52 protein-coding genes and 1 tRNA gene (1 of these 53 running past the window's edge) are annotated in these 57,237 nt (G+C 49.3%); 30 read left to right on the top strand and 23 right to left on the bottom strand.

The genetic code is table 11. The annotated features are described in order from the left end of the window. Window positions 1-154, bottom strand: partial view of a tRNA glutamyl-Q(34) synthetase GluQRS gene (gene gluQRS, locus HMPREF2865_RS04570; RefSeq protein WP_070645896.1) — the beginning only. Its footprint begins 734 nt before the window's first position; only the first 154 of its 888 coding nucleotides appear in the window; it begins with the start codon at window positions 152-154; its stop codon lies off the left edge, out of view. Between the two features lie 152 nt (window positions 155-306). Then, entirely contained in the window at window positions 307-1,362 is a 1,056-nt protein-coding gene (tal, locus tag HMPREF2865_RS04565) for a transaldolase (protein ID WP_070645894.1), read from the bottom strand. A gap of 134 nt (window positions 1,363-1,496) precedes the next feature. On the opposite strand from tal, the gene HMPREF2865_RS04560 reads away from it, so the two are divergent. The 7 genes from HMPREF2865_RS04560 to raiA all read left to right on the top strand — a co-directional run bounded on the left by HMPREF2865_RS04560 (window position 1,497) and on the right by raiA (window position 6,872). After that, window positions 1,497-2,471, top strand: coding sequence for a KpsF/GutQ family sugar-phosphate isomerase (locus HMPREF2865_RS04560; protein WP_063076105.1), 975 nt, complete (start codon window positions 1,497-1,499; stop codon window positions 2,469-2,471). A 66-nt stretch (window positions 2,472-2,537) separates the two neighbouring features. Beyond that, window positions 2,538-3,074: a KdsC family phosphatase gene (locus tag HMPREF2865_RS04555; RefSeq protein ID WP_070645892.1), complete on the top strand. Its 537-nt coding sequence runs from the start codon at window positions 2,538-2,540 to the stop codon at window positions 3,072-3,074. After that, window positions 3,071-3,652 (top strand): LPS export ABC transporter periplasmic protein LptC, encoded by a 582-nt coding sequence (lptC, locus tag HMPREF2865_RS04550; protein WP_004518853.1) that lies wholly within the window; start codon window positions 3,071-3,073, stop codon window positions 3,650-3,652. The genes HMPREF2865_RS04555 and lptC overlap by 4 nt, the downstream gene beginning before the upstream one ends. Then, on the top strand, window positions 3,633-4,163 hold the full coding sequence (lptA, locus tag HMPREF2865_RS04545) for a lipopolysaccharide transport periplasmic protein LptA (protein ID WP_003748337.1): 531 nt from the start codon (window positions 3,633-3,635) through the stop codon (window positions 4,161-4,163). Before lptC ends, lptA begins: the two co-directional genes overlap by 20 nt. 70 nt (window positions 4,164-4,233) lie before the next feature. Next, a complete protein-coding gene (gene lptB, locus HMPREF2865_RS04540) occupies window positions 4,234-4,968 on the top strand; it encodes an LPS export ABC transporter ATP-binding protein (protein ID WP_003679854.1) in 735 nt (244 codons plus the stop codon). 184 nt (window positions 4,969-5,152) lie between these two features. Continuing rightward, a complete protein-coding gene (rpoN, locus tag HMPREF2865_RS04535) occupies window positions 5,153-6,508 on the top strand; it encodes an RNA polymerase factor sigma-54 (RefSeq protein ID WP_070645890.1) in 1,356 nt (451 codons plus the stop codon). A 49-nt stretch (window positions 6,509-6,557) separates the two neighbouring features. Then, the gene (raiA, locus tag HMPREF2865_RS04530; protein ID WP_003686778.1) at window positions 6,558-6,872 is read left to right on the top strand and encodes a ribosome hibernation-promoting factor, HPF/YfiA family; all 315 of its coding nucleotides are present in this window, start codon (window positions 6,558-6,560) and stop codon (window positions 6,870-6,872) included. Between the two features lie 73 nt (window positions 6,873-6,945). On the opposite strand, the gene HMPREF2865_RS04525 is transcribed toward raiA, so the two are convergent. After that, window positions 6,946-8,223: an AmpG family muropeptide MFS transporter gene (locus HMPREF2865_RS04525; RefSeq protein WP_234395504.1), complete on the bottom strand. Its 1,278-nt coding sequence runs from the start codon at window positions 8,221-8,223 to the stop codon at window positions 6,946-6,948. 261 nt (window positions 8,224-8,484) lie between these two features. Beyond that, on the bottom strand, window positions 8,485-8,658 hold the full coding sequence (locus HMPREF2865_RS12340; protein ID WP_225905495.1) for a hypothetical protein: 174 nt from the start codon (window positions 8,656-8,658) through the stop codon (window positions 8,485-8,487). Between the two features lie 910 nt (window positions 8,659-9,568). On the opposite strand from HMPREF2865_RS12340, the gene ftnA (HMPREF2865_RS04510) reads away from it, so the two are divergent. Together ftnA (HMPREF2865_RS04510) and ftnA (HMPREF2865_RS04505) are read left to right on the top strand one after the other, a co-directional pair. Further along, window positions 9,569-10,054, top strand: a complete 486-nt coding sequence (ftnA, locus tag HMPREF2865_RS04510; protein WP_003686837.1) for a non-heme ferritin — start codon at window positions 9,569-9,571, stop codon at window positions 10,052-10,054. A gap of 16 nt (window positions 10,055-10,070) precedes the next feature. Next, entirely contained in the window at window positions 10,071-10,568 is a 498-nt protein-coding gene (ftnA, locus tag HMPREF2865_RS04505; RefSeq protein WP_003686798.1) for a non-heme ferritin, read from the top strand. Between the two features lie 171 nt (window positions 10,569-10,739). Here ftnA (HMPREF2865_RS04505) and pgi read toward each other — a convergent pair whose 3' ends face one another. Next, entirely contained in the window at window positions 10,740-12,380 is a 1,641-nt protein-coding gene (pgi, locus tag HMPREF2865_RS04500) for a glucose-6-phosphate isomerase (protein WP_070645888.1), read from the bottom strand. 251 nt (window positions 12,381-12,631) lie between these two features. On the opposite strand from pgi, the gene HMPREF2865_RS04495 reads away from it, so the two are divergent. The 7 genes from HMPREF2865_RS04495 (at window position 12,632) to HMPREF2865_RS04465 (ending at window position 22,570) form a co-directional block, all read left to right on the top strand. After that, entirely contained in the window at window positions 12,632-13,675 is a 1,044-nt protein-coding gene (locus tag HMPREF2865_RS04495; RefSeq protein ID WP_070645886.1) for a LacI family DNA-binding transcriptional regulator, read from the top strand. Between the two features lie 196 nt (window positions 13,676-13,871). Beyond that, entirely contained in the window at window positions 13,872-15,194 is a 1,323-nt protein-coding gene (locus HMPREF2865_RS04490) for an MFS transporter (RefSeq protein ID WP_070645882.1), read from the top strand. A 208-nt stretch (window positions 15,195-15,402) separates the two neighbouring features. Continuing rightward, complete coding sequence (gene parC / locus HMPREF2865_RS04485; RefSeq protein ID WP_004518843.1) at window positions 15,403-17,706, top strand: DNA topoisomerase IV subunit A; 2,304 nt, start codon at window positions 15,403-15,405, stop codon at window positions 17,704-17,706. Between the two features lie 69 nt (window positions 17,707-17,775). Beyond that, entirely contained in the window at window positions 17,776-19,362 is a 1,587-nt protein-coding gene (locus HMPREF2865_RS04480; RefSeq protein ID WP_070645880.1) for a two-component system sensor histidine kinase NtrB, read from the top strand. Beyond that, window positions 19,355-20,983, top strand: coding sequence for a sigma-54-dependent transcriptional regulator (locus HMPREF2865_RS04475; protein ID WP_070645878.1), 1,629 nt, complete (start codon window positions 19,355-19,357; stop codon window positions 20,981-20,983). Before HMPREF2865_RS04480 ends, HMPREF2865_RS04475 begins: the two co-directional genes overlap by 8 nt. 48 nt (window positions 20,984-21,031) lie before the next feature. Beyond that, complete coding sequence (locus HMPREF2865_RS04470) at window positions 21,032-21,784, top strand: class I SAM-dependent methyltransferase (RefSeq protein ID WP_070645877.1); 753 nt, start codon at window positions 21,032-21,034, stop codon at window positions 21,782-21,784. 102 nt (window positions 21,785-21,886) lie between these two features. After that, on the top strand, window positions 21,887-22,570 hold the full coding sequence (locus HMPREF2865_RS04465; RefSeq protein ID WP_049337039.1) for a 2,3-diphosphoglycerate-dependent phosphoglycerate mutase: 684 nt from the start codon (window positions 21,887-21,889) through the stop codon (window positions 22,568-22,570). Between the two features lie 136 nt (window positions 22,571-22,706). Here HMPREF2865_RS04465 and HMPREF2865_RS04460 read toward each other — a convergent pair whose 3' ends face one another. Beyond that, the gene (locus HMPREF2865_RS04460; RefSeq protein WP_070608512.1) at window positions 22,707-23,498 is read right to left on the bottom strand and encodes a DsbC family protein; all 792 of its coding nucleotides are present in this window, start codon (window positions 23,496-23,498) and stop codon (window positions 22,707-22,709) included. Between the two features lie 135 nt (window positions 23,499-23,633). On the opposite strand from HMPREF2865_RS04460, the gene HMPREF2865_RS04455 reads away from it, so the two are divergent. Next, on the top strand, window positions 23,634-25,823 hold the full coding sequence (locus tag HMPREF2865_RS04455) for a primosomal protein N' (protein ID WP_070645875.1): 2,190 nt from the start codon (window positions 23,634-23,636) through the stop codon (window positions 25,821-25,823). Between the two features lie 80 nt (window positions 25,824-25,903). Here the strand turns inward: HMPREF2865_RS04455 and HMPREF2865_RS04450 are convergent, their stop codons facing one another. The 3 genes from HMPREF2865_RS04450 to HMPREF2865_RS04440 all read right to left on the bottom strand — a co-directional run bounded on the left by HMPREF2865_RS04450 (window position 25,904) and on the right by HMPREF2865_RS04440 (window position 28,072). Next, a complete protein-coding gene (locus HMPREF2865_RS04450; RefSeq protein ID WP_070645873.1) occupies window positions 25,904-26,578 on the bottom strand; it encodes a hypothetical protein in 675 nt (224 codons plus the stop codon). 336 nt (window positions 26,579-26,914) lie between these two features. Continuing rightward, window positions 26,915-27,253 (bottom strand): iron-sulfur cluster insertion protein ErpA, encoded by a 339-nt coding sequence (gene erpA, locus HMPREF2865_RS04445; RefSeq protein WP_003680162.1) that lies wholly within the window; start codon window positions 27,251-27,253, stop codon window positions 26,915-26,917. 132 nt (window positions 27,254-27,385) lie between these two features. Continuing rightward, window positions 27,386-28,072, bottom strand: a complete 687-nt coding sequence (locus tag HMPREF2865_RS04440; RefSeq protein WP_070645871.1) for a S24 family peptidase — start codon at window positions 28,070-28,072, stop codon at window positions 27,386-27,388. Window positions 28,073-28,333: 261 nt separating this feature from the next. Between HMPREF2865_RS04440 and HMPREF2865_RS04435 the strand changes: the two genes are divergently transcribed. After that, window positions 28,334-28,609 (top strand): hypothetical protein, encoded by a 276-nt coding sequence (locus HMPREF2865_RS04435; protein ID WP_003748371.1) that lies wholly within the window; start codon window positions 28,334-28,336, stop codon window positions 28,607-28,609. A gap of 77 nt (window positions 28,610-28,686) precedes the next feature. Here HMPREF2865_RS04435 and argC read toward each other — a convergent pair whose 3' ends face one another. The 4 genes from argC to HMPREF2865_RS04420 form a co-directional block, all read right to left on the bottom strand. Then, window positions 28,687-29,733 carry an N-acetyl-gamma-glutamyl-phosphate reductase gene (gene argC, locus HMPREF2865_RS04430; RefSeq protein WP_070645868.1) on the bottom strand — a complete coding sequence of 349 codons (1,047 nt, stop codon included), beginning with the start codon at window positions 29,731-29,733 and terminating at the stop codon, window positions 28,687-28,689. A gap of 47 nt (window positions 29,734-29,780) precedes the next feature. Continuing rightward, window positions 29,781-29,966 (bottom strand): hypothetical protein, encoded by a 186-nt coding sequence (locus HMPREF2865_RS11940; protein WP_141752518.1) that lies wholly within the window; start codon window positions 29,964-29,966, stop codon window positions 29,781-29,783. Window positions 29,967-30,116: 150 nt separating this feature from the next. Continuing rightward, a complete protein-coding gene (locus HMPREF2865_RS04425) occupies window positions 30,117-31,820 on the bottom strand; it encodes an ABC transporter ATP-binding protein/permease (protein WP_070645905.1) in 1,704 nt (567 codons plus the stop codon). A gap of 133 nt (window positions 31,821-31,953) precedes the next feature. Beyond that, window positions 31,954-34,161, bottom strand: coding sequence for a TonB-dependent siderophore receptor (locus tag HMPREF2865_RS04420; RefSeq protein ID WP_070645866.1), 2,208 nt, complete (start codon window positions 34,159-34,161; stop codon window positions 31,954-31,956). A 558-nt stretch (window positions 34,162-34,719) separates the two neighbouring features. Between HMPREF2865_RS04420 and serB the strand changes: the two genes are divergently transcribed. Next, window positions 34,720-35,550, top strand: coding sequence for a phosphoserine phosphatase SerB (gene serB / locus HMPREF2865_RS04415; protein ID WP_141752517.1), 831 nt, complete (start codon window positions 34,720-34,722; stop codon window positions 35,548-35,550). 71 nt (window positions 35,551-35,621) lie between these two features. On the opposite strand, the gene lpxH is transcribed toward serB, so the two are convergent. From lpxH to rpsT, 7 genes are all read right to left on the bottom strand, one after another. Then, on the bottom strand, window positions 35,622-36,329 hold the full coding sequence (gene lpxH / locus HMPREF2865_RS04410) for a UDP-2,3-diacylglucosamine diphosphatase (protein ID WP_070645864.1): 708 nt from the start codon (window positions 36,327-36,329) through the stop codon (window positions 35,622-35,624). 155 nt (window positions 36,330-36,484) lie between these two features. Next, on the bottom strand, window positions 36,485-37,870 hold the full coding sequence (locus tag HMPREF2865_RS04405) for a PIG-L deacetylase family protein (RefSeq protein WP_070645862.1): 1,386 nt from the start codon (window positions 37,868-37,870) through the stop codon (window positions 36,485-36,487). A gap of 239 nt (window positions 37,871-38,109) precedes the next feature. Then, complete coding sequence (aspS, locus tag HMPREF2865_RS04400; RefSeq protein WP_070645860.1) at window positions 38,110-39,918, bottom strand: aspartate--tRNA ligase; 1,809 nt, start codon at window positions 39,916-39,918, stop codon at window positions 38,110-38,112. Window positions 39,919-39,973: 55 nt separating this feature from the next. Further along, window positions 39,974-40,366 (bottom strand): hypothetical protein, encoded by a 393-nt coding sequence (locus HMPREF2865_RS04395; protein WP_049332338.1) that lies wholly within the window; start codon window positions 40,364-40,366, stop codon window positions 39,974-39,976. 407 nt (window positions 40,367-40,773) lie between these two features. Then, window positions 40,774-41,454, bottom strand: coding sequence for a DUF502 domain-containing protein (locus HMPREF2865_RS04390; protein WP_070608526.1), 681 nt, complete (start codon window positions 41,452-41,454; stop codon window positions 40,774-40,776). 151 nt (window positions 41,455-41,605) lie between these two features. Further along, window positions 41,606-42,745 (bottom strand): phospholipase A, encoded by a 1,140-nt coding sequence (locus HMPREF2865_RS04385; RefSeq protein WP_070645858.1) that lies wholly within the window; start codon window positions 42,743-42,745, stop codon window positions 41,606-41,608. 168 nt (window positions 42,746-42,913) lie between these two features. Continuing rightward, window positions 42,914-43,177: a 30S ribosomal protein S20 gene (gene rpsT, locus HMPREF2865_RS04380; RefSeq protein WP_002212556.1), complete on the bottom strand. Its 264-nt coding sequence runs from the start codon at window positions 43,175-43,177 to the stop codon at window positions 42,914-42,916. A gap of 308 nt (window positions 43,178-43,485) precedes the next feature. Between rpsT and HMPREF2865_RS04375 the strand changes: the two genes are divergently transcribed. Next, window positions 43,486-44,628, top strand: coding sequence for an extracellular solute-binding protein (locus tag HMPREF2865_RS04375; RefSeq protein WP_036492029.1), 1,143 nt, complete (start codon window positions 43,486-43,488; stop codon window positions 44,626-44,628). Between the two features lie 75 nt (window positions 44,629-44,703). Here HMPREF2865_RS04375 and HMPREF2865_RS04370 read toward each other — a convergent pair whose 3' ends face one another. After that, window positions 44,704-45,135 (bottom strand): EamA family transporter, encoded by a 432-nt coding sequence (locus tag HMPREF2865_RS04370; RefSeq protein WP_070645857.1) that lies wholly within the window; start codon window positions 45,133-45,135, stop codon window positions 44,704-44,706. Window positions 45,136-45,313: 178 nt separating this feature from the next. On the opposite strand from HMPREF2865_RS04370, the gene HMPREF2865_RS04365 reads away from it, so the two are divergent. Then, window positions 45,314-46,990: a formate--tetrahydrofolate ligase gene (locus HMPREF2865_RS04365; protein ID WP_070645856.1), complete on the top strand. Its 1,677-nt coding sequence runs from the start codon at window positions 45,314-45,316 to the stop codon at window positions 46,988-46,990. Between the two features lie 65 nt (window positions 46,991-47,055). On the opposite strand, the gene HMPREF2865_RS04360 is transcribed toward HMPREF2865_RS04365, so the two are convergent. Both HMPREF2865_RS04360 and fba read right to left on the bottom strand, forming a co-directional pair. Then, complete coding sequence (locus HMPREF2865_RS04360) at window positions 47,056-47,985, bottom strand: glycosyltransferase family 2 protein (protein ID WP_070585082.1); 930 nt, start codon at window positions 47,983-47,985, stop codon at window positions 47,056-47,058. Between the two features lie 127 nt (window positions 47,986-48,112). Then, on the bottom strand, window positions 48,113-49,177 hold the full coding sequence (fba, locus tag HMPREF2865_RS04355; protein ID WP_070645854.1) for a class II fructose-bisphosphate aldolase: 1,065 nt from the start codon (window positions 49,175-49,177) through the stop codon (window positions 48,113-48,115). A gap of 150 nt (window positions 49,178-49,327) precedes the next feature. Between fba and HMPREF2865_RS04350 the strand changes: the two genes are divergently transcribed. From HMPREF2865_RS04350 to HMPREF2865_RS04305, 9 genes are all read left to right on the top strand, one after another. Continuing rightward, window positions 49,328-49,756, top strand: a complete 429-nt coding sequence (locus tag HMPREF2865_RS04350; protein WP_070645852.1) for an acyl-CoA thioesterase — start codon at window positions 49,328-49,330, stop codon at window positions 49,754-49,756. 1 nt (window position 49,757) lies between these two features. Then, a complete protein-coding gene (locus HMPREF2865_RS04345) occupies window positions 49,758-50,654 on the top strand; it encodes a tyrosine recombinase XerC (protein ID WP_070645850.1) in 897 nt (298 codons plus the stop codon). A gap of 352 nt (window positions 50,655-51,006) precedes the next feature. Beyond that, a complete protein-coding gene (locus HMPREF2865_RS04340; RefSeq protein WP_070645848.1) occupies window positions 51,007-51,936 on the top strand; it encodes an energy transducer TonB in 930 nt (309 codons plus the stop codon). A gap of 102 nt (window positions 51,937-52,038) precedes the next feature. Next, a complete protein-coding gene (locus tag HMPREF2865_RS04335) occupies window positions 52,039-52,698 on the top strand; it encodes a MotA/TolQ/ExbB proton channel family protein (protein ID WP_070645846.1) in 660 nt (219 codons plus the stop codon). A gap of 3 nt (window positions 52,699-52,701) precedes the next feature. Next, window positions 52,702-53,139, top strand: a complete 438-nt coding sequence (locus HMPREF2865_RS04330) for an ExbD/TolR family protein (protein ID WP_003748410.1) — start codon at window positions 52,702-52,704, stop codon at window positions 53,137-53,139. A gap of 132 nt (window positions 53,140-53,271) precedes the next feature. Continuing rightward, window positions 53,272-54,933 (top strand): electron transfer flavoprotein-ubiquinone oxidoreductase, encoded by a 1,662-nt coding sequence (locus HMPREF2865_RS04325; protein ID WP_070645844.1) that lies wholly within the window; start codon window positions 53,272-53,274, stop codon window positions 54,931-54,933. Window positions 54,934-55,017: 84 nt separating this feature from the next. Further along, window positions 55,018-55,869 (top strand): dihydropteroate synthase, encoded by an 852-nt coding sequence (folP, locus tag HMPREF2865_RS04320; RefSeq protein ID WP_070645842.1) that lies wholly within the window; start codon window positions 55,018-55,020, stop codon window positions 55,867-55,869. Window positions 55,870-55,962: 93 nt separating this feature from the next. Beyond that, window positions 55,963-56,038, top strand: a tRNA-Ile gene (locus tag HMPREF2865_RS04315). Window positions 56,039-56,607: 569 nt separating this feature from the next. Next, window positions 56,608-56,949, top strand: coding sequence for a hypothetical protein (locus HMPREF2865_RS04305; protein WP_070645840.1), 342 nt, complete (start codon window positions 56,608-56,610; stop codon window positions 56,947-56,949). Window positions 56,950-57,237 lie beyond the last annotated feature (288 nt).

Here is a 57,237-nt window from a genome sequence, read left to right as displayed (position 1 = left end):
CGCCGGGCATTTCGCGCGGGGGGTCAAGGTCTTCAATGCGGACCAGCCATTTGCCCTGATGAGCGCGCGCATCGGCATAGGAGGCGACGGCGGTCAGTAGGGAGCCGATATGAAGCAGGCCGGTAGGGCTGGGGGCGAAACGTCCTATATACATGGCAGGGTGGTTTTGTAGGGCAGGGGAAGTATGCCTGCACGGTATTCAAATCGTGATAGAAAAGGGCGTGCCGTACACGCCCGAATTTGGGTTTCAGACGGCCTGAGACGTTTCAAAATGATTTAAGTTTCTCGGCCGTCCGTTCAATCCGCTTAAGCCAAGGGAGCAAGCAGTTTGGCAAAAGCGTCTTCAAATTGTTTCAAACCGTCTTCCTGCAAACGCGTTGCCAAAGTTTCGACATCAATGCCGAGTTTCGCGGTTTCGGCAAGCTGCGCTTGGGCTTCGTCCACACCTTCGGTCAAAGTGGCTTTGGCGGTGCCGTGGTCGATAAAGGCCTTGAGTGTGGCATCGGGAACGGTGTTGACGGTATGGGCGCCAATCAGGCTGTCAACGTACAAAGTGTCAGGATAGGCAGGGTTTTTCACGCCGGTAGATGCCCACAGAAGTTGTACGCGGTTGGCACCTTTTTCGGCAAGTGCGGCAAATTCGCTGCTGCCGAAGTATTGCGCCCAATCTTGATAGGCGGCTTTGGCCAGCGCAATGGCGACTTTGCCTTTGAGGTGGTCGGGCAGGGTGGCGTCCAATGCGGCATCGACACGGGAAATAAAGAAGCTGGCGACAACTTGGATATGGGAAACGTCGTGTCCCGCTTCCAAACGTTTGGCAATGCCGCGCGCGTAGGCCGCATAGGCTTTAAGGGTTTGGGCGCGGGAGAAAAGCAGGGTCAGGTTGACGCTGATGCCGTCTGAAACGAGGGTTTCAAGTGCTTTGATGCCTTCGTCGGTTGCCGGTACTTTAATCATGACATTTTTACGACCGATGGCGGCGTGCAGGCGGCGCGCTTCTTCAACCGTACCTTGCGCGTCTTTGGACAATTCAGGCGAAACTTCGAGGCTGACGAAGCCGGTTTTGCCGCCGGTGGATTCGTGTTCGGCAAGACATACGTCGCAGGCGGCTTGTACGTCGGCAACCGCCATGGTTTCGTAGCGTTGTTTCGGGGTCAGGTCCTGCTGTTTGAGTGCGGCTACTTCATCGGCGTACAGGGCATCTCCGGCAAAGGCTTTTTGGAAAATGGCGGGATTGGAAGTTACGCCACACACACCTTGCTTCAGCATTTCTGCCAATTCGCCGCTTTGTACCAGCGAACGGGAGAGATTGTCCAACCAGATTTGTTGTCCTAATGCTTTAACGTCCGATAAAATAGTCATCTCTGATTCCTTTTACATAATAGGTTTGTTTGTGAAGTGGCGGTAATGCTACGCCGATTCGATGAATTTGAACAGTTTACAGCCGATTAATTTGGGCAAAACAAACCTAAATTCAAGCACGAAAGGTGGCTTTGATGGCGGAAAACACACTTTATCTCGACTGGGCGCGCGATGTATTGGATACGGAAGCCGAAGGTTTGCGTGAAATTGCGGCGGCTTTGGATCATGATTTTGTCCGTGCGGCAGAAGCGTTGTTGCACTGCAAGGGCAGGGTCGTCATTACCGGCATGGGCAAGTCCGGACACATCGGCCGCAAAATGGCGGCGACCATGGCTTCGACCGGAACGCCTGCGTTTTTTGTCCATCCTGCCGAAGCGGCGCACGGCGATTTGGGCATGATTGTGGACCACGATGTCGTGGTTGCCATTTCCAATTCCGGCGAAAGTGATGAAATTGCAGCGATTATTCCGGCGTTGAAACGCAAAAACATCACGCTTATTTGTATCACTGCCCATCCGACTTCCACCATGGCGCGTCATGCCGATATCCATATTACCGCGGCGGTTTCCAAAGAAGCCTGTCCTCTCGGCCTTGCGCCGACTTCCAGTACGACCGCCGTGATGGCGTTGGGGGATGCGCTGGCAGTGGTATTGCTGCAGGCGCGTGCGTTTACGCCGGACGATTTTGCGTTGAGCCATCCGGCTGGCAGCTTGGGCAAACGCCTGCTGTTGCGCGTGGCGGATATTATGCACAAAGACGAAGCCCTGCCTGCCGTTTTGTTGGGTACGCCGTTGAAAGAAGCCATCGTCCGCATGAGTGAAAAAGGCTTGGGCATGTTGGCGGTAACCGATGCCGAAGGTCGTCTGAAAGGCGTATTTACCGATGGCGACTTGCGCCGTCTGTTTCAAGAACGCGACAGCTTTGCCGGTTTGAAAGTGGACGACATCATGCACGCCTCTCCGAAAACCATCTCTGCCGACCGCCTTGCCACTGAAGCTTTGAAAGCCATGCAAAGCGGCCATGTGAATGGTTTGCTGGTGGTCGAAGAAAACGGCGTACTGATTGGTGCGCTGAATATGCACGATTTATTGATGGCACGAATTGTCTGAATCGACGGCAAAAACGTTTTCAGACGGCCTTATGCTAGAATAGGCCGTCTGAAATAAGGAAACCTTATGCAAAACCTCTCTTCCGACCTGCAACAACGCGCTTTAGGTATCAAACTGCTGATATTAGATGTAGACGGCGTTTTGACCGACGGCCGCATTTTTATCCGCGACAACGGCGAAGAAATCAAATCGTTCCACACTTTGGACGGACACGGTTTGAAAATGCTTCAGGCTAGCGGCGTGCAAACGGCGATTATTACCGGCCGCGACGCGCCTTCCGTCGGTATCCGCGTGAAGCAGCTCGGTATCAACTATTACTTCAAAGGCATTCATGACAAACGTTCCGCCTACGCTCAATTACGCGAACAGGCCGGTGTGGAGGAGCATGAGTGCGCCTTTGTCGGCGACGATGTTGTCGATTTGCCCGTGATGGTGCGTTGCGGATTGGCGGTTGCCGTCCCCGAAGCGCATTGGTTTACTTTGCAATACGCCCATTATGTAACCCGACGTTCCGGCGGCGCAGGCGCGGTGCGTGAAGTGTGCGATTTGATTATGCAGGCGCAAGGTACGCTTGAACCTGCTTTGAAAGAGTATGTACGATGAAAATCAGATGGCGTTACGGAATCGCCTTTCCGCTGGTGTTGGCCGTTTCACTCGGCGCACTGGCGGCGTGGCTCGGCCGCATCAGCGAAGTGCAGGTCGAAGAAGTCGTCCTCAATCCGAATGAGCCGCAATATTCGATGAAAGGCATCAACGGCAAACGTTTTGACCAAGAAGGCCGTCTGAAAGAAAACCTGAGCGCGGTCGATGCCGTCCAATATCCGAATAGCGCGGACGTGCATTTGGACAAACCGCATCTTTCGTTTTACCGCGACGGCAGCCTGCTGTACGAAGTCGGCAGTGACAAGGCTGCGTACAATATTCAAAACAAAAAAGTCGTTTTTGAACAGAATGTTGTCTTAAACAAAGCGGCAGATGCCAAGCGTTTGGCCGGCATCGTCAAAACCGAACGCTTGAATGTCGATACCGAAGCGCAATACGCACATACCGACAGCCCCGTTACTTTCCAATACGGACAGTCCAGCGGTCAGGCAAACGGCATGACTTATGACCACAAAACCGGTTTGCTGAATTTCCCTTCCAAAGTGAAAGCCACAATTTATGATACAAAAAATTTGTAAAACCTTAGCCCTTGTTGCCGTTTTTGCCGCCAGCCCGGCCTTTGCCCTGCAAAGCGACAGCAAGCAGCCGATTCAAATCGAAGCCGACCAAGGCTCGCTTGACCAAAACAACCAAAGCACCACCTTTTCCGGCAACGTCATCATCAAACAAGGCACGCTCAATATCCGTGCCGGCAGCGTAACCGTTTCGCGCAACGACAAAAGCGAGCAGTTGATGAAAGCCACCGGCTCGCCCGTCAAATTCAGCCAAGAGTTGGACGGCGGCAAAGGCGTGGTCAACGGTCAAGCCAATACCGTGACGTATTCTTCCGCAGCCAACCTCGTTACCCTGTCCGGCAATGCCAAAGTACAGCGCGGCGGCGATGTGGCCGAAGGTGCGGTCATTACCTACAACACCAAAACCGAGGTTTACACCATCAACGGCAGCGCCAAATCCGGTGTGAAATCCGCCGCAAAATCCGGCCGCGTCAGCGTGGTCATCCAGCCGTCCAGCACGCAGAAAAACAAATAAGAAAACACACAAAAAGGCCGTCTGAAAAAGGCTCAGACGGCCTGAGGTCAATATCGAAAGTCAACAGAATATGAGCGCAAACAACAGCCGTCTTGTGGTTCAAAACCTGCAAAAAAGTTTCAAAAAACGCCAAGTCGTCAAAAGCTTCTCCCTTGAAATCGAAAGCGGCGAAGTCATCGGCCTGCTCGGCCCCAACGGCGCGGGTAAGACCACCAGCTTTTACATGATTGTCGGCCTGATTGCCGCCGATGCAGGCAGCGTGATGCTGGACGGACAAGAGTTGCGCCACCTGCCCATTCACGAACGCGCCCGCCTCGGCGTCGGCTATCTGCCGCAGGAAGCCTCGATTTTCCGCAAAATGACCGTGGAACAAAATATCCGCGCCATTTTGGAAATCAGCATGAAGGACAAAAGCCGCATCGATGCCGAACTGGAAAAACTGTTGGCCGATTTGAACATCGAACGCCTGCGCAACAACCCCGCGCCGTCTTTATCCGGTGGCGAACGCCGCCGTGTCGAAATCGCGCGCGTGTTGGCCATGCAGCCGCGTTTCATTTTGTTGGACGAACCTTTTGCCGGCGTTGACCCGATTGCCGTCATCGATATTCAGAAAATCATCGAGTTCCTCAAATCACGCGGTATTGGCGTATTGATTACCGACCACAACGTGCGCGAAACCCTCAGCATCTGCGACCGTGCCTACATCATCAGCGACGGTACGGTATTGGCTTCAGGCAAGCCGGACGACTTGGTCAACAATGAACAAGTCCGTTCGGTTTACTTGGGTGAAAATTTCAAATATTGAATGCATATTTGACGGCAATCGTAAAACCGGTTTCACACGAGGCTCTCATTTCAATTGAGGGTAACTGTAAATATTGAAATAATTACTAAGAATACAAATATAATACCTATAACCTAGTTTTTCAGACGGCCCTCCGTACAAAGGCCGTCTGAAAAACTATCTATACACTTCGAAAAAAAACGCTATGTCTTCACTCGTCCTTAAACTCAAACAGACCCAGCAGCTCAACCAGCGGCTGCAGCAGTCTTTGCGCATCTTGCAGATGTCGGGTCTTGAGCTTGAGCGCGAAGTGGAAGACTGGTTGTTGGACAATCCTCTGCTTGAGCGTCCGGAAACTGATGAGTTTGCCGATAGCGGGCTCAACCGTGCGGTAACCATGCCGCGCGCAGGTCAGCAGTTGAGTGGCGACGATGCCGAAGATATTTGGAGCAACATCGCCGAAGAAGAGGATTTCAAACACTATCTGCATGCCCAAGTGTGCGAGCATCCGCTCTCGCAAGTGGAAGCGGCCTATGTTCACGTTTTGATTGATTTTTTGGATGAACAAGGCTACCTCACCGACAGCCTCGAAGAAATCATCGACCACACGCCGTTGGATTGGATGCTAGACGAAGAAGCCCTGCAAAATGCGCTGGATGTATTGCAAACCTTTGAGCCGCCCGGCGTAGCGGCGGCCGATTTGACCGAGTCGCTCATGCTGCAATTAATGCGTTTGCCGGCTTCTCCTGCCCGACAAATGGCCGCGCATTTGGTGCAAAGTTCGCTTCAAGAGTTAGGCAAAAACCGCAAACAAAACGTTCTGCGTTTCCGCAAACTCTATCCCGATACCGACAGCGAAACCATAGAAGCCGCGCTCGATATGATTGCCGAGCTCAATCCCTATCCGGCCTACGGTTTCGCCTCTGCCACGCCTACACCTTATATTCAGCCTGACGTTTGGGTCAAAGAGGGCAAGGACGGCTGGGAAGTCATCAGCAACGAGGCGGCTTGGCCGAAGCTGCAGCTCAATCAGGAATATTGCGACCTGATGAAATCGGCGGAAGAGGGCGCGCCGGGGTGGAAGGAAAAAATCAGTGAAGCCAAACAGCGCATTGATTCTTTGGAACTGCGCAAAAGCACAGTCCTCCGCCTTGCCGAGTATATTGTCAAAAATCAGGAAGATTTTTTCATCTTCGGAGAAATCGGCCTGTCGCCCATGCTGATGAAAGATGCCGCCGCCGAATTGGGTTTGGCGGAAAGCACCATTTCGCGCGCTGCCAACCAGAAATATTTGTCTTGCCCGCGCGGCCTGTTTGCGTTACGCTATTTCTTCACACAGGCAGTCAATGCCGATGATGACGGCGAAGGGTTCAGTCAAGGCGCAATCAAAGCTGTCTTGAGCCAGCTGATTGAAAGCGAAGACAGCAGCAAACCTTATTCGGACGAGGCCCTCGTCAAATTATTAAAACAACGCGGCATTGAAATCGCCAGACGTACAGTTGCTAAATATAGAGAATCATTAGACATACCACCGGCACACAAACGAAAATTTACCGAGTAGATATATTCCGATCCGTTTTGACGGACTAATCAACCGAAGGAGCTGTATCATGAATCTGAAAATCACCGGTCTGAATTTTGATGTTACCGAAGCCATCAAAAACTATGTTTCCGACAAGTTGGCACGAATCAATCGCCACGCCGACAACATCATCTCTGTGACCATTACGCTCTCGGTGGAAAAAGTCAATCAAAAAGCCGAAGCCGATGCGCATCTGGCAGGCAAAGATTTGCACGTTGAAGCGATTGAGCAGGATATGTACGCCGCGATTGATGTTTTGATGGACAAGCTCGACCGCGCTGTTTTGAAACATAAAGAAAAAAGCGGCGATGTCCGCAGCACTGTCAAACCTGAAGCAGAATAAAGTTTTTGTATGATAAAGGCCGTCTGAATATTCAGACGGCCTTTTGTTTTGCTAGAAGTTTTAGACTGGCAATCTAGTTACTCACTTTTTGACCATTCCACGGTGCCACTTTAAACAGCAGCAACATGCCCGGTATGCCCAAAGCAAAACACAGCCAGTAGAAATTGAAGTAACCCATCGCTTCAATCAGATAGCCTGCCGTTGCGTTCATAAATGTACGCGGTACGGCAGATAGGCTTGTAAAAAGGGCTAATTGCGTTGCCGTAAATGCCGTATTGGCTTGTTGCGCCATATACGAGACAAACGCTGCTGTGCCTAAGCCGACGCCGATTGCTTCAGCCGCAATTACAACCGCTAAAAAGATTCGTTCCGATGCACCGACATGGTCAAAATGTCCGAAGCTTGCCAGCCATGCAAAGCCTAAAATGGTGACCCACTGTATCAAACCGAATAACCACAGAGCACGATTAACCCCAAGTTTGGTGATCCAAATGCCGCCGATAACGCCAAAAATTACAGCCGGCCATAAACCTGCGTTTTTTCCAATCAGACCAATATCGGTTTTAGAGAAGCCCATATCGAGATAAAACGGTTGAGCCAAAGCAGTTGCCATGCTGTCGCCCAGTTTATACAGCAAGATGAACGCCAAAATAGTCAAAGCCTGCTTCACACTCTGGCGGGTAAAGAAATCGTGAAATGGTTCGATAACGGTTTCTTTTAAGCCTTTGGTTTCAAGAGTTGAGTGATCTGGCTCGCGTGCTATGAACAAGGTCGCAAGTAAACCTGGGATCATAAACAGGGAAGTAATGATGAAGACGGTTGACCAAGGCAATCTGTCGGCCAAAATCAGACTTAATGAGGCCGGAATTAATGAAGAAATACGGTAGGCATTCACATACAGCGAGTTGCCTAATACCAATTCTTCATCTGACAGTACTTCGCGTCGGAATGCATCAATCACAATATCTTGGCTGGCGGAGAAGAATGCTGTAGCACAAGCTAAGCCTAAGATGATGGATAAATGTTCTTGCGGTCGGACAAATGCATAGGAAGCCAAAAGCAATAGGAGTGCTATTTGGGTAATCAGCATCCAACTGCGCCGTAAACCTAAAAATGGCAGGCGTACGGTGTCCAAAAGAGGTGACCAGATGAATTTCCAAGTGTAGGGGAAACCAATCAATGCAAATAGTCCAATGGTTTTCAAATCAATGTGTTCGCTACGCAGCCATGCTGGAATCAGGCTGTATAGAAAATAAAGCGGCAACCCCGAAGTGAAGCCTGTGAAAATGCAGATCAGCATTTTGCGCGAAAAAATCTTGCGCCAAGTGCTGGGTTGGGGTGCGGTTGTCATAGTGGAATCAATAAAAAAGAAAAGGGATATTGTAGCAAAGATGGGGGATATGGCGAATCAACTTCTGCTATCTTTATTGAATAATAAAAGGCCGTCTGAAACTTTGACAAATTAAGTTTCAGACGGCCTTTTGTTGGAACAACTGGTTTGGCGGGCAACGGAGACTTCAGGACGGAAGAAGGGTTGCTTGGGTGTATTCATAAAATTGAAGTTAAGAAAGTTTCAGACGACCCCTAGAGATCGTTTGAACGATGAGAAATATCAGTGGTAATTTGTGCCGTCAGTGTAGCCGTTTCCTGATTTGTCCACAGCAAAAGCAGAAATCGGACCGATCGTTACTGTCCCTTTAGGCTGAGTTTCTTGGTAATACTCATATGCTGCAACACCCATACCAGTTGCAGCACCAACAGCAGCACCAATTGTGCCACCGACCATAATAGCTGGTCCGGCAGGAATACTGCCAAAAGCTATACCGACACCCAGACCAATACCTGCACCAATTGATCCCCCTATTTATGCACCATTTGCTCCTCCTTGAAGGATTCTCTCTCCTAAGCCTCCTCCATAAATTAGTTCCAGATCCTCAATGGATAGTTCAATCATGTTATTTTTCCTTTTCAAAAAAATTAGATGTAGAATATTGAGTCAATACACCCAATATGGAAAAAATAATAAAAGCATGAATATAAATCATAAAATCAACATTATCTCCTTGGTAGCTTTCATAAATAAAAACGATTGGTATTGATATACAAATTAAAATATACAGGTACTTTGAAATTACCAGTAACTTATACACAAATTTTGATTTCATAGCCTAGTCTTTCATTTGAATAAAATCTACCCTAATCAACTTTCCAACCAACTTCCTAACTTCTTCATGCTTTCCCTGATTGAAGTTAACCAGTAGATTTTTCAACAATATGTATATTATGTTAAATAATAAATGGTAATTGTCACATTCAAATATTAAGGATAACCTACTTTGAAACTATATCGCTTTGATGCGTAATTCTATAAAAAACATTGAATTTTCATGTTTTCTATTTATCCAGTATTTTGGAGTTGATAAGTGAGAGCAAAAAACTTTGGAAATCTACGATTCTCCTTCCAACACCTCATCATTTCTCTAGAGAATTTAGGCAAAGGAGATATTGATAACTCATTTCATTAAATTGAACCAAATGAGAATGATTTATTTTTAAAATCCTTTTAAATTAATGGGTTACATAAAAATTGATAAAATAAAATTGACTATTCTCAATAAAATGAGTAAAATTCATCCGCAAATACAAATTTTTTATTGTGATACATCTATTAACCGCATTGAGAAAAGGAGTTAGTTATGCTAAGTAAGTCAATTACAGCAAAATTAAACGAACAAATTAATCTCGAGTTGTATTCATCAAATGTCTATTTGCAAATGAGTGCATGGTGCCATAAACATGGTTATGAAGGCGCTGCAGCATTTTTACTTCGTCATGCCGATGAAGAATTGGAACATATGCAAAAGTTGTTTACTTATGTGAGCGAAACCAGTGGAATGCCTTTGTTAGGTAAAATTGACGCCCCTAAACACGATTACGCTTCATTAAAAGAAGTTTTTGAAACAACACTTGAACACGAAAAACTAGTGACATCTAAAATTAATGAGTTAGTTGAGAGTACTTTTGCAGAAAAGGATTACTCTACTTTTAACTTCTTACAATGGTATGTAGCTGAACAGCATGAAGAAGAAAAATTATTTAACAGTATTGTTGATAAATTCAAACTTCTTGGTGAAAGTGGTACAGCGCTCTACTACATTGATCGTGAATTAAAAACTTTATAAGAATAGGAGAAATAAAATGTTATCAAATAGCGTGATTAAACTATTAAATGATCAAATGAATTTAGAGTTTTATTCTTCTAACTTATATTTACAAATGAGCGCCTGGTGCGAACAACAAGGTTTCGAAGGAGCTGCAAAATTTTTATCAGAGCATGCGGCTGAGGAAATGCAGCATATGCGTAAACTCTTCACTTATTTAAATGAGACCGGCGCATTGGCTATCATCACACAAATTGATGAACCACCTCATCAATTTTCATCATTGAAACAAGTACTTGAATTAACTTATGAACATGAAAAGTTAATTACCTCTAAAATCAATGAATTAGTTGGTAGAACTTTTGAAGAGAAAGACTACTCTGCCTTTAACTTCTTACAATGGTATGTGGCTGAACAACATGAAGAAGAAAAATTATTCAGTGGAATTTTGGATAAATTAAATCTTCTTGGTGAAGATGGTAAAGGTTTGTTCTTAGTTGATAAAGATTTAGGCGCATTAACAACAAACAACTAATCAAGTCTGATGAAAAAGGCTAAGTCATTATCGATTTAGCCTTTTTTTATATCAAAATCTAGCTACTTTTGTCTAAAAGTGCGGTGCTTTAACGGTTCATTCTTACCGCCGATTAGGTTTTGAAATGCCCGTAAGACAGGCAGATATGCTTGTCTTACGGGCATTTTATTTTCAGACGGCCTTCGATCTTGCGTTGCAACTGCGGTAGAAGGCGATCAGACCGTTGGTGGAGCTGTCGTGTGCAGGCGTGCCGCGTTCGAGTTCGGGTTCGATGGTTTTGGCCAGCTCTTTACCGTATTCCACGCCCCATTGGTCGAAGGGGTTGATACGCCAAATCACGCCTTGAACGAAAGTACGATGTTCGTAAGCAGCCATCAGCATGCCGAGGTTGAAAGGCGTCAGGCTGTCGATGAGCAGGCTGTTGCTCGGACGGTTGCCGGGGAATTCTTTTTGCGGTGCAAGGCGGTTGCGTTCGTCTTGGGGCAGGGCGGCCAATTCGATTTGTACTTCGTTTAAGGTCTTACCTTTCATCAGCGCTTCGGCTTGGGCGAAGGCATTGGCAACGGTAAAGCGGTGTTGGCGGTGGTTGCCGTAGACTGTGGTCATGGGGACGATGAAGTCGACGGGAATCAGACGCGTGCCTTGGTGTAGAAGCTGGAAGTAGGCATGTTGGCAGTTGACGCCTTCATCGCCGAAGACGATGCCGCCGGTGGTGCAGGAAACGGGTTGGCCGTCTGAAGTACGCTGTTTGCCGAGGCTTTCCATATCGAGCTGGTTGAGCCACGGGGTAAAGAGGCGCATGTTGTGGCTGTATGGGACAACGGTTTGTCCGTCTGAATGTTGGAAGTTGTTGTACCAAACATTGATGAGCGCCATCAGGACGGGAATGTTGCGGCGGAATGGCGTTTCGAAGAAGTGGGTATCCATCGCGTGTGCACCGGCAAGCATTTTGCGGAACGCTTTTTCGCCAACGGCAACCATCAGCGGCAGGCCGATGGGCGACCAGACGGAATAGCGGCCGCCAACCCAGTCGGACATGGCGAAGACTTTGTCGGGGGAGATGCCGAAGTTTTGGGCTGCGGCCACATCGGCGGAAATGGCGCAGAAGTGGCGGTAGATGCCGGAATCAGGCAAACCTGCATCTCGATACCAAGTACGCGCAGCGTAGGCATTGAGCAGGGTTTCCGGTGTGCGGAACGATTTGCTGGCAATGCTGAATACGGTGGTTTCGGGGTTGAGGCCGAGAAGGGTTTGGGCCAGGTCGGCATCATCGGAGTTGCTGACAAAGTGGACGCGTATGTTTTGCCAATAAGGCTGCAGCGCCTGTGTGGCCATGCGCGGCCCTAAATCGGAGCCGCCGATACCGATGTGAACCAAGTCGGTAATCGCTTTACCGGTAATGCCTGCGTGCGTGCCGTCTAAAAGTTGGCGTGCGAACTCGAATGCGCGGTTGAGTTCGTGATGAACATTTGGCACGATGTTTTCGCCGTCAACGTAAACAGGTTTGGCATTGGCAGGCAGGCGCAGGGCGGTGTGGAGGACGGCGCGGTGTTCGCTGGTGTTGATTTTTTCACCGCTGTTCATGGCCTGCATATATTGTGGCAAATCGGCTGCTTCGGCGAGTTGGCACAATAAGTCAAGGGTGTTTTCATCTAGGCGGTTTTTACTGTAATCAAATAACAAACCGTGCAGAATTTCGTGCATATTGTTGAAACGTTCGGCATCTGCGGCGAAGCGTTCGCGCAGGGTAACGTGTTGCGTATCGGCATGATGGGTTTCCAAGGCCTGCCATGCGTCTGAGTATGAGGACATCTCGTTTCCTTAGTATGTAACGGTAAACAAGCAGGGTATCTATTTTCTGCTTTTTATAGTTGTTTGTAGTTTAACAAATTTGCACAACTTTTGGGAGGTGGTAGGGTCGGTTTTGCTTAAGAAATGTATGCAAAATGCAATAGAAATGGTTGATTATCATCAAGTTTCTGTAAAAAAGGGGGTATGACACCGATGTCTGCTGTGTTATCCTATGTAACATTATTGAAATCCTGTCGGGGCGGGTTCGTAAGATGGCTACAATTTATGATGTCGCTGCTTATGCCGGGGTGTCTCCCAAGACGGTCAGCCGGGTAATTAACGGCGATGCGCCGGTCAGCGATAAAACCCGTTCCAAAGTAGAAACAGCGATTGCCGCTTTGGGCTATATCCCGTCTTCTGTGGCGCGGATTATGCGGTCCCACCGTTCTGGCTTGGTCGGCCTGATTACCGGCGCCATTTCGCGGACGGGTGAGAATACGGGCGGACACGGCATTCCGGATATGTTCTTGATTAAGGGCATTCAGCAGCAGATTCGCGCACAAGGCAAGATTTTGATGATTGCCGACATCGACAACAAGTCGGGGCAGCCCGGTCAGATGGAGCCGCTGATTCGTACCTTTATGGAGCATCGTGCCGAGGGGATTTTATATGTGGCAGGTTTCCATCAGGAAGTATTGCTACCGGAAGTGCCCAACCGTTGTCCGATGGTGTTGGTCAACTGTTTTGATTTGGCAGGTACGCCGTCGGTTTTGCCGGATGACGAAGCAGGGCAGTATGGCTTGGTGCGCCGAATTATTCAAAGCGGACACAAACGGATTGCTTATGTGACTTTGCAGCCGGGCGTAGAAGCAACGAGATTGAGATTGGCCGGATACCACCGGGCTTTGGCAGATGCGGATATTGTCTTCGATCCTGATTTGGTGCAAACTGGTTATCCTGACTTCAGCAACGACAGCGGGTCTTTGATTTCGGCTATTTTGAAGCTGCTGTCTTTGCCGCTTCCGCCGACGGTAATTTGCTGCGGTAACGATGAAATGGCAGTGCGCGTGTACGGGATTTTGAGGACGCGCGGCGTGCGGGTTCCCGAGCAAGTTTCGGTTGCCGGATATGATAACCACAGCGCGATTGCGGAAACGCTGTTTCCGCCGTTGACCAGCACCGAGCTGCCTTATCTGCGTATGGGTGAAATGGCGGCGGATTTGCTGTTCCAATACATCGAACATCCGGCCGGTACGGCTCAGCCCGTCAAGGTTGTTGGGGAAACCATCTGGCGTCAGTCTGTGATGAATAAATAGTTTCAGACGGCCTAAAAATAAGCTTCAAACAACACAAACACACATCAAAATAAGATTCATGTAAACGGCCAAAATAAAGGCCGTCTGAAAACAGGGTTGCCTCATTGAAAAAGGCGGCCCAATACAATAAGAGCGTCATACCGCTGAAATTGGAGTTTGTTGTTTCCATAGTTTATTATCCAGGAGTAGCCTTCCTATGAAAATCTCCCCACAAGTGGCGATGACACTTCGCCAGATTATGCTGATGAACTTCGGTTTCTTCGGCATTCAATACAGCTTCGGGTTGCAGCAGACTGCGATTAACCCGATTTTCAGCTTTCTTCATGCCGACCCGAGCCAATTGCCGATTTTGAATATGGCAGGCCCGATTACCGGTTTGCTGGTGCAGCCGATGATTGGTGCGATGAGTGACCGCACTTGGGTGCCGGGATTGGGTCGCCGCCGTCCGTATTTCTTGATCGGCGCCATCGGTTGCAGCCTCTGCCTCTTTATTTATCCGCACGTTACCGCCTTGTGGGTGGCCGTATTGCTGCTGTGGCTCTTGGACATCAGCAACAACACGGCAATGGAACCTTTCCGTGCCTTTATTGCCGATACCGTTCCTGAACAACAGCAATCCACCGGTTTCTTGATGCAGTCCGTGTTTACCGGCTTGGGCATTACCCTGGCCAACGTTTCCCTCTACATCTTCCAACAAATCGGCTGGTTGCAACAAACTTCCGAAGCAGGCATTCCGTATTGGGTATTCGGTTCGTTTTATATTGGTGCGGTCTGCTCCATCGGTTCGGTTTTGGTTACCGTTTTATCAACAGCCGAACGCGAGCCCAGCCCTGAAGAAATGGCGGCCATTAAAGCCCAGCCGAGCGGTCCGGCCCATGCTGTTAAAGATATTGTCGTTGCCGTGCGCGAAATGCCGACTGCCCTGTGGCAACTGGCTTTGGTGTATCTCTTTCAATGGTACGCGCTCTTCATCTACTGGCAATATATTTCCCACAGTATCGTCCAATCTGTCTGGGACTCGACCGTTGAAAATACCGAAGCGTATAGCCAAGCGGTTGCATGGACCGGCCTGGTAAACGGTTTCTACAACGTGGTAACCTTTATCTCCGCCTTCGGCCTGATGTGGATGGCGCGCAAATACGCCGCCAAATATGTTCACGCCTTTGCCGTAACCCTTGCCGCGCTGGCCTTGCTCACCATTCCGCACATCGGCAACAAATACCTGATGTTTGCGCCGATGATTGGTTTCGGTGTCGGTTGGGCAAGTATGATGGGCGTGCCGTTTATGATTGTGGTCGGTTCTATTCCGAAAGAACGTTACGGCGTGTACATGGGTATTGTGAACATGATGATTGTGATTCCAATGCTGATTGAAACCGTATCTTTCGGCTGGGTGTACAGAACTTTCTTGGGTTCAAACCCTGCCAACGCGATGACTTTTGCCGGTGTTTCCCTGGCCATTGCCGCAGCGGTGACCTTAACCATTAAAACTGCGGCCAAACCGGCTACTGCAGAATAACGAAGTTTTGATTTAAAACCAAAATGAAAAGGCCGTCTGAAACATGAAAGGGTTTCAGACGGCCTTTTTTGTCGAAACGGATTCCATTTGCTGACCTGATTCGGAAAGCCTTATTGTCGCTGCGCTACCGTTCATCACTCAAATTGGCTATGACTACCGATTTTGCTTTACAATATCCTTCTTTAATTTATTTCGTTTTACCATCCTGATGACAGAACACATTTCCGCTCCAAGTCCATCTCCTGTCGGTGAAGACTACCTGCTGTTAGGTCAATACGCCGAACGCGCCTATCTCGAATACGCCATGAGCGTGGTCAAAGGCCGCGCGCTGCCTGAAGTTTCAGACGGCCAAAAGCCTGTACAACGGCGTATTTTGTTTGCCATGCGCGATATGGGTTTGACGGCGGGGGCGAAGCCGGTGAAATCGGCACGCGTGGTCGGCGAGATTTTGGGTAAATACCATCCGCACGGCGACAGTTCTGCCTATGAAGCGATGGTTCGCATGGCGCAGGATTTTACCTTGCGCTATCCCTTAATCGACGGCATCGGCAACTTTGGTTCGCGCGACGGCGACGGGGCGGCGGCGATGCGTTACACCGAAGCGCGGCTGACGCCGATTGCGGAATTGCTGTTGTCCGAAATCAATCAGGGGACGGTGGATTTTGTGCCGAACTACGACGGCGCGTTTGACGAACCTGTACACCTGCCCGCCCGTCTGCCTATGGTGTTGCTCAACGGTGCGTCGGGCATTGCGGTGGGTATGGCGACCGAAATCCCATCGCACAATTTAAACGAAGTCACACAGGCGGCGATTGCGTTGTTGAAGAAACCGACGCTGGAAACCGCCGACCTGATGCAGTATATCCCTGCGCCCGATTTTGCCGGCGGCGGTCAAATCATCACGCCGGCAGACGAATTGCGTCGGATTTACGAAACCGGCAAAGGCAGCGTGCGCGTGCGTGCGCGTTATGAAATCGAGAAGCTGGCGCGCGGACAATGGCGCGTGATTGTGACCGAGCTGCCGCCGAACGCCAATTCCGCCAAAATCCTTGCCGAAATCGAAGAACAAACCAACCCGAAACCGAAAGCGGGAAAAAAGCAGCTCAACCAAGACCAGCTCAACACCAAAAAGCTGATGCTGGATTTAATCGACCGCGTGCGCGACGAGTCAGACGGCGAACATCCTGTGCGTCTTGTATTTGAACCAAAATCCAGCCGCATCGATACGGATACTTTCATCAACACGCTGATGGCGCAGACTTCTCTGGAAGGCAATGTGTCCATGAACTTGGTAATGATGGGTTTGGACAACCGCCCTGCGCAGAAAAACCTGAAAACGATTTTGCAGGAATGGTTGGATTTCCGCGTCGTTACCGTAACACGCCGTCTGAAATTCCGTTTGAGTCAAGTGGAAAAACGGTTGCACATCCTCGAAGGCCGTCTGAAAGTCTTTCTGCACATTGACGAAGTGATTAAAGTCATTCGTGAATCAGATGATCCGAAAGCCGATTTAATGGCGGCGTTCGGGCTGACCGAAATCCAAGCCGAAGACATTTTGGAAATCCGCCTGCGTCAGTTGGCGCGTTTGGAAGGTTTCAAACTCGAAAAAGAATTGAACGAGTTGCGCGAAGAACAAGGTCGTCTGAATATTCTTTTGGGCGACGAAAACGAAAAACGTAAGCTAATTATCAAAGAGATGCAGGCGGACATGAAGCAGTTTGGTGACGCGCGCCGCACGCTGGTGGAAGAGGCCGGACGCGCCGTGCTGACACAAACCACCGCCGACGAACCCATCACGCTGATTCTGTCGGAAAAAGGCTGGATACGCAGCCGTGCCGGACACAACCTTGATTTGAGCCAAACCGCGTTCAAAGAAGGCGACCGCCTCAAGCAAACCATCGAAGGCCGCACGGTTTTACCCGTCGTCATCCTGGATTCATTGGGCAGAACCTATACGCTTGATGCCGCCGAAATCCCCGGCGGACGCGGCGACGGCGTGCCGGTTTCATCCTTAATCGAGCTGCAAAACGGCGCGAAACCCGTCGCCATGCTCACTGGTCAGCCCGAACAGCATTACTTGCTTTCAGGCAGCGGCGGCTACGGCTTTATCACCAAGTTGGCCGATATGATCGGACGCGTGAAAGCGGGTAAAGTGATCATGACCGTGGACAGCGGCGAAACCGTCCTGCCGCCGGTTGCCGTCTATGCTTCTTCGCTGATCAATCCCGACTGCAAAGTCGTACTGGCCAGCAGCGACCACCGTCTCTTGGCGTTTTCCATCGGCGAACTCAAAGTCATGCCTAAAGGCCGCGGTTTGCAGCTGATGTCGTTGGCTGAGGGTGCATCTTTGGAACACATTATGGTGACGACCTCTCCTGAGTTTACCGTTGTATCGGTCGGCCGACGCGGCGCAGAACATCAGGAAAAACTGCGTATTGCCGATATTGACGGCAAACGCGGTAAAAAAGGCAAGGTATTGGAAATATCAGGCCGTCTGAAAAGTTTGTCCTGAAACAAGAACAAATATATCTAAATAAATTAAATTTATACGACATTGCATGATAATAAAAAAGGTTCACTTATGAACAGAGCCAATCTTCAAGAACTGGGTAATCTGAGGGAGCGGATTCCCGGTGTAATCAACATTGCCCGAATAGCCATCGTCTTGCCGCTTTTGGTTTTGCACGCGTTCGGCAGCTACACGGGTGGCAACCTGATTGGCGTTTCGTTGCCGGCCGTTGAGTTTTATATCTGGGTAACGCTGTATTTCTTCCTGATTATGCTCTCCGTGCTCCGCCCGGGCTGGCAGTGGCAGTCTTTGGATTTGCCCAATGCCAGTGCCGTGGTCGACATCACCATGATGATGGTTTTGGTGTATATCTCCGGCGGTACGGCTTCTGGTTTCGGAATTTTGGTTTTGCCGTTTGTCGCCACGTCGTGTCTGCTCAGTTATGGCCACTATCCTATGCTGTATGCAGGCTATACGGCAATGTTGTTTATTTTGAACCTGTTTTTAGACGGCAGTATGCGTTTCGATTCATTTAATTGGGATGCAAAATCAGTGGCGAATTCTTTGATGCTGATCGGCGCCAGCTATCTGGTGGCGATGCTGACCTCGTTTGCCGCCCGTTATCTGGAGCAGGCCACAGAGTCCGCCAGCCGCCATCAACTGGCCTACCGCCGGATCAGCGGCTTGAACCATTTGGTTTTGAACCGCGTACAGGAAGCGGTTGTGGTGATTGATGCGACCCAACGCGTGTGGCTGTTTAACAAACAGGCAAAAATCTATTTCCCCAGCCTGATTATCGATCAGCAGGAAATCGTGTTCGGCGAACTGGTGGCTCGCTGGCAGCGTCAACCCGACAAACCTTTTGAAACCGATATCCATATTTTCCAACACGCCATGCACGTCCGAGCCGTTCCGCTGATTCAGGAGCAAACCGAGCTGCTGATGTTGTACGTCCGCTCATTGCGTGAAGTGGCTGCGGAGGCCATGTCCACCAAGCTGACTTCGCTCGGACAGTTGACTGCCAACCTCGCCCACGAAATCCGCAACCCGATGTCCGCCATCCGTCATGCCAGCGATTTGTTGCAAGAGGGTGATGAGGCAGATCCGCTCAAGGCCAAGCTCTACAACATCATCGACAGCAATATCCAACGCATCGACAAGATGTTGGAAGACGTATCCCTGCTTAACAAACGAGACAACATCAGCCGCCAGCCGATTAATCTGATGAAATTTTGGTTGGAATTCAAGCAGGAATTTACCTTAAACAATCCCGATGCCATCGGCTGTCTGCGCATGAATATGGACGGCAACAACCTGACCGTATTGGTTGACTCCATGCACTTGCAGCAAGTGATGTGGAACTTGTGCAACAACGCTTGGCGACACAGCCGTCAGGACGAAAACGCCATTACCGTTCTTATCCGCTCTAGCGGCAGGATGCATATTTCCATCGTAGTGGCGGACAACGGCAAAGGCGTGCCGCCCGATGTACGAAATCATCTGTTCGAGCCGTTTTACACCACCGAAAAACAAGGTACCGGTTTGGGGCTTTACGTCGCACGCGAGTTGGCACACGCCAATATGGGGCAGCTGCATTATCACCCTGAAATGAACGGGTTTGAACTGATTTTACCGAAGGAGCAAGCGCAGGATGAATAAATTGCAAGAGCCGGTTTTGGTTGTCGATGACGAGGCAGACATCCGCGACCTGATGGAAATGACCCTGATGAAAATGGGTCTGCGCGTCAATACTGCGGCTGGTGTTGAAGAAGCCAAAGACAGGCTAGACAACAACGATTATTCGCTGGTGTTGACCGATATGCGTATGCCCGACGGCTCAGGCCTCGAGGTTGTCCAATACATTGATGAACTGATGCTCGACACGCCCGTCGCCGTGATTACGGCTTTCGGTAATGCCGACCAAGCCGTTGAAGCCTTGAAAGCAGGGGCGTTTGATTATCTGCAAAAACCGATTACGCTGTCGCAGTTGCGTTCATTGGTTAAATCGGCAGTATCGGTTTCCGATAATACTGCCGAACCCACGCCGTCTGAAAAAGTCAAATTGCAGCCTGCGCCTGTTTCTGCCGCCCTGTATAAACCCGAACCTCAGCCGGCCAAGCCTGTCGTTACGCCTCCTAAGAGCGTACAGAGTGAATTTAACCGGCCTTTGACTGTTCCAGAAGGACTCAATTCCTTAAAAGAGCGTTTTTCGGCCGGCAGCATCAATCCTGCTTTGCAACAAGACGCACCTATATTGGAAGGCGAGGACGATATGCCGCGCCTGTTGGGTACCTCGCCGCAAATGGTCGAAGTACGCCACCTGATTCGCAGATTGGCCCACAGCCTTGTTCCTGTTTATATCTCCGGCGAGTCCGGTACGGGTAAAGAGCAGGCGGCGCGCACGATTCACGAGCTGTCCGACCGCGCCGACAAACCGTTTATTGCCGTCAACTGCGGAGCCATTCCTGAAAACCTGATGGAAAGCGAATTTTTCGGTTACAAAAAAGGCAGCTTTACCGGCGCAGATCAAGACCGTTTAGGTTTTTTCCAACACGCTGACGGTGGCACTTTGTTCCTTGACGAAGTTGCCGATTTGCCGCTTGCCATGCAGGTCAAACTCCTGCGCGCCATTCAAGAAAAAGCCGTGCGCCGTATCGGCGATGCGAGGGAAACCTTTGTGGATGTGCGCATTATTTGTGCAACCCATAAAAACCTCGAAGCTTTGGTTGAAAGCGGCGCATTCCGTCAGGACTTGTATTACCGCCTCAACGTAGTCTCCCTGCACATGCCGCCTTTGCGCGAAATGCGCGAAGACTTGGGTGCGCTGATTCTGTATCTGCTGTACAAACACCGTCACGGCAATCAAACCTACAAACTCAGCCCGAAAGCCCAAGAAGCCCTGTTGCATTACAGCTATCCCGGCAACTTCCGCGAATTGGAAAACATCCTCGAACGCGCCGTTGCGCTGACGGTTGGCCAAGTGATACAAGTGGACGACTTGCAGATTCAAAACGCCCCACAAGTTAAGGCTGAACGCAGTGGCTTCTCCTTTGACGATATTGCCGAACCTGACGCGCGCGAAACTACGCTCAATCACAGCCCCATTCCGCCGTTTGATCCGCGTACCATGCAGATACAGGATTACCTCGACCAAGTGGAACGCAGCATCATCGAGCAGGCTTTGCGGCAAACCCGTTACAACCGTACCCAAGCCGCCAAACTTTTGGGCATCAGCTTCCGCTCTATGCGCTACCGCATGGAACGCCTGGACATCAATTAAAACGTTCAGACGGCCTGAGTTTTTAAGGCCGTCTGAAACATAAGCCTTATGTACAAGATTTATTTTGACGAAACCGCATCTGTCGAACTTCGCAGCCTTGCCGCGCCTTTCGGGCTGACCGTTATCGACCGGCAGCCTGAAGAAGGCAGTTTCCTTATCGCTGACGAAAGCGGCATCAGTTTGTGCCGCGCCGGTGAAAAAGGCCGTGTCCGCGTTGATTTTGATGGCGGTGCTGCCCATTATCGGCGCACTAAAGGTGGAGGCGAGTTGATTGCCAAAGCCGTCAACCACACTGTACAACCGACTGTCTGGGACGCTACCGGCGGACTGGGGCGCGACAGTTTTGTGCTTGCTTCGTTGGGCTTAAATGTACAAACTTTTGAACAAAATCCCGCCGTTGCCTGTCTACTTTCAGACGGCCTCAACAGGGCAGGGCAAAGTGAAGAAACACGGGAGATTGCCCAACGCATTACTTTGCATTTCGGCAATGCCGTTGATTTGATGCAGAAATTGGCTACTCAAAACGGCAGGCCCGATGTGGTGTACCTCGACCCGATGTACCCGGAGCGTCGCAAAACCGCCGCTGTGAAAAAAGAAATGGCTTACTTTCACGATTTGGTCGGCTCAGCACAAGATGAAGCCGAGTTATTGGATGCAGCATTGAATACCGCCAAAAAACGCATTGTCGTCAAACGTCCGCGCTTGGGTGAGTTTCTCGACGGGCGCAAACCTGCTTATCAATACACAGGCAAAAGCACGCGGTTTGATGTTTACCTTCCGACAAGGCTGTCTGAAGACTAGAAGCAAACTTGCAACATATCAAAAGAAACCGCCGACGTTATCAGCGCGGCGGCAAAGTGTGCTATAAATACCTTTTCCCAAACTTCATTGGAGCAAACTATCATGGAATTAGTATTCATCCGTCACGGACAAAGCGAATGGAACGCGAAAAACCTTTTCACCGGCTGGCGCGACGTCAAGCTGAGCGAGCAAGGTTTGGCAGAAGCCGCGGCAGCAGGTAAAAAGCTGAAAGAGAAGGGCTACGAGTTCGACATAGCCTTTACTTCCGTTCTGACCCGTGCCATCAAAACCTGTAACATCGTTTTGGAAGAATCCGATCAACTGTTTGTTCCACAAATCAAATCATGGCGTTTGAACGAGCGCCACTACGGCCAGCTGCAAGGTATGGATAAAAAACAAACCGCAGAAAAATACGGCGACGAGCAAGTCCACATCTGGCGCCGCAGCTACGACACCCTGCCTCCGCTGCTCGATCCTAAAGACCCTAACTCCGCCCATAACGACCGCCGCTATGCCAACCTGCCTAGCGATGTCGTACCTGATGGCGAAAACCTCAAAGTTACCCTCGAGCGCGTCCTGCCTTTCTGGGAAGACCAAATCGCTCCGGCCATCTTGAGCGGCAAACGTGTATTGGTTGCGGCACACGGCAACTCCCTGCGCGCTTTGGCCAAACACATCGAAGGCATTTCCGACGAAGACATAATGGGCTTGGAAATCCCAACCGGTCAGCCGCTGGTGTACAAATTGGATGAAAACCTGAAAGTGATTGAAAAATTCTACCTGTAAGGTAAAGGGAAAAAAGGACGTGTTGGACACGTCCTTTTTTGTACTTGTCAGTATCGAGGCCGTCTGAAGGCAGTTGATGGCGGGCGACATGAAAAAAGGACGCGTAAAGCGTCCTTGATGGAGATTAAACCCTGTATTACTGGTTTTTCTCGATGATTTCTTTGAGGTGGGGCATAGGGCTGTAACCGCTTTGGCTGCGGCCGTTAGGGAAGACCACGGTCGGTGTACCGTTGAAGCCGAATTGTTCGCCCAATGAAGTGGTTTCAGCAACAGGGTTTTCGCAGTTTGCTTTGCCGCTTGGGAGTTTGCCTTTGCGCATCCAGTCAATCCATGCCTGGGTCGGATTAGGTTGGCACCACAACAGCTCGGCTTTGCGCGCGGCATCAGGGTGCAGGCTCGGAATCGGCATCATGAATGTATAAATCGTGATGTCGGTCATTTTTTCAAACTCATGCTCCAAGCGTTTGCAGTACGGGCAGTCCGGATCGGAGAAAACAGCGACTTTCAGTTTGCCGTTGCCGCGTACTTCTTTGATGGCTTTGTCCAAAGGCAGCGAAGCGAAGTCGATTTTGTTCAAATCGGCGGCGCGTTCTTCAGTCATGCTTTGGCGCGTGTTGACGTTGATGAGGTCGCCAACAAGCATATAGTCGCCTTTGGCATCGGTATAGATGATTTGTTTGCCGCTGACGACAACTTCATAAATGCCTTTAATTGGTGTTTCACTGACGCTCAAAACTTTCAAATCTTGGGCGGCATAGACTTTTTCCAGACGTGCTTTCAAAGAAGCGGCAACGGATTTGTCGGCAGGCGCTTCCGCTTTGGCAGCCTGAGCAGGCGCCGCGTTGGCGTTGGATACGGCAGGTTGACCGCATGCCAACAAAGGAAGGACGGCAAACGGTGTTAAGATTTTGATTAACTTGGTTTTCATGCGAGAGACTTGCGTGTGTTAAAAGTAAGGCATTGTATCAAACCTCCGTCATGCCTGCATTGTATTGAGGCTCAAATTATTGTCTGAAAATAGCTTTCGGCTGTTAAAATACGAAAAAATGATTTGATTGTTTGTATGTTCTACCACCGTATTGCCGTAAACGTGCCGCTTTCAGACGGCCTTTTGACGTATTCCTATTCCGAGCCGCTTCCTCCGGGAACGCGGGTGCTTGTGCCTTTCCGCAATAAAACCGTTGTTGGGATTGTGTGGGAAACGGATATTGCGCCCGATATGGATACGGCGCGGATTTTGAGTGTTCAGACGGCCTTTGTAGAAGAAAAGCCGTTGCCTCAAAGCTGGCGTGATTTGTTGGCGTTTACCTCGCGTTATTACCACTATCCGACGGGGCAGGCAGTGTTTGCCGCGCTGCCGCAGGGTTTGAAGGAAACGCGCGCGGTGGAAATGCCGCAGCCGCCGCTGTTTTACGCGCTGAACGAAGCGGGCAGGGCGCAAACGCCACCGCCGACTCGGTTCAACAAAAAAACGGCTTTGTGGGATGCGCTGCTGTCGGGCGGGATGACGATGGCGGCGTTGAAGCAGGTAAACGCACAGGCGGCAAAATTAATCGAAGATTGGGCGGAACAGGGCTGGATTGAAACAACGGAAGCGGCGAAGTCCGTTTTAGAGTCGTGCCATGGGCAGGCTTCGCACTCTGAATTTGTGTTGAATGCCGACCAGCAGAAGGCTTCCGATGAAATTCAGACGGCCTTTGGTAAATTTCAGCCGTTTCTGCTGTACGGCATCACCGGCAGCGGCAAGACTGAGGTGTATTTTGATGCGATGGCGAAAGTGTTGGCGCAGGGGCGGCAGGTGTTGTTTCTGTTGCCTGAAATCAACCTCACGCCGCAGCTTTTGAAGCGGGTGGAAAACCGTTTTGCCGACGTGCCGACTGCCGTGTTGCACAGCCAGATGGCTGCAGGCAAGCGCACGCAGGATTATTTGCGCGCGATGTTGGGGCAGGCGAAGCTGGTGATCGGCACGCGGCTGGCGGTGTTCACGCCGATGGATGATGTCGGGCTGATTGTGGTCGATGAGGAACACGACGGCTCGTTCAAACAAGACAACGAATTGCGCTACCACGCCCGCGATTTGGCGGTGTGGCGGGCGAAGCAGAGCGGCTGCCCCATCATATTGGGCAGCGCCACGCCCAGCTTGGAGAGTTGGCACAAGGCGCAAAGCGGCGCGTACAGCCTGCTGCAACTGACCGAGCGCGCCCATGCTTCCGCGCAACTGCCGCAAGTGGACATCCTCAACGTAGGCCGTCTGAAACTCGACAACGGCTTCTCGCCGCAAGCCTTGCAGCTTTTGAAACATAACTTTGAAGCAGGCGGCATGTCGCTGGTGTACCTCAACCGGCGCGGCTTCGCGCCCGCGCTGTTTTGCGGCGACTGTGGCCATACCTTCGGCTGCCCGAACTGCTCCGCCAAAATGGTGCTGCACCAACGCGCCCGCCAACTGCGCTGCCACCACTGCGACCACCGCGAACCCATCCCGTACAAATGCCCCGACTGCGGCAACCAAGACCTGACCGCCGTCGGACACGGCACACAGCGCGTCGAAGAAACCCTGCGCGCCTTCCTGCCCAAGGCCGCCGTCGTCCGCGTCGATAGGGACAGCACAGCACACAAAAACGACTGGGCGGATTTGTACCGCCGCATCGCCGACAACGAAATCGATATTCTGGTCGGCACGCAGATGCTTGCCAAAGGCCATGATTTCGCGCGGCTCAACCTTGTTATCGTGTTGAATGCCGACGGCAGCCTGTACAGTGCGGACTTCCGCGCGCCGGAAAGGTTGTTCGCTGAACTGATGCAAGTGTCCGGCAGGGCGGGGCGAGCCGATAAACCCGGCAAGGTGTTGATACAGACCCAACTGCCTGGACATCCCGTCTTCGCCGCCGTCAAAGCGCAGGATTACGCCGTGTTTGCGGAAAACGAATTGAACGAGCGGCAAATGTTCACCATGCCGCCTTTTGGTTTTCAGACGGCCGTCCGTGCCGATGCGCCGCGTGTTGCCGATGCGATGGAATTTCTCAATGCCGCCAAAGAAACCCTCGCCCCGCTTTTGCCCGAAAGCGTCTCCCAGTTCGGCGCCGCCCCTATGCTGATGGTGCGCCTCGCCGAACGCGAACGTGCGCAAGTTTTCCTCGAATCGACATCTCGACAAGATTTGCACCGCGCCGTGAGTTTGTGGGTACAAGTGTTACAGCAAAACCGCGACAGCAAAATCCGATGGTCGGTGGACGTTGATGTGCAAGAGGCTTGATTGGAATGATTCAATTAATAGGGCAATAAAAGGCCGTCTGAAAATCTGTTTTTCAGACGGCCTTAAGTTTTGGAATCAGTTTAGAAGAATTTTGCAGCGATATAGCCGAGTGCAAGCAGACTCAAAACGGCGAATACGATAGCCATTGTAAGCAGAAATTGTGTTTTCTTCCTTGCTGCAAGTGCGGCCAGCTCAGGATTTTGGCCTAACTCTTCGCGTAATTGGGATTCCAATTCGGCACGGATTTTTTTGCGCAGTTTTTTCTCTTCCTGCTCACGTTCGTATTTGAGCTTGTGGGCAATTTCGGTTTGTTTTTTATGCTCGAAAGAGATTTTTTCCTGCCATTCAATGCGCTTGCGCTGGATGGCCAGCTCATTTTTTTCTGTCAAATCAAAGTGGCAGGTTTTACATTCCTGTGCATCTAATTCGTCAATAATCGTCATGCAGACGGGGCATTGGATAGGGTCGGGAGTGTTGACTGCCAACACGGGTTCTTCTTCGACCGCTTCCAATTCCATAGCCTGACGGACAATCACGTCCAAACCCAAATAGCTGAAGTAATGCTGCGCATTTTCTCGCTCGTCTTGGGTACATTTTTCAGCCACAATGGCTTGCGGACGTTCGGCCAAGGCTTGAATCAGGCTCTCGACTTCGTTTTCGGGCAGGTTCTCATACAGGCAGGCGTGGATGAGCTCCCTATCCGTGTTCGGCGGATAGGAAACGTATACGTCGAAAAATTTTTCTTGTTTGCTCATTGATATCCCATGAGTATTTCGACTGCGTCAACCAAATGGGTTTAGCCTAAGGTTTTGTTATTGTGTTTGAGCTGTCTTGGCTTCTGATACGAGCCGGAACAGAGGCTGCAGTCTCAGGCAGACCAAGTACGGTTTGCCTTTGTGTCGTTAATCGGCTGGACAATAATTTTTTATTTATATGGCAATATGCATGTCCAATGTTATGTCTATTGTAGAGTAAATATTCACGCCCGATATTATTATTATAAGGTAAATCTGATATTGTTTAAAATAAATTCACACAAAAGGCCGTCTGAAGATACAGACGGCCTGTTTTTTGTGGCAAAAACGGATTGTTTATACGGAGAAGGACGAACCGCAACCGCAAGTTGTCTCTGCATTCGGATTGCGGATGACGAATTGAGAACCTTGCAGGCTTTCGGTGTAGTCGATTTCCGCACCAACCAGATATTGGTAGCTCATCGGGTCAACCAAGAACGTCAGGCCGTTTTTCTGGATTTCAAAATCGTCGTCGTTTTTGATTTCGTCAAAGGTAAAACCGTATTGGAAGCCGGAGCAACCGCCGCCGTTGACGAATACGCGTAATTTCAAATCGGGATTGTTCTCTTCGGCAATCAGGTCGGCAACTTTGGTGCAGCAGCTGTCAGTAAAGATAATAGGGCTTTCGTCTGACATGATGTGATTCCTTTTATATGAATATTTTTACTATTGTCGCGCAAACCGTTAGCCAAGGCAAGTTTGTGCAGACAGGGTCTGCCAGCTTACATGGAGGGCATGGCAGAAATTTCAAGCACCAGTATGTCAGATTTAGATACTTCTGCCAAACCATTCGACACGGCCGATGATGGCAACGTCGTCGGTCGGATTTTTAAAGTCGATTTCAAAAGTAGGGTAGGCTTCGTTGGCAGAAATGACGTTGACGATGCCGCCGGGTATCAATTGCAGGCGTTTGACCAAAAGGTTTTCGTTGAGGCGTAAAACATAGAGGCCGTCGCGCGGCGTGGTTTGTCCGTGATTGATGAGGATGGTGTCGCCATCATTCAGCACGCCTTCCATCGAGTCGCCTTTGACTGAGATAACGGAAAGGTTTTTGATGTCGCGCGTTACATAATTTTCAATCCAATAACGTCGGAACGCCATGGCGAACATGGGCTGTTCGTCGCCGACGAGCTGACCGTGTCCGGCCGCGGCCTGGATGTCGTAACGTGGCACAAAGACAAATTCGTCTATATCGACTGGGTTGCCCAGTGTGTCGGTTGCCGTGGCTTTTGGGGCTTCGGAATCGGGGAAGGGGGAACCTTCGCCTGTCAAAAGCCAGTCTATGCTACAGCCTTTAAGTTGTTTGATTTTTTTTAGCGTTTCCGATTTCGGCAGGCCGCCTTCGTTCCAGATACGGCTGAATCCGGCGATGGTCATATCAATATCGGCGGCAATTTTGGCTTGGCGGGCTTCATCTTTCCATAAGAAAGCCAGGCGGTCTTTAAAGGTATCCATGTTTATGCCTTTATGGAGGTATGTTTTTTATATGGTTTGGACGATTTGAGTGTATTTTACCTTAGTTTTTATAAAATTGTAAGAAAAAAATTACTCAATCTAAGAAAAAGTATTGCATATTTTATTTTTTCTTAGTACTATTCGTTTTGTCTTAGATAAATCGATATTTCTAGTTTTATATTTGATTTTTCTTAGTTTGGTTTTATTTGGTTTAGTTTTTCTGACTTGAACCTGCTATATGATTATGATGAGAGGTGTGAAATGACTCGTTCGCGTAAAAATATTTTTTGGGTGCTGCTGGCGTTGGTGCTGGGTTTTTTTGCCCTGCCTTTCGGATCTTCGGAAGCGCATGAAGCGGACGGTAATTTGACGGCTTCGGAATGCGAACGCTTGGGCAGTTTGAGTCTGGATCAGATGGACGGCAGGCTGCTTGCCTTCGCCAAAGAATGCGATATGGTGGAGGCTACCCACGATTGGGAGCAACAGTACGGCAACTTGAATGAAGAAGAAATGCTTGCCGGCGTGGTGTATGAGTGATGTTTGTGAATAAATTGATAAAGGCCGTCTGAAAAACCATTGTTTCAGACGGCCTTGTGTTTTTAATAAGGATGATATTAAGGCATCAATGGTGCATTAGTCAGGCCGGTGGTTTCGGGCAGGCCGAACATAATGTTCATATTCTGCACGGCTTGACCGGCTGCGCCTTTAACCAAGTTGTCGATGACGGAAAGAACAATCCACACATCGTCTTGATCGGGCGCTTTTTGAACGCTGATACGGCAGAGGTTGGCGCCGCGCACGCTGCGGGTTTCAGGTGTCGAACCTGAAGGCAGGATATCGACAAAAGGACTGTCGCGGTAGTATTCGCGCAGTAAGGCTTCGGGATCGGTATGTTCTTGCAGGTGCAGATACAGGGTGGCATGCATACCGCGTATCATCGGAACAAGGTGTGGCACGAAAATCAGGCCGTCTGAAACATGGTCTTGCAGTCTGGACAGGGTTTGTTGGATTTCAGGCAAATGGCGGTGGCCGCTGACGCCGTAGGCTTTGAAGTTTTCACCTGCTTCACACAATAGGGCGTGGGTACTGGCTTTGCGGCCTGCACCAGAAACACCGGATTTACAGTCGGCAATCAGCGGCGCGTTGGCTTTCAGACGACCAGCCTGAAGCAGCGGCAATAAGGGCAGAGAAACGCAGGTAGGGTAGCAACCCGGATTGGCCACCAGCATGGCTTTGGCGATGTCGTCTTTGTAAAGTTCGCACAAACCGTACACTGCTTGGGAAACGAGTTGCGGCGCTGCATGGGTCATTTTGTACCATTGTTCCCATGTGGGGATGTCGCGGATGCGGAAGTCGGCAGATAGGTCAATCACGCGTACGCCTTTTTCCACAAGGGCCGGTGCTTCTTTCATGGCTACGCCGTTGGGCGTAGCGAAGAATACGAGGTCGCAGAGGTCAAGCCCGGCCTCTTCGGGCGTTTGGAATGCAAGGTCGTAAATGCCGCGCAGGCTGGGGAAGTAGTCGGCAACCGCAATACCGGCTTCGCTTCGGCTGGTGACGGCAGTGACTTCTGCGTTGGGGTGGCTGCTGAGCAGGCGCAACAATTCGACGCCTGTGTAACCGGTTGCACCAACGATACCAATTTTAATTTTTGTGGTCATGGTGTGGCTCCTTTGTAGGGATGACAATGCGTTTGATTATATAGTAATTAATTGCAGTCGGTCAGCGATGCTTGTGCCAAGCTTTGCAAGGGACGGTTAAACAGGCCGTCTGAAATATAGCATGAATAATATTCGAGAGCGGGTTTCAGACGGCCTGAGCGTTTGAAAAACGCAGTTTGCGGTTCGATTTGTCTGTTGATTTGTGGTGGGTGTTTCGTCTTTATCCTATCCATACAAACACAAAATAAAAACGCAAAAAAATGCCCCCGGGTTGGAGAACCGGAGGCAAGTATCCAAGGAGTAGCTCTCATTAATAAGAACTAGTTACTTAGTACTATATCTCTTGTTAGGATTGAAAGCAAGCGTTTTGCACATTTTAACATTTAAATAATTTTTTCATTCAAATTCAGAGAGCTATCAAACAGGGCTTGAATTTTGGGTTGGTGGCTGATGCCGATGACCAAAGTATTGGGCAAATGTTGCTTGAGGGTCTGCATCAACATCAGGGCGGATTCGTCATCAAGCTGGTTGGTGGCTTCATCTAGGAACAGGATTTGCGGTTTGTGCAGCAGTGCGCGTGCAAGGCTGAGGCGTTGTTGTTCGCCGCCGGAGAGAATGCCGTGCCATTCGTATGAAGTGTCCAAATCGTTCATCAACGTGTGCAGTCTACCCGTGGGGCTGTTTAGGCCGACTTGTTTCAAAACGGTTTGAATCAAATGGTCGTCTTGGCAGGCTGAGTAAGGGTAGCTGACGGTTTGACGCAGGGTATCGGTAGGCAGGTAAGGGCGTTGCGGGAAGAACAGGCGGCTGCCTTCAAGGGAAAAACTGCCGTGATAATACGGCCATAAACCGGCAAGCACGCGAAGCAGCGTGGATTTGCCGATGCCGCTTCGACCTTCAAGCAATACCCATTCCGGAGAACGGGCTTGGAGGTGAATATCAGTAAGCAGGGGGCTGCCGGTTTGGGTGTAGACGGTAAGGTTTTGCAAGACGACCTTGCCGCTATGATGCGGCAAATCTGTTTGGTGTGACTGAAGGGAGGGGCTTTTTTGTTCTGCTTGTTCCAAGGCCGTCTGAAAACCGGAAAGCCGTTCGATGACTGCCGCCCATTCAATCAGGCGGCGGTATGCATCGGTAAACCAGCCGAAACTGTCTTGAACGCGGGCAAACGATGTGCGCGTCTGCATCATGTCGCCGAAGGTCATGGTTTTGGCGAGGTACATGGGCAGGGTGGCGAGGATGGGGATGAAGATGCTGATGCGGACATAGGTTGCCCAGAAGGTTTCTTGGCGGAATTCGCAGTTGGTGAGCCGCCGCCAGTTGTCGCGGATGCGGAGGTAACGTTGTTTCAGACGGCCTGTTTCCGCTTCGCCGCCGTTGTAGAAGGCGATTTGTTCGGCATGGTCGCGTACACGTAAAAGGGCTGCGCGGTAGTCAGCTTCGCGATGCTGGCGGTCGATATTGAGGTTTTTTAGTTTGCGGCCGACAAGATGGGCGATGACGGTGCTGAAGATGGAATAAATCAGTGCAACCCAAACAAGGTAGCCGTAAACGGTAATGCTGTATCCGCCGATGTTGAAAGTCTGTACGCCGGACAGCGTCCACAGTACGGCGACAAACGCGCTGAATTTGGCAATATTATTGATGAAGGAGCGAAAGAGGCTGATGCTTTTGTCGGCGAGGAGGTAGATGTCTTCGGCGATACGTTGGTCGGGGTTGTCCGGTTCGCCTGTCAGGCGCAGACGGTAGTGTTTGTGGCCTTCGAGCCAGTTTTTTTGAAATTGCTCGGTCAGATGGGTGCGCCAACGGAAGATGAGGCGTTTTTGCAGCCAGTCGGCACAAACGATACAGCCGATAACCATCGCCATATAGCCGAGGTATTCGACAATGAGTGATGGCATGGATGCGCCGTCAAACGCGGCCAGCGCGTCATAGAAGCGTTTGTCCCATGCGGCAATCCAAACGCTGATGGTGATGGAGAATAGGGTAAACCCTATCAAAACGGCGAGCATCAGCCATTGGAGGCGGCCGTGTGCCCCTGACCAAAAAGGGTGGGCAAGGTAAAAGAATTTTTTGAGCGTATTCATGATGAATGCTTGTGAATGCGTGCGAATGGCCATCTGAAAGTGAAATTGTACTTTCAGACGGCCTTTTTATCAGCAATAGTTGGTTTATGCTTTTAAAAAATGAGCGGTCAACCCGTGCTTGCTATGCTGCTATTTACATTTTCCACTTCAGGCTGAACACGGCATTGCGCGGTTCGCCGTAGAAGTTGCCGCTGTTGGCGGCACGGCTGTATTGGTTTTCGTAGTAGCGTTTGTCGGTCAGGTTGTTGATTGCCAGTCCCAGTTGCAGGTTTTTGCTCGGACGGTATTGGACGTTGGTGTTCCAAATGGTGTAGCCGCCTTGCTTGATGGAGCCGGAAGAATTAGCGGTTTTGCTGCTGCTCTTCAAGCCAAGACCGACCGTCCATTTGCCGTCATCCACCGGCAGGACATAGCTGGTGTAGAGGCGGAACATATGCTTCGGCGTATGGCTGCTGAAGTTGTAGCCTTTTTGGCGCGATTCAACATTGCCGGTAACGCTGCTGCGGTTGGTGCTGCGGTTGAAGGTGTAGCCTGCATAAACTTGCCAACGGTCGCTCAGGCTGCCGGAGATTTCGGCGTCCAAGCCGCGGCTGCTTTGGTTGAGCGGTTCCCAGTAGGCGTGCGGTTTGGCATTGACGCGTTGGTTGTTGTTGTCTTTGTCGGTGCGGTAGAGGGCGACAGAAGTATTCAGACGGCCTTCGTTCCATTCGCCTTTCCAACCGAGTTCGTAGTTGCGTCCCATAATCGGCGGCAGCAGGTTGTCGTTGTAGTCGCGGTTCATCGTTTGTTTGAAGATGGACGTATAGGCGGCGTAAATACTTTGTTTAGGTGTGATGTCGTAAGTGATGCCGGCATAAGGAACGAAGCGGTTGCGTTTGAGCGAGTCTGATGAACCTGCTACCCCGTCTTTGAGGTCGCGATCCCAATAGTAGTCGCGTTTCCAGCTGGTATAGCGTCCGCCTGCGATGATGTGCAGTTTTTCGGTAGGATTGATGCGCGCGCCCAAACCAAAGGCATGGGTAGTATAACGGCCGTCGCCGCCACGGGCTTTGGCTGTGGCAGAATCCCAATCGGGTTTGGCTTTCTCGCTGCCGTTAAAGGCATCTGCGTCATAGTTGCTGCTGTCGTTGAGCCAGCGGTTGCTTGAATTCACGTTCTCTTTGGAATAGCTATGCATGAAGAAGAGGTCGTGATTTTGGCCGAAAGCGAAGATGCGGCCGGTCAGGTTGTTTTGGAAAGTAAACTGGCGGTTGCCTGCATCGTAACGGTCGAAGCTGTATGTGGTTCCCAGGCCATCTGTGCTGATGCCGTTACCTGTGCCGCCCAGCGTGTAATATTCTTTTGAACTGGTATTCTTGCGCCAGTCCAGTTTGCTGCTCAGTTTCCAGTTGTCGTTGAAATAATGTTCAAACTCGGCAAAAAGATTGTATTTTTTCAGGCGAGCTTCGTTCCAATCCGCACCTAGATAGCGGCTGCGTTTCCACTCTTTGCCGTCTGCACGCATAGGCAGGCCGTCAGGATCAGGTGTTTCAGTTTGGTTGAGATAGCTTGCGCCCCAGGTAAGTTTGCTGTTGTCGCCGATGTCTTTGTCCATCACGCCATACAGAAGGATGTCGCGTCCGCCGGATTGGTCTTTGAAGGTTTTGTTGCTGCCTACGGAACCGACAAAGCGTCCGCGCAGGCCGTGCTCTTGGCTTAAGGTACCGGATGCATCAAAGACGCTGTTTACTTTGCCCCATGAGTTTGCCATCAAATCGGCGGAAAGCTGGCGTTTTGCAGTCGGCTTTTTGCGGACGGCGTTTACCGTGCCGCCGGGTTCGTTGTTTGCCTGTGTCAAACCTGCCGCACCGCGCACTACTTCAATGTGGTCGTACATTGCCATATCGGTTGCACTGGTCGGGTCGCCGGCCGGGCCGCCTAAGCCGAATCCTCCGGGAGAGCCGAGTTGCGTGGCAATGCCGTCTTCTTCAAATTGTTCGATAAAATAGCCGCGCGACATGAAATGCGTGCGTCCGCCGCTTTTGAAAACATTGATGCCGGTAGCGTTTTGCAACGCACCTTCTAAGTCGGTGATGCCTTGGTCTTCAATTTGTTTTTTAGTAATGACGCTGACGGATTGGGGGATTTCCCGCGGAGAGAGGACCAGCCCCGTGGTTGAGCGCAGGGCGGATACTGTGTAGCTGTTTTGACTTTCAGTGCGCAAGCTTTTGTTTTTGCCGACAACGGTAACTTGTTCCACTTCAGCCTGCCGTACCTCTTCGGCAGCTTGTGCGGCTTGGGGCAATGCGGCAAGGCAGAGGGCAAGTGTGCTCAGTTTGAATAGTTTTTCAGAATGATGCATTTGATGAGGTCCTTGATAAAGAAAGATCTGTTTGTTTTTAAATATTGGCGGCAATATCTGTTTAAATTGAGCAGTTATTTTTTATAATCCATTTTGTTTTAAAAATTAAATTTAAATCTCCGAATCATTTTATTTGATTCAATTTCGATTTTGCCAAACCATCGGGTCAAAAAAAGTTGCCGCCGGAAAGGGAGCCGTTGGCAACGAATGGAGGTGGTAATGCAATGAAAACTAGATACAAAGGGTGGTATCAAACTAGCCATAAAGAACTATATCGAAATTGTAAGAAAAATCAACAGAAGTTGCCTGTTACTGGCAAAAATTTTAGTCGGCTTGCCTAAAATCAAATTTTTGAGTAATTGCTTGGTTAGTTGATGCAGGGATTGGCATTGGTAGCTCTAGCTGAATTGTTTACAGGCCGTCTGAAAATTTTCGGAGTGGTTCGGCTATAATGCTGTTTTGGTTTTTTAAGGCTTTTGCAAAAATACGGTTTTGTAGTTTTTAGTTGAATGTGTACCTGATATGTTTGTAAAGGTTTTGAGGTATGAGGAGAATGAGATGAAGAAAGTTTTGGTGTTGCAGCATGGGGATTTGGGCGTTTGCGACTGGTCGGCCTTTGGCGGTTTAGTGTCTGCGCCATCAGGAAAGTCGGTGTTGCGTGTGCCGGTTGATGATGATTTTGAATTGACGGACGAGATGCGTGCGGCGTTGATTGCGCAGCAGATAGATGGCGCGGTGTTGCCGGATGTGGCTTTTGCTGATTTGGGACTGATTGTCAGCGATATGGATTCGACGCTGATTACGATTGAGTGCGTGGATGAGATTGCGGCCGGTGTCGGGCTGAAGGATGAGGTGGCTGCAATTACGGAGCAGTCGATGCGCGGCGAGCTGGACTTTGAGCAGTCTTTGCGTAAGCGTGTGGCTTTGCTGGCCGGTTTGGACGAGTGCGTGTTGGAAGAAGTGTACGAGAATGTGTTGCAGCTGTCGCCGGGCGCGGAATTTTTGTTGGAAGAGTGTAAACGGAATGATGTGAAGTTTATGCTGGTGTCGGGCGGATTTACGTTCTTTACGGAACGTCTTCAACAACGTTTGGGCTTGGATTTCCATTTTGCGAATGTGTTGGAAGTGGAAAACGGCAAGCTGACAGGCCGTCTGAAAGGGCGAATTATCGATGCGCAGGCTAAGATGGATTTGTTGCGTGAATACCGTGAACGTCTGGGTTTGGCTCCGTGGCAGGTGGTGGCGATGGGTGATGGTGCGAATGATATTCCGATGATACGGGAAGCCGGATTCGGCATTGCTTATCGGGCGAAACCGAAAACTGAAGCGAATGCGGATGCGTGTGTGCGCTTTGGTGGTTTGGAGCGGATACGCGGTTGGTTTGCGTAAACGGTTTGAGGATGTTTGTCAGTCAGGCCGTCTGAACAATCGGGAAACCGGTTTTCAGACGGCCTGATGTTTTATAAGGCGATAAAACGGTAGCCTTCAGCATCGACTTCGAGAATGGAGGCGTAATTGTCGCGCCAGTCGCCGAGTACGATGCGGGTGTAATCGGCATTGCGGTGGATGTTTTCGCGGTGGGTATGGCCGTGAATGAGCAGGGGCGTGTGGAAGCGTTGGACGGTCTCGTGGGTAAAGGTTGGATTGACGTCCATAATGTCGGCGGTTTTGTGTTGTTTGTCCTGTTTGCTCTGCTTGCGGATTTTGGTGGCGATGTTCAGTCGGAGTGTGAGTGGCAGGAGCAGGAACAGGCGTTGCAGCCATTTTTGATGGACAGTACGGCGGAATTTTTGATAAGAATGGTCGTCGGTGCAGAGGGTGTCGCCGTGACAGAGCAGGGTGGGTGTGCCGAACAGGTCGACAACGGCGTACTCGGGCAGTAAGGTCATGCCGGTATCGCGGGCGAAGGTTTTGCCGATGAGGAAGTCGCGGTTGCCGTGGATAAAATAGCAGGCAATGCCGCGCTTGGTTAGGTCGTGGATGGTTTGTTTGATGGTTTGAACCAAAGGGTTGTTTTCGTCATCGCCGATCCAAAAATCGAAAAGGTCGCCAAGAATGTATACGGCTTGGGCATGAATGGCTTTTTCTTGGATAAATTTCTGGAAGAGTGCGGTCAGTTGAGGATGGGATTCGCTCAGGTGCAAATCGGCGATGAAGTAAATCGGCATGATGATGTGGGGTGTATGGGAAGGGTTTTATTATAACTTGGGTTGTCGCGTTTGGATTTTGGCTTGGTATTTTTCGTTGTAATGCGGTGATTTTATTGTTTTGATTTTGTGTGATAAAGGCCGTCTGAAACATCTTTTCAGACGGCCTTTGTGGTTTATTGGGCTTTGCCCTGATAGGTGATTTGTTTCAGTGTCTCTTCTTGGTACAAGTCGCTGATGGGGACGGTATAGAAGAATTCGTTGCTGCGGACAAAGCGGTTGACCAAGTCTTTGTCAAGGTGGAGGACGTGGTGTCTCAGTTTGTTTAAGCCTTTGAATATCATGGTGTTCCAACGCATATAGCCGTCTGAATTGGGACGGATGTCGTTCATGGCATCAAGGGCGAGGAGTTTGCGGTTTTGCTCTTCTTTATCCAAAGGATGGGAATAAATGCTTTGGAAGTAAAACGGTTGCTCGGAGGGCGGCGGCAGGCTGAGGGAAGACCCTACTTTGCCGATAGGGAAGTCGTCGCTCAGATAATGTATGGTGTGCAAAAACAGATTGCCGCGGCGGTAATCGATTTTACGCAGGGCTTCGATGGCGGCCAGCGCAGTATGTTGGTGGTCGGGATGCGTATCAATATTTGGGGACGGCGTCACGATAATATCCGGCTGGAACGTTTCTATCAGATAGCCAAGGTTGTCTACCAAGCTGTTCCAAGTCGAGCCGGGTTTGAGATGTTTCGCCAATGGGGAGGTATTGGCACTGCGGAAAATATCGACATCGGTCGTATCGATTTTGGTCGATTTAATCTCTTTTTCCGGATTTTGGCGCATGGCGGTCAATGTGCTGTCGAAGTAGCCCAGCTGCAGGATGTTTTCAGACGGCACGCCGGCCAAAAGGGGAACGGCTAGGCTGTTCCAAACGCGCATCCGGCCTTTTTGCAGATATTGTGCCTGGGTATCGAAGTCGCATGTGCTGTAAAGGTTGCCATAGTGGAAGCTGCCGCCTTCGCTGGCGGTTAAAGTGCAGATCATTGAATTAGCGGCGTGTTTTTCGTACAAACCGTATGCGCTGAGTTCAGCATCGTCAGCATGAGGCGCGAGGACAAGGATTTTTTTGCCGTCGAGGTTTTCACGCGGATAAACAGAGAGTTCGATTTCTTGATCTGGCAAGGACAGGTATTTGCCTTCAAAGCGGATGGTTTTGTCGTTGTCGGAAAAGGTGTCGCTCAGATTGATATAGCGCACGCCTTTTGCGCCGTATTCGAAATATTGCTTCCATTTGCCTTTAGATGAAATGGTTTCAACAAAAGGCAATATCAGTAATCCTGCCCAAGTGGATTTGATACGGATTTTGGCAATAACGGTATCTTGTCCGCTGATAGTAGCAGGCAAAGTCAGGCTGCCACTCTTGAGGGTAGCATGCGCGGTAGAGGGAAGGGAGGGATAGTTATAATCTTGGTGTGTGTCGTAGGCGAACTGTTTTTTATGAATAATTGAAGTAATAATAAACAACGTAACAAAAAAAATCAGTATCAGCCCCATTAGTATCAGAAACATTGTCAGGTTCCTTTATTGTTATAACAGCTATGATATTGCTTGCGAAGTCTATTTGTTTGTTTTTCTTACAAACGGTTGTTTTTTGTACTCTAACGTCATTAAAGAAAACGTTTAAAATAAAACAGTTTGCGGGTTGATTATATATAAACGACCAAAATGTAGAAAGGCCGTCTGAAAGATTTGAAAGAAATTTCAAAAATTTCAGACGGCCTTGATATTTTAAAGGTTAAGCCGGTAAATTATGCTTCTTTTGTTTCAACTGCTTTCTGACGCAGACGCAGGCTCAACTCGCGAAGTTGCTTGTCGTCGACCACATTAGGTGCATTGGTCAGCAGACATTGTGCACGTTGTGTTTTCGGGAAGGCAATCACGTCGCGGATAGATTCTGCACCGGTCATCAGGGTAACCAGACGGTCGAGGCCAAATGCAAGGCCGCCGTGAGGAGGCGCACCGAATTTCAGGTTGTCCAAGAGGAAGCCGAATTTCTCTTGTTGCTCTTCAGGGCTGATTTTCAGCGCGGCAAACACTTTCTCTTGTACGTCTGCACGGTGGATACGGATAGAGCCGCCGCCGATTTCCCAGCCGTTCAATACCATGTCGTAGGCACGGGCCAAGCAGTTTGCAGGGTCGGAAACCATCAGGTTTTCATGACCTTCTTTTGGTGCGGTAAACGGATGGTGTACGGCAACGTAGCGGTCAGCTTCTTCGTCGTATTCGAACATTGGGAAATCGACAACCCACAAAGGCTTCCATTCGTCTACGAAGTAGCCGTTGTCTTTGCCGTGTTCCAAACCGACTTTAATACGCAATGCGCCGATGGCTTCGTTTACGACTTTGGTTTTGTCTGCTCCGAAGAAGATGATGTCGCCGTTTTGCGCGCCGGTACGCGCAATGATTTCTTTCAGGGCGTTTTCAGACAGGAATTTGACGATTGGAGATTGCAGGCCGCTGTCTTCGCCGTTGGAGAGGTTGCTCACATCGTTTACTTTGATGTATGCCAGACCTTTCGCGCCGTAGATGCCGACAAATTTAGTGTATTCGTCGATTTCTTTGCGGCTGAATTTTGCACCGTTAGGCACGCGCAGAGCGACTACGCGGCCGCCTTTCATGTCGGCTGCACCACGGAAGACTTTGAATTCTTCCGTTTTCATCAGGTCGGTCAACTCGGTGAATTTCAGGTTGATACGCATATCCGGTTTGTCGGAGCCGTAGTAGAACATGGCTTCAGAGTAAGGCATGCGTGGGAAATCGCCCAAATCTACGTTCAAAGCATCTTTGAAGACTTGTTTGGCCATGCCTTCGGTGATGTCCATGATTTCATCCTCGTTCAAGAACGAGGTTTCCAAGTCGATTTGGGTAAATTCAGGTTGACGGTCGGCACGCAAATCTTCGTCACGGAAACATTTGGTGATTTGGTAGTAACGGTCGAAACCGGCAACCATCAGCAATTGTTTGAACAATTGTGGAGATTGCGGCAGAGCGAAGAATTCGCCCGGATGAACGCGGCTTGGTACGAGGTAGTCGCGCGCGCCTTCGGGAGTGGAGCGGGTCAGCATTGGGGTTTCAATGTCGATGAAGCCTTGCGCATCCAAGTAGCGGCGAACGCCCATGGCCACTTGGTAACGCAGACGCAGGTTGCGTTGCATGGTAGGACGGCGCAAGTCGATAACGCGGTTGGTCAGGCGAACGTTTTCGCTGATGTTTTCATCGTCGATTTGGAACGGAGGCGTAGCGGCAGCGTTCAAGACTTCGATTTCTTTGGCAAGGATTTCGATTTTGCCGGAAATCATTTTGTCGTTGGTTGTACCTTCTGGACGGTTGCGTACGCGGCCGGTAATGCTCAAAACGTATTCGTTGCGGGAAGAGTCGGCAGCGGCAAATGCTTCCGGAGTGTCAGGGTCGATAACGACTTGAACGATGCCTTCGCGGTCGCGCAGGTCGATAAAAATCACACCGCCGTGGTCGCGTCGGCGGTGCACCCAGCCTTTGACGGTAACGGTTTGGTCTAAGTATTGCTCGCTGATAAGGCCGCAATAGTTGGTACGCATATTATTTCCTTGTTTATATATTGAAGTGTTTAATTTATAACTAAGAAATTGGTAATTATGGTGTCCAACCAATTTCTGTAATTTGAATCACATTTTTAATTTTTTTAAAGCCTACTTCCATTCCTGAGTTTTCGGCTTCGGGATAAGTCTGTGCTACAAACACATGATTCTTATTTTTCCAATTAATATTAATTTCTACTTCATTTCTAGAAGTTTTATATCGACGATTTTTATTTGGAAGAACGTTTGGGGCCTCACCTAGATTTTGAGTTAGATTGCGATATTCTTGATAAGCTTCATTTATAGATGAGCCATGATAAGTACAATTCCTTTTCCAACCCTCTGTTACATTAATGGGTATGATTTTTTTGCATGAAAGCTCCCCTGATGAAAATGCTAGTGAGCTATATGTAGCTAGAAAAATAATAGATAGTATTTCCCGTTTCATGATTATCCCTGTGAGTAAAATGTGAGGAGATTTATTTACGGATTAGTGCTGTGGTAATGATATTAGCATGATTGTGTGAGTCATTCTCTTTGCCTTGTGTAACCATGCTTAAAATATTTCCTAAATATCTTTGAAATTAAATATGCAGGGAGCTATTCCAGTTACCGCGCAGTTCTCCGCTTTATAATAACTACGTTTCCAAAAAATCGCAAAATTACTATTACATTCAATCATATTTAGATACTTCTAGTAAGTTCGCAGTTTGTGTAGGTTGCCAGTCATTATGAATTAGTAAGTGCGAGCTTTGTGGTAATTCCTTAGTGGTTATATTTTTTGGGATAGGCTAAATATTATGATTAATAGATATTTATGCATTATTCTGTTGTTAATAATTTGATTAATAAGTGCTATAAACTATCAGTTTTTTTATCTTGGATGGTTTTAATTTGTATTTCATCCGGCATCACCATGCCCAGTGAAATCACATATTTCAATGCCTGATCCACGCTCATGTCCAGCTCGCGAACGTCGCTTTTTTTAACCATGATGTAATAGCCGCCGGTCGGGTTGGGCGTGGTTGGGACGTAAACGGAAATATAGTCGTCATCTTGCGGCAGGCTGCCTTTGAGTTTGTCGGGGATATGGCCGGAAACAAAGGCTATCGTCCAAATGCCCGGTTGCGGAAAGGGAACCAGTACGGGGGTTTTGAACGAGCGGCTACTGTCGGAGAGCAGGGATTCGGAAACTTTTTTAACGCTGGAGTAGATGGATTTGACGACGGGAATGCGTCCCAAAAGGCTGTCCCACGCGCCGAGAATCCGTCTGCCCAATACGTTGGCGGCGAATACGCCGGTAACGAACAAGACGACTGTGGCGGCGACGATGCCCAAGCCGGGAATGTTGAACCCCCAGAAATGCTGGGGCTGCCAGCTTTCCGGTAATAGGTTGATCAGTTTGTCGGCGGCGGAGATGATATAGCTCATCGCCCAGATGGTTACGGCAATCGGCAACCAAACCAGCACGCCTGTAATTAGGTATTTCTTTAAAGCCTTGGCGATTTTTCCGCTTTCGGCTGCGGCTTCTGTCATCTTTGTTTCATTCCGGCAAGTTTTGCCCAAACTTTGCATTATACGCGTTTGGACGCTAGGAAACGAGTATTTTAAACGAATGGCTTGTTTTGTTTCATTGTTTCAGACGGCCGCCTTGATTGCACAGGCCGTCTGAAACAATATGGGGGAATTAGATTCCGTCCCAGTCGTTGAACATCAGGCCGAAGCCGATGCCGTTTTGTTTGTGGTTGTAGTCAATCAGGCTTTCGCCGTAGCCGTGGAAACCGCGAACAACGCCTTTGAGTTTGCCTTTGAGCGGGAAGGTATAAGCAGCTTCAACGGCACCGCGTCCGCTTTTCGGGTTGTAACGCAGGACGGAATAAACATTTTGTTTGTCATTGAAGCGGTATTGGACTTTCAAGTCGCCGTAGCCCATGTATTTGTTGATGTCAGGATTGTCGTCGTCCTCTCCTTTTTGGTCGAAGGCGCGCATCCAAACTCTAGGAATAACGGTCAGCTTGCCCCATTCCATGCCGGCCATGGCATAAACGCGGTTCCATGAGCGGGATTCCGGGCGGCTTTGACCGTTGGATTGGTGAACAAAACCTGCGCCAACCATACGCAGTTTGCCGCCGAAAGGCAGGTCTGCTTTAACGGGTTGGGTAATGAAGATTTCAGGCTCGTAGTCGGTGTTGCGGAACGGTGCGGATTTGCGGCCTTGGTTAAAGATTTGCCAGTCGGATTTTTGGGTGTAGCCAAACCATACGTCGGCACGGGTTTTAAATAAATCTTCGGCAATCTTGCTTTTGAAAGAAACCTGCATTTTGGTTTCGAGGCGTTTCTGCTCGCTGAATTTTTCCTGCGTGGTTACGCCGCGACTGGGGGATTCAGGGTGGTAGTTGGGGCTGCTGTTGTGCCAAACGGGCATGAGGTACATAGGGTTATGCTCGCGTACGCTCAACAGGCCGCGCGTGTCGTTTTTATCCAAATCGTACATCAGGCTTAAAGGCGTGTAGCTGTCAGCAGTTTCACTTAATACGTCGTCTGAAATATTCGGATGGGTAGGGTTGTCGAATACGATGGCCGCTTCTTTTTTCTCAATGCTCTTGCGAACGCTTTGTTCGAGGTCAACTGGTGTTTTGGCGGTTTCGGTTTGTGCTTGCGGCAGTGGGGATTGAGGGGGAAGTTGCGCCGAGTAGATGTTGTCGTAACATGCCAAACGGGTGGCGTTGTCTTGAATGGTGGTGCAGTGTAGGGCGGTATCGGCGGCAGCCAGTGGGGCGGCGGCAATGAATCCGATACTTAGGGAATGTTTCAACATCTTGTTCATGAGAGTTTCCGTTGTTTTTCAGACGGCCTGATGAAAGGGTAAATGGTTTTATTTAGTCGGTTTAGGCTGTGAATACGGCAATGCCCCTGAAAGGCAAGACCTCAGGGGCATCGTATCAGCTCGATTATCCTGCTTTGGTTGTCAGGATTTCCGGCATCTGCGTCAGTATTAAGCCAAGGCTTTTACTTTAGCAGACAGACGGCTTTTATGACGGGCTGCTTTGTTTTTGTGGAATACGCCTTTGTCAGCGATACGGTCGATGACTTTAACGGATTCTTGGTAAACTGCTTGAGCAGCAGCTTTGTCGCCGGCTTCAACTGCTTTCAACACTTTTTTCACAGCGGTACGGAATGCAGTACGCAGGCTGGCGTTGTGGGCGCGTTGTTTAACCGACTGGCGGGCACGTTTGCGGGCTTGTGCGCTGTTTGCCATATTGAATATCTCCTGAAAAATAAATTCTGTAAACGCGCAATTTTAAAGACAGATTTCCTTATATGCAAGCTTTTTCTCTATAAACGCGCGCAAATCAGCCGTATTTTGCCCAAAAACGACAGCCGGTGCAATGCTTTTGGGAAAAAGATGATGTTGCTTTGCCTTATTTCAATAAAAATCAGATGGATATTGCTTTTCGTTTGCTTACGTTTCCATTACAATAGCCTAACTCTGCGCCGGGGTGTTTATGGGGTGCAGGGTTTCTTATTTATTGACATTAACCACTCTTTCATCAGGAATCTGCCCGTATGAAAAAATCTGTATTAGCCGTATTGGCCGCATTGTCTTTGGCCGCGTGCGGCGGTGGCGAGAAAAAAGCCGAGCAACCTCAAGCAGGCAGCGCGCCTGCTGCCAATGCCGAGGCAGCCGCTACCGATACTTTGAATATCTACAACTGGTCAAACTACGTTGACGAAAGTACAGTCGAAGACTTCAAAAAAGCCAACAATTTGAAGCTGACTTACGATTTGTATGAAAACAACGAAACGCTGGAAGCCAAAATGCTGACCGGCAAATCCGGCTATGACTTGGTTGTGCCCGGTATTGCCTTCCTGCCACGTCAAATTGAGGCAGGTGCATACCAAAAAATCAATAAGGATCTGATTCCGAACTACAAAAACATCGACCCTGAATTGCTGAAGATGTTGGAAACCGCCGACCCGGGTAATCAATACGCCGTTCCATACTTCTCAGGTGTGAATACGATTGCGATTACGGCGAAGGGCAAGGAGCTTTTGGGCGGAAAATTGCCTGAAAACGGCTGGGATTTGCTGTTCAAACCTGAATACACCAACAAGCTGAAATCTTGCGGCATCGCTTTGTGGGATACCCCGAGCGAAATGTTCCCAATCTTGTTGAACTACTTGGGTAAAGATCCTAAAGGCTCGAATCCTGAAGATTTGAAAGCGGCGGCGGAAGTGTTGAAGTCTATCCGTCCTGACGTGAAACGTTTCAGCCCTTCCATCATTGACGAATTGGCGCGCGGCGATATCTGCTTGGCGGCAGGTAATGGCGGCGACTTGAACTTGGCCAAAGCGCGTTCTGAAGAAGTGAAAAATAATGTCGGCATTGAAGTGTTGACGCCGAAAGGCATGGGCTTCTGGATTGAATCTTGGTTGATTCCGGCAGATGCGAAAAACATCGCCAATGCCCACAAATACATCAACTACACGCTTGATCCCGAAGTAGCTGCGAAAAACGGTATCGCCGTAACCTTCGCACCGGCCAGCAAACCTGCACGCGAAAAAATGCCTGCCGAGCTGGTGAACACACGTTCTATTTTCCCGAACGAGCAAGACATGAAAGACGGTTTCGTGATGCCTCAAATGAGCGCAGATGCGAAAAAACTGTCTGTCAACTTGTGGCAAAAAATCAAAGTCGGTTCAAATTAATTTTGAGCTGATTGTTTGAAGCAAAGCAAAGGCCGTCTGAAATTTTTCAGACGGCCTTTTTTGATGTCCCAATCTTTATCGTTTCAAAGCCAAAGTCAACACACCTGCGGTTACCAAGCCTAAGCCTATCCACTCCTGCGTGCTCGGGCGTTCGTCTAAGAAAACCACGGCCATCAGGGCGACCAAGACCAGGCTGAATTTGTCGACGGGTGCGACTTGCGAGGCGTTGCCCAGTTGCAGGGCTTTGAAGTAGGCAAGCCAAGATGCGCCGGTAGCGAGGCCGGATAGGATGAGGAATGTCCAGTTGCGGCTGGTAAAGCCGTTCACGCCCTGCCATTTGCCGGTGTAGGTTAAAAACAATACCAAAGCGGCGAGGATGACCAAGGTGCGGATAAAGGTGGCGAAATCCGAATCTATGCCCTGTAAACCCATTTTGGCGAAAATAGCGGTTAATGAGGCGAAGCCTGCCGATGCCAATGCCCAAAACAGCCATGCGTTGCTGCTCATGTTTTATTCCTTTGTTTCAAATTGTTGACAATATGAATCCGCTTGTTGATGAGATATCGAAATTTTCACTGCGGTTTGTCTTTGGAAAACGCTATAATAGAACTAATATTCTTTTTCTTCCAGCCGTCTTTATTATATTGTTTCAGACGGCCTTTCCCTCTCTCAATAAAGGAAAATCATGAGCTTCAAAACCGATGCTGAAATTGCCCAGTCTTCCACCATGCGCCCGATTGGTGAAATTGCCGCCAAGCTGGGTTTGAACGTTGACAACATTGAGCCCTATGGTCATTACAAAGCCAAAATCAATCCTGCCGAGGCATTCAAGCTGCCACAAAAACAAGGCCGTCTGATTTTGGTGACCGCCATTAATCCGACTCCTGCGGGTGAGGGTAAAACCACTGTAACCATCGGTTTGGCGGACGCATTGCGCCATATCGGCAAAGACTCGGTTATTGCCCTGCGCGAGCCTTCTTTGGGTCCGGTGTTTGGTGTTAAAGGCGGTGCGGCAGGCGGCGGTTATGCCCAAGTTTTGCCGATGGAAGACATCAACTTGCACTTCACCGGCGACTTTCACGCCATCGGTGCGGCGAATAACCTGCTCGCCGCCATGCTCGACAACCATATCTATCAAGGCAATGAGTTGAACATCGATCCGAAACGCGTGCTGTGGCGTCGCGTGGTCGATATGAACGACCGCCAGTTACGCAACATCATCGACGGTATGGGTAAACCTGTTGACGGCGTGATGCGTCCTGACGGTTTCGATATTACCGTTGCCTCCGAAGTGATGGCGGTATTCTGCCTTGCCAAAGACATCAGCGATTTGAAAGAGCGTTTGGGCAACATCCTTGTCGCCTATGCCAAAGACGGCAGTCCTGTTTATGCCAAAGATTTGAAAGCGAATGGCGCGATGGCGGCATTGCTCAAAGATGCGATTAAGCCTAACTTGGTGCAAACCATCGAAGGCACTCCGGCCTTTGTACACGGCGGCCCGTTCGCTAACATCGCCCACGGCTGTAACTCTGTAACGGCCACCCGTTTGGCGAAACACCTTGCCGATTATGCCGTAACCGAAGCAGGCTTCGGCGCGGATTTGGGTGCGGAAAAATTCTGCGACATCAAATGCCGTCTGGCGGATTTGAAACCTGATGCGGCTGTTGTCGTGGCCACTGTCCGCGCTTTGAAATACAACGGCGGCGTGGAGCGCGCCAACCTCGGCGAAGAAAACCTTGAAGCCTTGGCAAAAGGTCTGCCTAATCTGCTGAAACACATTTCCAACCTAAAAAACGTATTTGGCCTGCCTGTGGTGGTTGCCATCAATCGCTTTGTGTCCGACTCAGATGCCGAGTTGGCCATGATTGAAAAAGCCTGCGCGGAACACGGCGTTGAAGTTTCTCTGACCGAAGTATGGGGCAAAGGCGGCGCGGGTGGTGCAGACTTGGCGCACAAAGTCGTCAACGCCATCGAAAATCAACCGAATAACTTCGGCTTCGCCTACGATGTTGAATTGAGCATTAAAGACAAAATCCGTGCGATTGCCCAAAAAGTGTACGGCGCGGAAGATGTCGATTTCAGCGCGGAAGCGTCTGCCGAAATCACTTCACTGGAAAAACTGGGCTTGGACAAAATGCCGGTCTGCATGGCGAAAACCCAATATTCTTTGAGCGACAACGCCAAACTTTTGGGCTGCCCTGAAGGCTTCCGCATTACCGTGCGCGGTATCACTGTTTCCGCAGGCGCAGGCTTTATTGTTGCGTTGTGCGGCAATATGATGAAAATGCCGGGTCTGCCGAAAGTTCCGGCTGCCGAGAAAATCGATGTGGACGCAGAAGGCGTGATTCATGGCTTGTTCTGATTTAGATTGATTTTGAAATAGATAAAGGCCGTCTGAAACCGAGGTTTCAGACGGCCTTTTATGATTTAAGTGAATTTCAACCGGCTTTTTAAGAAATTGAAGAAATTGTCTATCATGTCGAACATCGTATTGCGGTCTTCGCCAAACAATGAAATGCTGCGGTCTTTACTGATTCTGTCATACGCGGCAAAAATGGTTTTCAGCTCTTCAGTGGTTAAACGCAGTTGCTTTTCATGCAAGATTCGACTTAAGAGGGTTACTTCTACTGGGTTCAATTCAGGGAAAAGGTGGCTGAACCACAATTCCATGGTGTATTGGACGGATCTGTTGATTTTGTCTCTTTTTTTGCTTTCTTGAGTTGTGTGTATCCTGTATGACAACAAAGGCTCGGGCAGGTTGGCAAAGGTTTTGCCATGTAGGGCGCATTGCACCCACATATGGAAATCGGGAGCGGTTTCTGTCGCAGTGTAGTTTATCCCGAGGTTTTTAATGCTGTCGTGCCGCCACATGGTGGTGGGGTTGAACATGTTTTGAGCGGCAAAGGAGAGAAAGGCTTTAATGTCTTTGTCGAGCAGGGGGAGGTCGCTTAAAACGGGTTCTCTTCCAGATTGGTCATCGAAAAAGATGGTGGCTTGGCTGCCGACAATATCGATTTCGGGATTGCTGTCTAAGAATTGAATTTGTTTTTCAAAACGATCCAAGGCGCAAATATCGTCCGCGTCCATTCGTGCCACATATTCGACCTTTACGTCTTTGAGCATATCCATGGCAAATTGGCAGGCAAACGGCTCGCCCTTGTTTTCCGGAAGATGGAAAACCTGCAAACGTGAATCTTTGGCTGCGTAAGCCTCGAGGATTTCACCGGTTTTGTCTATTGAAGCATCGTTGATGGCGATGACGAAAAAGTCGCGGAATGTTTGATTCAATACCGAATCCAAGCATTCAGGCAAATAAGCTTCGGCACAATAGGCCGGCAAAATAACGGCGAGTTTCATGTTTGTTTTCGATGTGTTTGATGTGTGGTCGGTGGAAGATTTTACTATAAATTTCCCAAAAGCTAAGGCCGTCTGAAAACTTGGCAATAAGGTTTCAGACGGCCTTAGTGTGAATCCGATATACGGATTATTTAACGATTTGGTTCAATTCGCCTTTGGCGTATTTGGTTGCCATTTTTTCCAAAGAAATCGGTTTGATTTTGCCGGCTTGGCCTTCGCAACCGAATGCGAGGTAGCGGTCAAGACAGATTTGTTTCATGGCTTCGACGGTTTTGCTCAAGTATTTGCGCGGGTCGAATTCGGATGGGTTTTCTGCCATGAAGCGGCGGATGGCACCGGTAGAGGCGAGACGCAAGTCGGTATCGATGTTGACTTTGCGGACACCGTGTTTGATGCCTTCGACGATTTCTTCAACCGGTACGCCGTAGGTTTCACCGATTTTGCCGCCGTGTTCGTTGATGACTTTCAACCATTCTTGCGGAACGGAACTCGAGCCGTGCATCACGATGTGGGTGTTGGGCAGGGCTTGGTGGATTTCTTTGATGCGGTCGATACGCAATACATCGCCTGTGGGCGGACGGGTGAATTTGTACGCGCCGTGGCTGGTGCCGACGGCAATAGCCAATGCGTCAACGCCGGTATCTTTAACGAAACGTACGGCATCTTCGACGCTGGTCAGCATTTGGTCGTGGGAAAGTTTGCCCACTGCGCCGACGCCGTCTTCCTCGCCGGCTTCGCCGGTTTCGAGGTTGCCCAATACGCCGATTTCGCCTTCAACGGACACGCCGCAAGCGTGGGAGAAGTTAACGACGGTACGGGTGGCGTTGACGTTGTATTCGTAAGAAGAAGGGGTTTTGCCGTCTTCCATCAGCGAGCCGTCCATCATCACGGAGGAGAAGCCTAGTTGGATGGAGCGTTGGCACACATCAGGAGATGCGCCGTGGTCTTGGTGCATTACGACAGGGATATGCGGGAATTCTTCGACTGCGGCCAAAATCAGATGGCGCAGGAATGGGGCACCTGCGTATTTGCGTGCGCCTGCGGATGCTTGAACGATAACGGGGGCGTTGACTTGGTCGGCCGCCTCCATGATGGCGCGCATCTGTTCGAGGTTGTTAACGTTGAATGCGGGCAGACCGTAGCTGTTTTCGGCAGCATGGTCCAACAGTTGGCGCATGGATACGAGTGCCATGAGGAGCTCCTGAAGTAGTGAAGGGTAAATTTATCCGATAAATTATAATGTTTTTTGAAATGAAAAACTACAAGCTGCTACATTGTTTTTATATATTAACGAACAGGGTCTCGGTTTATAATGGCGTAGTATTGAAAACGGGTGTGCGAAATGGATAGGATTTCGGTGGCCGAGTGTGATAAGCCTTTGTTTCAGACGGCCTTGACGGTGCAGGTGGGCGATGTGAACTATGGTAGCCATTTGGCGAACGATGCGGTGTTGCGTTTGTGCCATGAAGTGAGGATGCGTTGGCTGGCGAAGCTGGGTTGGAGTGAAATGGATGCCGGAGGGGCTGGCCTGATTATGGCGGATGCAGCGGTACAGTATTTGGCACAAGGTCATCATGGCGATGAGCTGTCGGTAGAAATGGGGGCAGCGGGCGTGGCCGGTGTGGGCTTTTCTTTGCTGTACCGTATCCGCAGGATTTCAGACGGCCTTGTGCTGGCGAAAGTGCAGACGGGCATGGTGTGTTTCGATTATGGCAAGCAGCGTGTCTGTCGTCTGCCTTCGGCCTTGAAAGCAGCATTGGAGGCCGTCTGAAATGGCGGAATCAAACAATTTTGCGCTTCATCTTGAACGCTATCTGAAAACCTTGCTGCAACAAGGCAAGTCGGAGCATACCGTTTCCGCTTATCGGCGCGATTTAAGTGAGTTGATGCGCCTGTTGCCCGATAACCTGGGAAACGGCCTGCCGACGCGCCGTGATTTTGTGGCGGTATTGAAAAAGCTGTCGCAAAAGGGCTTAAGCGAAAGTAGCTTGGCGCGGAAATTATCGGTGTGGCGGCAGTATTGCAGTTGGCTGGTGCAGATAGAAGTCATGGAAAGCGACCCGACATTTAATATGAAAGCGCCGCGCCTGCCCGAACGCCTGCCCAAAGCGCTGCCGCAAGAACCTTTAAACCATATTCTTGACCATGCGCCGGTTGATGATGAGTTGGACGTACGCGATAAGGCCATGTTTGAATTGATGTATGGCAGCGGTTTGCGCCTGAGTGAGATACAAGGTTTGAATCTGGACGGTATCGTCTTGGATGAAGGCTGGGTCAGCGTGAAGGGTAAAGGCGGCAAGCAGCGGCAAGTGCCTTTGGTGGCTAAAAGCATTGCGGCATTGCGCGATTATCTGGCAGTGCGTATTGCCAAAGAGGGCGAGCAGGCCTTGTTCACCAATAAGAACGGCGGCAGGCTGGGGCAACGTCAAATCCAAAAACGCCTGCAGGCGTGGGCAGTGCGCGTGGGCAGTGCCAGCCATATCTCGCCGCACATGATGCGCCACAGCTATGCAACCCATCTTTTGCAGGCATCGGGCGATATCCGTGCCGTACAGGAATTGTTGGGGCACAGCAACCTTTCCGCTACGCAAGTTTATACAAAGCTGGACTTTGACCATTTGGCGCGCGTTTATGATGAGGCGCACCCAAGGGCGAAACGGAAAAAATGATTTTGTTTGAATTAGGCCGTCTGAAAGAATGTTTTCAGACGGCCTGATGTTTTATGGATAAAAAATACAGATGGTTTGAAACCATTTGAATTTTTATCGGTCTGATGAGGTTTAAATATTGGCCTGATGTGCGGATGGCATAAAGATTGTAAGAGTCGATGGCTTTTTTAATACCGTTTATCTTTTCAGATGGCCGCTTGTTTGATAATATTAGTAATGAGAGCTAATATCATATTATGATATACAGCCTTTAAAACAGCAGGTCTATAAACTTTCTCTATAAGCATTAATGCTTATTTTGACTGTAAAACGACTTGCAAACGGGAATTGTTGCTATTAACATAACGGAATTATGGATAAAAAACGAATTTTAACTCCAGCCGTCGTGACTTCCGTTGCGTTGATTCACGTCGGTTTGGTTGCACTTTTATGGCACGCGCACAAACCGCCTCCTGTCGAAATGGCGAATATTGAATTTGTCGATTTAGGCGATTTCGGCGGTGGCGACGGTAGTCCTGAGGGCGAAGGCGCACCTGCCGCCCCCGAGCCAACCCCCGAACAACCGAAACCCAAGCCGAAACCCAAACCTAAGCCTGTCGAGCCGCCCAAACCTGTTATCAAACCTGTGGTAACGAAAAAAGAAAAAGCGGATATCGTACAGCAAAAGGAAAAACCAAAACCGATCGAGAAACCTAAGCCCGAGCCTAAGCCGGAACCCAAACCTGAGCCGAAGCCCGAACCAAAACCTGAACCAAAACCAGAGCCGAAGGCAGAACCTAAACCATCTCCCAAAGCATCTGAACACTCAGGCAGCAAAACCGGGCCGAATACTGCTGAAAACGGTAAAGGCAACGGCGAAGGCAAAGCCTTGGGCGGAGAAGGAAAAGGCAACGGCGGCGGTACGAAAGGTACAGGCAGCGGCCGTGGCGAAGGCAGCGGATCTGGCAGCGGCGGTGCGAAAGGTGAACATGGTTCCGGCACCGGCGGTGGCGGAGGTGGCAGCGGTACAGGTGCCGGCAGCAGTAAAGGCAATCCTGCAAAAGGAACCTGCCATATTCCAAGACCTCCGTATCCTTCACTGTCCACTGAAAATGGTGAAGAGGGCTTGGTTGTTTTGAAAGTCTTGGTTGGTCCCGGCGGTAAAGTGGATTCAATTAGTGTGAATAAATCAAGTGGTTATAGTCGTCTGGATAATGCAGCGCGTAAAGCCGTTAAAGATGGTAGCTGTCATGCAAGCGTTTGGACTGAATTTAAAGTACCTGTCAAATTCACGCTCGAATAAGTATCTAGGCCTAAGCTGATTGATTAGAAAATATATGCTGTTGGGAAATGATTTTAAATGACCCGATAGAAATTTTAATTTTATTTTTAACTTGGAAAAATTATGGATTTAAGTTTAGTTTTCAAATCAGGTGATGTGGTACTGATTGGTGTATTTGTCCTGATGTTGTTGATGAGTGTGGTGACTTGGAGCGTTATTGTGATCCGCTGCATCAAATACCGCAAAGCGAAAAAAGGCAATGCTCAGGTAAAAGAGTTGATGCTGAATGCGTTTACGCTGGCTGATGCCGTACAAAAAGCCAAAGCGGTAGAAGCACCGATGAGCAGTGTTGCCGATGAGTCTCTGCGCGCATACCAAAACTACCGTCAAACGACAAGCAAATCGCTGATTGACGAATTGCCTTTGAACGAATATTTGGTCGTTCATATCCGTAACAGTTTGGCCCAAACCATGCGCCAGTTTGACTACGGTATGACCGCTTTGGCCTCTATCGGTGCAACCGCTCCGTTTATCGGTCTGTTGGGTACTGTTTGGGGTATTTACCATGCCCTGATCGGCATCAGCGAAAGCGGTCAAATGAGCATTGCTGCGGTAGCCGGTCCGATTGGCGAGGCTTTGGTATCGACTGCTGTCGGCCTGTTTGTGGCGATTCCGGCCGTATTGGCGTACAACTTCCTCAATCGCGGTACGAAAACCATCGCGCAAGATATGGACGCATTTGCACATGACCTGCATGTCCGCCTTCTGAACCAAAAGGATTAAACCATGGCTTTCGGATCAATGAATTCCGGCGATGATGCGCCGATGTCGGATATCAACGTTACGCCTTTGGTGGACGTGATGCTGGTGTTGCTGATTGTATTTATGATTACCATGCCGGTGCTGACCCACTCGATTCCTTTGGAGTTGCCGACTGCTTCGGAAAAAGCGGCAAAAGAGGATAAGCAGCAGCCTAAAGATCCTTTGCGTTTGAGCATTGATGCCAGTGGTGCTTATGTTGTTGGCGGCGATTCTGATGCCAAAGTGGATTTGGCAACGGTAACTGCCAAGCTGAAAGAAGCCAAAGCGAAAAACGAAGATGTGATTGTGGCGATTGCGGCGGATAAAGCGGTTGAATACGATTATGTCAACCAAGCCCTGCAAGCGGCGCGCGAAGCCGGTATCAGCAAAATCGGTTTTGTAACGGAAACCAAAGCGCAGTAATCTTTTGAATACAGTCAAGGCCGTCTGAAATTTGAGTAAAGTTTCAGACGGCCTTTTGTTGTATTTGGTAACTATATGTCCAGGCTGTATAATTAGCGGATTAAATTGAATAATGACAATACAGGAACCACTATGACAGAAACCATCGAACGCGACAGTATGCAATACGATGTCGTGATTGTCGGCGCAGGCCCGTCGGGTTTGTCTGCCGCCATCAAACTCAAGCAGCTTGCCGAAAAGAATGGACGCGAAATCAGCGTTTGCGTGGTGGAGAAGGGTTCGGAGGCCGGTGCGCACTCGCTTGCAGGCGCCATCATCGATCCGATTTCTTTGAATGAGCTGATTCCTGATTGGAAAGAAAAAGGCGCGCCGCTGACGCGTACAGTGACGAAGGACAGGGTTTTGTTCCTGACCGAGAAAAAAGCGTTCAACCTGCCGATTACCCCGAATTTCGACAACCATGCGAATTACATTGCCAGCTTGGGCGAAGTTGTCCGCTGGTTGGCAGAGCAGGCGGAAAATTTAGGCGTGGAAATTTATCCGGGTTTTGCCGCTGCCGAAGTCCTTTATCACGAAGACGGTTCGGTCAAAGGCATTGCGACCGGTAATATGGGTGTGGGCAAAGACGGCGAACCGACCGATTCATTCCAGCCCGGCATGGAGCTTTGGGCGCAGCAAACCATATTTGCCGAAGGCTGTCGCGGCTCGCTTTCCAAGCAAGTCATTGAACAATTTAAGCTCGACCAAAACAGCGAACCGCAAACTTACGGCTTGGGCATTAAAGAAATTTGGGAAGTGCCGTCTGAAAAACATCAGCCCGGTTTGGTTATGCACAGCGCAGGCTGGCCGTTGGACAGCAAAACCTATGGCGGATCGTTTATTTATCACTTTGACGAAAACAAAGTTGCTGTCGGCTTTGTGGTAGGCTTAGATTATCAAAACCCTTATCTGTCGCCGTTTGAAGAGTTCCAACGTTTCAAAACCCATCCTGAAATCCGCAAAACCTTTGAAGGCGGCCGCCGTATCGCTTATGGCGCGCGTTCGTTGATTGAAGGCGGTTTGCAAAGCCTGCCGAAACTCTCGTTCAAAGGCGGCGTTTTGGTCGGCGATGCCGCAGGTTTCCTGAATATGCCGCGCATCAAAGGCATCCATACGGCCATGAAATCCGCCATGCTTGCCGCAGAAGCCGTATTTCCTTTGTTAGAAAACCTCGAAGAAGTGGAAAGCTTCGACAGTGGCAAAGAAGCCACCGATTATCAGCAACGCTTTGAACAAAGCTGGCTGTATCAAGAGCTTTACGCCGCGCGCAATGTCCGTCCGTCATTCAAATGGGGCGTTTACCTCGGCTCAATCTATACCGGCATCGACCAAATGATTTTTAGAGGCAAAGCCCCGTGGACCTTGAAACATCACGGCAAAGACAACGAGCAGCTCAAAAAAGCCGCCGAATGCAAGCCGATTGATTATCCGAAGCCTGACGGCGTTTTGACCTTCGACCGTTTGAGCAGCGTTTTCCTTGCCAACCTTGCACACGAAGAAAACCAGCCTGACCATTTGGTGCTGAAAAATCCGCAGGTCATGATAGATGTAAACTACAAAGAATACGCCTCGCCCGAAACCCGCTATTGTCCGGCCGGCGTATATGAAATCGTCGAAGAAAACGGTAATCCGCGCCTGCAAATCAACGCCGCCAACTGTGTTCACTGCAAAACGTGCGACATCAAAGACCCGACGCAAAACATCACTTGGATTTGTCCCGAAGGCGCGAGCGGACCGAATTACGGCGGAATGTAATTTACTGTTTTGAAGTCAAAACCTAAAGGCCGTCTGAAAAGTTTCAGACGGCCTCTATCCTATTATTTCATCAATGGAAGCATTATGAACACGCACATTTGGCAGGCAGGCCGATTTGAAATCGCCTTAGACAAACCAAAAATCATGGGCATCGTCAATCTGACCCCCGATTCATTTTCCGATGGCGGCACCTATTCGCAAAATGTCCAAATAGCATTGGCACATGCCGAGCAGCTGTTGAAAGACGGTGCGGATATTCTCGATATCGGCGGCGAATCTACCCGCCCAGGTTCGGATGATGTTTCTCTTGAAGAAGAATGGGCCAGGGTACAGCCGGTTTTGGCGGAAGTCGCCAAGTGGAATGTTCCCGTCAGCTTGGATACGCGCCGCACGGTGATCATGGAAAAAGCCTTGGCGCAAGGTGGCGTCGATATTATCAACGATGTTGCCGCATTAAGTGATGAAGGCGCAGTCGCATTGCTGGCGCAACAGCCGAAGACGGGCGTGTGTCTCATGCACATGCAGGGTTTGCCCAAAACCATGCAGCTGAATCCGCAATATCAAGATGTCGTCGAAGAAGTCGCGCGTTATTTAAAAGCACGCGCGACAGAATGCGTTCAAGCAGGCATTGCCCCCGAACGCATCACGCTAGACCCCGGCTTCGGTTTCGGCAAAAACCTGCAACACAATATCACCCTGATAAAACATTTGCCTGAGTTGATGAACGCAACCGGATTCCCCCTTCTGATCGGCGTATCGCGCAAACGTATGATTGGCGAACTGACAGGCGAACAAGATGCCGCCAAACGCGTATACGGCAGCGTGGCAGCCGCTTTGGCCACAGTCGCCCGAGGCGCGCAAATCATCCGTGTTCACGATGTCAAAGCAACATCGGACGCTTTGAAAGTTTGGGAAGCATTGGGCGTATCGGCATAATGCCCGAATAGAAAACCAACAGGCCGTCTGAAACATTTTCCCGGCATCTTGAACAAGCAACAAGTTATGCTATAATCCGCATCTACTCTTGACGGGTCTGTAGCTCAGGGGTTAGAGCAGGGGACTCATAATCCCTTGGTCGTGGGTTCGAAACCCACCGGACCCACCAAATATTAAAAATGCCCGAGGCTTTTGGCTTCGGGCATTTTTTATTCATTGTTTTTTGATGGGGTTAAGATTCAAATTGATAAAGGTGAAGAGATAATTTACACTGCGAAATTAGGTTCAGGTAGTGGATTTTCGACAAATGGAACTATAGGGTGGCAATGGACAGCATTTAAGAAAAAAAAACACCAAATATAAGAGTAAAAGCACCAATATCTAAGTTTAGTGCAAATGTAAGGAAAAATTAAATGATAGCATTAATACCTTATATATTTTTTGGTTTGATATTTTTGTATCTTGTTACTATATTAACTAATTTTGTATTGGTCTATAAAATTCTAAAATCAGAAGGAATGACCTTAAGTTTTTTTGAGTATTTCATTACTGCTAGGTTTATGAGTTTTAAGTTTTTTAGGGTTTTATTTGGGTGGAAAAAATATCAAATAGATCTTATTTAAGGGCATTAAGAATAAATTGTATCTTTGCTACAATTATTTTTCTGTTAGAAGCTTATCATTATATTTTGTGATTTTGCTTCCTAAGCCCCATAACTACGACCCCAGGTAGAATACAATGAAGAATAATGTTAAAAATTGGACAACGGAAGAAGTCAAGCAATCATTAGATGAATTTAATGATGTTTTAATTAAAAATACTTTTCTTCTTCAGTATCTGAAAAAAGAGTTTTCAGCTTCAAGTGCTTATTGTTTGTCTATGCTGCCTGAAGAAGAAGATATATATGAAATATTGGTTAATGGGAATATTATTGTTGATTTAGAATTTAATAAACATACAAATGAAACAGTTGTTATTAATGTTACTGATGTTGATGAATACTTGAAAACTTTAACCAATGAGAGTGGTAGAGTATTTTTTACATTAGCAAAAGAAATCGGCAAACAGAAAAACATTTAACAAGAGCGAAATACAAATTAAAAACTCAATGGAGTGATGGCGTATTTAGGATAGATATGTTGAATGAAAAAAACAAATCTTTGTTTTTGGGGCTGACGTAGATTAGCAGTATGGAAATTTTTGTCGTGTAGGAATATGTCGCCCAGACTTGCAAGCAACGCTTCCATCAGGTAAAAGAGTGTATATTGAGTACGATCGAAGCACTTCATCGCGCGGAATACCACACGCAGATAGAATATTCAGCAATGATAAAAATGCTATTGTTATTTTAAGGACGTTAGATTGATT

Origin of the sequence: Neisseria sp. HMSC073G10 (assembly GCF_001812605.1) — a bacterium.
Lineage (GTDB): Bacteria > Pseudomonadota > Gammaproteobacteria > Burkholderiales > Neisseriaceae > Neisseria > Neisseria subflava_A.
Note: the sequence above shows the minus strand (reverse complement) of the source record. Positions and strands in the feature narration are given on the sequence as shown.

Bases quoted from the DNA above. Each gene is read 5' to 3' on its own strand.
- HMPREF2865_RS04330 (WP_003748410.1), top strand. From the start codon at position 52,702: ATGGCTTTCGGATCAATGAATTCCGGCGATGATGCGCCGATGTCGGAT.
- HMPREF2865_RS04375 (WP_036492029.1), top strand. From the start codon at position 43,486: ATGAAAAAATCTGTATTAGCCGTATTGGCCGCATTGTCTTTGGCCGCG.
- lpxH (WP_070645864.1), bottom strand. From the start codon at position 36,329: ATGCCGATTTACTTCATCGCCGATTTGCACCTGAGCGAATCCCATCCT.
- HMPREF2865_RS04495 (WP_070645886.1), top strand. From the start codon at position 12,632: ATGGCTACAATTTATGATGTCGCTGCTTATGCCGGGGTGTCTCCCAAG.
- HMPREF2865_RS04470 (WP_070645877.1), top strand. From the start codon at position 21,032: ATGTACAAGATTTATTTTGACGAAACCGCATCTGTCGAACTTCGCAGC.
- HMPREF2865_RS12340 (WP_225905495.1), bottom strand. From the start codon at position 8,658: ATGGTCGGTGGCACAATTGGTGCTGCTGTTGGTGCTGCAACTGGTATG.
- HMPREF2865_RS04305 (WP_070645840.1), top strand. From the start codon at position 56,608: ATGAAGAATAATGTTAAAAATTGGACAACGGAAGAAGTCAAGCAATCA.
- argC (WP_070645868.1), bottom strand. From the start codon at position 29,733: ATGACCACAAAAATTAAAATTGGTATCGTTGGTGCAACCGGTTACACA.
- HMPREF2865_RS04460 (WP_070608512.1), bottom strand. From the start codon at position 23,498: ATGAAAACCAAGTTAATCAAAATCTTAACACCGTTTGCCGTCCTTCCT.
- HMPREF2865_RS04435 (WP_003748371.1), top strand. From the start codon at position 28,334: ATGACTCGTTCGCGTAAAAATATTTTTTGGGTGCTGCTGGCGTTGGTG.
- HMPREF2865_RS04335 (WP_070645846.1), top strand. From the start codon at position 52,039: ATGGATTTAAGTTTAGTTTTCAAATCAGGTGATGTGGTACTGATTGGT.
- HMPREF2865_RS04560 (WP_063076105.1), top strand. From the start codon at position 1,497: ATGGCGGAAAACACACTTTATCTCGACTGGGCGCGCGATGTATTGGAT.
- HMPREF2865_RS04360 (WP_070585082.1), bottom strand. From the start codon at position 47,985: ATGAAACTCGCCGTTATTTTGCCGGCCTATTGTGCCGAAGCTTATTTG.
- HMPREF2865_RS04490 (WP_070645882.1), top strand. From the start codon at position 13,872: ATGAAAATCTCCCCACAAGTGGCGATGACACTTCGCCAGATTATGCTG.
- pgi (WP_070645888.1), bottom strand. From the start codon at position 12,380: ATGTCCTCATACTCAGACGCATGGCAGGCCTTGGAAACCCATCATGCC.
- erpA (WP_003680162.1), bottom strand. From the start codon at position 27,253: ATGTCAGACGAAAGCCCTATTATCTTTACTGACAGCTGCTGCACCAAA.
- HMPREF2865_RS04475 (WP_070645878.1), top strand. From the start codon at position 19,355: ATGAATAAATTGCAAGAGCCGGTTTTGGTTGTCGATGACGAGGCAGAC.
- HMPREF2865_RS04325 (WP_070645844.1), top strand. From the start codon at position 53,272: ATGACAGAAACCATCGAACGCGACAGTATGCAATACGATGTCGTGATT.
- HMPREF2865_RS04450 (WP_070645873.1), bottom strand. From the start codon at position 26,578: ATGAGCAAACAAGAAAAATTTTTCGACGTATACGTTTCCTATCCGCCG.
- HMPREF2865_RS04425 (WP_070645905.1), bottom strand. From the start codon at position 31,820: ATGAATACGCTCAAAAAATTCTTTTACCTTGCCCACCCTTTTTGGTCA.
- HMPREF2865_RS04455 (WP_070645875.1), top strand. From the start codon at position 23,634: ATGTTCTACCACCGTATTGCCGTAAACGTGCCGCTTTCAGACGGCCTT.
- HMPREF2865_RS04405 (WP_070645862.1), bottom strand. From the start codon at position 37,870: ATGTTTCTGATACTAATGGGGCTGATACTGATTTTTTTTGTTACGTTG.
- HMPREF2865_RS04440 (WP_070645871.1), bottom strand. From the start codon at position 28,072: ATGGATACCTTTAAAGACCGCCTGGCTTTCTTATGGAAAGATGAAGCC.
- HMPREF2865_RS04390 (WP_070608526.1), bottom strand. From the start codon at position 41,454: ATGACAGAAGCCGCAGCCGAAAGCGGAAAAATCGCCAAGGCTTTAAAG.
- rpoN (WP_070645890.1), top strand. From the start codon at position 5,153: ATGTCTTCACTCGTCCTTAAACTCAAACAGACCCAGCAGCTCAACCAG.
- folP (WP_070645842.1), top strand. From the start codon at position 55,018: ATGAACACGCACATTTGGCAGGCAGGCCGATTTGAAATCGCCTTAGAC.
- HMPREF2865_RS04480 (WP_070645880.1), top strand. From the start codon at position 17,776: ATGAACAGAGCCAATCTTCAAGAACTGGGTAATCTGAGGGAGCGGATT.
- HMPREF2865_RS04420 (WP_070645866.1), bottom strand. From the start codon at position 34,161: ATGCATCATTCTGAAAAACTATTCAAACTGAGCACACTTGCCCTCTGC.
- HMPREF2865_RS04525 (WP_234395504.1), bottom strand. From the start codon at position 8,223: ATGACAACCGCACCCCAACCCAGCACTTGGCGCAAGATTTTTTCGCGC.
- HMPREF2865_RS04465 (WP_049337039.1), top strand. From the start codon at position 21,887: ATGGAATTAGTATTCATCCGTCACGGACAAAGCGAATGGAACGCGAAA.
- HMPREF2865_RS04350 (WP_070645852.1), top strand. From the start codon at position 49,328: ATGGATAGGATTTCGGTGGCCGAGTGTGATAAGCCTTTGTTTCAGACG.
- fba (WP_070645854.1), bottom strand. From the start codon at position 49,177: ATGGCACTCGTATCCATGCGCCAACTGTTGGACCATGCTGCCGAAAAC.
- HMPREF2865_RS04340 (WP_070645848.1), top strand. From the start codon at position 51,007: ATGGATAAAAAACGAATTTTAACTCCAGCCGTCGTGACTTCCGTTGCG.
- HMPREF2865_RS04370 (WP_070645857.1), bottom strand. From the start codon at position 45,135: ATGAGCAGCAACGCATGGCTGTTTTGGGCATTGGCATCGGCAGGCTTC.
- ftnA (WP_003686837.1), top strand. From the start codon at position 9,569: ATGCTAAGTAAGTCAATTACAGCAAAATTAAACGAACAAATTAATCTC.
- ftnA (WP_003686798.1), top strand. From the start codon at position 10,071: ATGTTATCAAATAGCGTGATTAAACTATTAAATGATCAAATGAATTTA.
- HMPREF2865_RS04365 (WP_070645856.1), top strand. From the start codon at position 45,314: ATGAGCTTCAAAACCGATGCTGAAATTGCCCAGTCTTCCACCATGCGC.
- lptC (WP_004518853.1), top strand. From the start codon at position 3,071: ATGAAAATCAGATGGCGTTACGGAATCGCCTTTCCGCTGGTGTTGGCC.
- raiA (WP_003686778.1), top strand. From the start codon at position 6,558: ATGAATCTGAAAATCACCGGTCTGAATTTTGATGTTACCGAAGCCATC.
- HMPREF2865_RS04555 (WP_070645892.1), top strand. From the start codon at position 2,538: ATGCAAAACCTCTCTTCCGACCTGCAACAACGCGCTTTAGGTATCAAA.
- tal (WP_070645894.1), bottom strand. From the start codon at position 1,362: ATGACTATTTTATCGGACGTTAAAGCATTAGGACAACAAATCTGGTTG.
- rpsT (WP_002212556.1), bottom strand. From the start codon at position 43,177: ATGGCAAACAGCGCACAAGCCCGCAAACGTGCCCGCCAGTCGGTTAAA.
- lptA (WP_003748337.1), top strand. From the start codon at position 3,633: ATGATACAAAAAATTTGTAAAACCTTAGCCCTTGTTGCCGTTTTTGCC.
- HMPREF2865_RS04395 (WP_049332338.1), bottom strand. From the start codon at position 40,366: ATGAAACGGGAAATACTATCTATTATTTTTCTAGCTACATATAGCTCA.
- lptB (WP_003679854.1), top strand. From the start codon at position 4,234: ATGAGCGCAAACAACAGCCGTCTTGTGGTTCAAAACCTGCAAAAAAGT.
- serB (WP_141752517.1), top strand. From the start codon at position 34,720: ATGAAGAAAGTTTTGGTGTTGCAGCATGGGGATTTGGGCGTTTGCGAC.
- HMPREF2865_RS04385 (WP_070645858.1), bottom strand. From the start codon at position 42,745: ATGAACAAGATGTTGAAACATTCCCTAAGTATCGGATTCATTGCCGCC.
- HMPREF2865_RS04345 (WP_070645850.1), top strand. From the start codon at position 49,758: ATGGCGGAATCAAACAATTTTGCGCTTCATCTTGAACGCTATCTGAAA.
- parC (WP_004518843.1), top strand. From the start codon at position 15,403: ATGACAGAACACATTTCCGCTCCAAGTCCATCTCCTGTCGGTGAAGAC.
- aspS (WP_070645860.1), bottom strand. From the start codon at position 39,918: ATGCGTACCAACTATTGCGGCCTTATCAGCGAGCAATACTTAGACCAA.
- HMPREF2865_RS11940 (WP_141752518.1), bottom strand. From the start codon at position 29,966: ATGGATAGGATAAAGACGAAACACCCACCACAAATCAACAGACAAATC.